This is a genomic window from Micromonospora sp. RL09-050-HVF-A, from assembly GCF_019374995.1.
GTDB lineage: Bacteria > Actinomycetota > Actinomycetes > Mycobacteriales > Micromonosporaceae > Micromonospora > Micromonospora antibiotica.
On record NZ_JAGKQP010000001.1, the window covers coordinates 1 to 55,244 of the forward strand.

The window sequence follows — 55,244 nt, forward strand, 5'->3', positions numbered from 1 at the left end:
CGGCGAGGCTCGGCCGTAGCCGCCGGCCGCTGTCGGCGACGCCCCGGGGGCCGAGGTGGGCGAGGTCCGTGCGGGTGGCCATCCGGCGGGCGGCAGAGTCGACCCGGGTGCGACGCCGGCGTGACCACCGCCAGGCCGTCACCGCCGCGGTGGTCAGCAGCGCCAGGACGGCGACCTCGGCGACCACGACGAGCGTGCAGGCGGTGGTCCAGGTGATCTCGCCGCGCAGCACCGCCAGGGCCACCCGGATCGGGCCGCCTGCGGTGTAGCCGGGTGGCCGGGTGAGCAGGACCGGCAGCCACGCCCCGACGGCCAGGACCAGGGCCAGGGCGGCGATGCCGCCCGCGATGAGGCCGGCGTCGTCGTGGCCGCCGCGTGGCCCGGCCGGGCGGCTCACGCCATCGTCCAGCGGAAGTCGGTGTTGCCGAGGCGCTTCTCCGTCTCGGTGGGCTCCAGGTGCACCGGGATGCCCGGTCGGGAGCCGACCTTGATGAGGAAGTTGCCCCGGCCGACGGTCTCGCTGCCCTCGGTGGCCGTCCAGGACGGCGGCGCCGACCAGGACAGCACCTCCCGTCGTTCGGCGTGCGACAGCGGCCGGACCCGGGAGACGGCGTCCAGTTCCTGCTCGGAGCAGGGGCCGATCATCAGCACCGCCGACCGTTCGGCGAAGCCGCGTGCCTTGGCCCGGTCGTGGGCGGTGGGCAGGGCTTCCAGGTCGGCCAGGGAGTGGGTGATGAACGCGGTGCCGGTGCCCTTCTGCCGGTTGAGCCGGGTGAGGCCGTCGGCGCGGTCGACCAGGCCGTGCCCGACGCGCAGCGCCCGCCACAGCTCGTCCAGGACGGTGAAGAACGTGCGGGCGGGAGCGAGACCGAGGTCGGCCATCAGGTGCGCGGCCTCGACCTGGGCGAAGCCATACGACCAGGTGGACAGGAGGGTCGCGGCGGTGCGTAGTTCGTCGGTGTCGTCGATGCTGGAGATGTCGACGCACACGGCGGGGGTGTCGAGGCGGATCGCGGTGGTGGTCTGCCCCTCGAAGGTGTCGCCGAGGGGGCCGTGCAGCAGCGCCAGCAGGGTGCGGCGTAGTCCGTTGGTCTCGTCGCGGAAGCGGTGCAGGTCCTGGTCTTCCTGCCAGAGGGTGACCGCGCGGACCTCCGGTGGGGCGTCGCGGATGACGCGTAGGACGTCGGAGAGCACCGGCGGGAGGTCGGTTTCGCGGTCGGCGAGGTAGCGCAGCGCGGCGGACAGCACGGTGGTCTCGTCCGAGCTGACGGGTCCGCGTCGGACCAGGGTGGCCAGGGCGACCAGCATGTTCAGCCGCCGGTCGGTGACGGCGGAGCGCACCACCGCGGCGGTGCGCTCGTCGACGCGGTCGAGGACCTGCCGCCATGGGCCGGCGTCGAGGGGGTTGATCCGGTCCAGGCCGGGCCCGACGCGCAGCACTTGCCCACCGAGGGCACGGACCAGTTCGGCGTAGTCGGGCTTGAGGTCGCCGAGGATCAGCGGGGTGACGCCCTGGGCGGTGAGGCCGAGGACCATCCGCCGCACGGCGGTGGACTTGCCCATGCCGGGTTCGCCTTCGATCCACACGGACGGGTTGTTGATCAGGCGGGCGCGGGTGTACCAGGAGATCGGGTCGAAGCACACCGCGCTGCCGGTGTAGAGGTGCCGGCCGATCGGTACGCCGATCATCGGCGTCGACGCGCCGGTGCCGAACGGGAACAGGCCGCACACCTGCACGGTGGTGCCCCGGTACTCCGTCGGTGGCTCGATGTAGGACCAGGCGCCGCCGCCGGGCCCGCTGTGGCCGAGCCGGCCGGGTCGGCGGCCGGCGGGTCGACGTGGCGGGGGTGGGGTGGCGTCGCGGGTGCTGATGGTCATACCGGGCACGTCCTAGAAGGGGATGGTGGCGTGGGTGGGAAGGACCACTCCGGCGGGCAGGCTGGCGGCGAACCCGGCGGCCTGGCAGCCGTACATCGGGCGTAGCGCCAGGCGGGCTTCACCGGCGCGGGCCCGGATGATGCCGGTGGCCTCGTCGAGGTGCTTGTCGTCGGCGACGGTGGCGGTGACCAGCACGGTGAACCGGACGACTCCCGCGCCGGTGGCCTCTTCCTCGGCGGCCTGTTCGGCGGCGGCCAGGTCGGTGAGGTCCCGGGCGCTGGCGCGGTGCTTCTTGCTGGCCAGGAACCGGGCGTCGCGTTTGTCGGACTCGACCAGGCGGGCCGCCTCGCCGGGGGAGTACGGCCGGTAGATCATGGTGACGCGCTTGCGCAGCAGTTGCGGGTCGGGCTCGGTGAGCCGGGAGAACAGCCGGCTGTACACCACCCCGCGAGGGGCCTCCACCAGGCACCAGGTGCGCGACACCCCGGAGTCGTGGCGGTAGGAGTCCCAGCTCTCCCGGGTGGCCACCGGCCCGGCCTGGGGCCAGTCGGGGGTCAGCCGGGGGTCGCGGGCGAGGTCCAGGGCGGCGGCCGGGTCGTACGCGGCACGCACCACCCCGGCGAGCCCACGGGCGGACATCGGCGTGATGCCCGCGCCGGTCGCGCCGGTGAGCCCGGCGTGCAGGTGCGGCAGCCGGGCGGCGACCTCACGGCACACGTCCTCGTGCGACATCGACCTGCCGGGCGGCGCGGTGTAGGTCAGGGACACCTGGGTGTCCACGGTCGCCGACCCGGCCGGGTAGGACTGCACGACGTCGTCGAGGACCTGCAGCGCCAGCGCTGGCGCGTCCGGTCGGCTGGTGGCGGCGACCTCGGCGGCGAGCCGGGTGCCCGGGTCCGGGGTGGTCTCGACGGTCACCTGGGCCTGCACGAGCTGCGGCTCGCGGGACAGCGCCGACAGCCAGGACGCCAGGTGCCCGACGCGGGCGTCGATGACGCCCTGGTCGACGAGGTCCATGCCCTCGGGGGCGCAGCGCAGGGTGACGGTGTAGTGCCGGCTCTGGGGGACCACCACCACGGCGACGACGCCGGAGCGGCCGGTCTCCACCTCGTACACCTCGGAGCGGGCCAGCACACCGGGCAGTTGGTGGGCGGCGGCCACCCGGGACGCGGCCCCGGAGACGTAGATGTGGTGGCGGCGGGACCGGGCCAGCCACCAGGCGACGCGGGCGGTGATGACCTGGAATCCGGTGCGCCCGTTGATCCGGATCGCCAGCGGCGCGAGGACCAGCAGCCCGGTGGTCGCGGTGACCAGGGAGGCCAGCACGGACACGGGCAGCATCGCGGCGGCGAGGACCATGACCAGGAACGCGGCGATGGTGCCGACCGGGCCGAGCCCGAACAGGCCAGCGCCGCGACCGAGCCGCCAGTTGCCGTAGGTGCGCTGGTCGCGGGTCTGCTCCCGCACGCCGGTGCTCACGAGCCCTCACCGTCGATCGCTCCGGATGCGGTGCCGCCGACCTTGCGTACCGCTGCCGGGCCGGCCTTGGCGGCGGCGACGGCCGCGACAGCGGCGATACCGATGGGGCCGGCTGCGGCGGCTGCTCCCGCGCCCGCACCGGCCGCCGCGCCACCGGACGCTCCGGCTCCCGCGCTCGCGGATCCGGCACCTGCTCCCGCCGCTTTGGCTCCCGATGCGCCTGCGGAGCCCGATCCGCCGATGGCTGGCATCGATCCGCCGCCTGACGGGCGGGGTGCCGGTGGGGTCGGGCCTGCCCCGCCGGGGCGTCCGCCGCCGGCCGCGCCGCTGTTGCCCGTAGCGCCGGCACCACCGGAACCGCTTCCGCTGAGTCGTACCGCTCCGGAGGCGACCTGTCCGGCTCCGGACGCGGCAGCGACGCCCACGCCGCCGGAACCGCCGCCGGACAGCACGGACACGGCCGGGGCGATGAGCCGCATCAGGGCGGGTAGCGCCACGATGGCCATGGCGAACATGACCAGCCCGGTCAGGAGGTCGGTCAGGCTCTGACCCTGGCCGAGCCAGAACACCGCCGCGTAGATCGTCGCTGCGGCCGGCTTGTAGAGCACCAGGGCCAGCAGCCAGGTGAGGTAGCGGCTGCGTACGGAGCCGCCGACGGCGGCGGCCACGGGAAGGAGCCCGGCCAGCAGCACCAGGCCGGCGTTGCGGGCCAACAGCAGTAGGAGCTGCACCATCGAGGACAGGAACAGCATCATCGAGATGCCGATCACCACCAGCGCTGGCAGGCCAGTGGTGTTGGCGACGGCCGGGGTGAGCAGGAGCAGCCGCTTGCCGAGGTCACCGTTGGCGGAGGCCGACAGGATCCAGTCCGCGTAGGCGTCGCCGATCTCGGTGAGTATCCGCACGGCCGGTACACCCGCTCCGGCGATCACGACCAGCAGGACGAGGTTCTTGCCGAGCGCGCCGGCTTCCCGGCCGTCACGCTCCAGGGCCATCTTGGTCGCGGAGAACAGCACCGAGCCGACGGCGATCGCAGCGACTGCCCAGGCGGTGTACGCCTGCAGGTGCTTGATCACCCCGGACTCTTGCGACACCACGGGGCTGGGGATGGCCAACCACCCGGCGACCAACGTCTCCAACATCTTCGCGGCGGCCTGTGACGCCTGGTCGGCCAGCTCGTCGAGGAACCGACCGGCGGTGTTCTGCACGATCTGACCGGGGATGCACGTCGGATCGATGACCGGGGTGCAGGGCACTACTGCGCACCCCACTCGACGACCCCCACGAGGTCGGTGGTCACCCGGTTCACCGACGTCCATGCGCCTGCAGGTGGGGCGACCATGCGCCAGTCTCCGTCACGCCAGCGCAGCGTCAGCGACAGGATGTGGTAGCGCGCGGTGCCGGCGGACGGTGCGCGGAAGGCCAGCCCGATCACGGCGGTGTCCGGGCTGTAGGACTGGAAGCTGAAGCCGGCGATCTGGCTGAGTTCCCCGGCCTGGGCCGGGGCGTCACCAGCGTTGCGGAGCGCCGCCAGGAGCCGGTCGCGGTCGTCGCCTGGCTCGAACTGCTGCTCGATCGTGGGTTCCCACGACTGGCGGCCGGCCGAGTAGCCGGCCCGGACGCTGAGTTGCGCTGCCGCGATCAGCGCGCCCTCGGGGGTGTGTGCGTAGCCAGCGGCGGTGCCACCGCTGAGGCGGGCCGGTCCCGCCGACGCGCTCACGGGCACCGCGTTCTGGCCGACGAGTTCCCATCGCACGCCGGACGGGGCGGTGGTCGGCACGACGGTCGGCAGGGCCTGCGGCGCGGTGCTGTCAGCGGACGGAGGGCTCGCCGAGGGTGCCTTTCCGGTCGTGCCGGTGCCGTCGTCGGTGAGCGTGGACACCGCGATGATGGCCCCGACGACGAGGACGATCAGCGCCAGCACCGCCGAGGCGATGAACCCCGGACGGGTCCAGGGCGGACGGTCGGCGAAGTCCTGGGTTGAGCGCGACATCGGTTCCTCCTAGATCAGCGCGGAGACCACCGCGGACGCGCTGCCGATGAGCATGCAGGCGGCGAACACCCAGCCGAGCTGGGAGATGTTGCTGTCGTCACCGCGGCGGTGCGAGATGGCCATCTTCGCGGCGGTGTAGAGCACCCCGCCGACGCAGGCGGTGGTGGCCAGGTAGGCGACCCACTTGAGGACGGTGAGGATCTTGTCTCCCACCCCGGGTGGGGGTGCACCACCGCCCGGGTCGGGGACCGGCGCGTTCGTGGGCTCGGGAGCGGCGGCCATCAGGTGGTCGAGGTGGGTTCGCAGGTGGTCGAGGTGTTCGATCAGGGTCATCGTGGACTCTCTTGGGGTGGGTGGATCTTCTGCCGGATCGCGTGGCGTAGTGCCTCGATGTCCGGGGATGCGCCGACGTCGTGAGGGTCGTCGGCGGCGAGTAGGGCGTCGACCCAGCCGACTTTCCACACCGCTGGCGCCCAGCCGCGCAGCAGGTGCAGCCGGTCGGTGACGATGCGCGGTGGGCGGCGCGGGGACGCGGCGACAGCGACCACGCCGAGCACCGCCACCGGGCCGGGCATGCCGGAGCGGCGACGCCACTGCTCGATCGCGCCGGTCGCGGCCCAGGTTCCGGATGCCGTGGCACGGCAGACCAGCACGACGTGGGCCGGTGGCGTCGCCGGCGTGACGAGCGGCCAGCCACGGCTGCCGAAGTCCAGCCCGATGCCGGTCAGCCGCACGAGCGTGGTGACGCCCGCGCCACCGTGGCAGCCGACCCACCACACGGGCGGCCATGCGGGCAGATTCGGCGGAATCACGGCGAAGGGCAGCGCGGGAGCGGGGCCGGGACGGGTGCGCGTCCTCGCCACGGTGGTCGTCTTCATCGACAGCCGTGCCCCCGCGCGTAGCTACACCCCGTCACTCGATGCCTCCCCCGCGTGTCAAGGTCACCGATGAGTACCCGACAGTAGCACTGCGTTTCCGAATGGATCTATGGTTATCCCTCGCTGCAATAGGACGCGAAAGGCACCACGGGGGAGGCGTCGGATGGCACGGAAAGGCTATGCATCTGCCTGCATCGATAGGGCTGGTTCCATTGTGCCGGGCGTGACGTTGGCGATGGTCGTGATGGCGGGGTGCGCGCCCGCCGTCAGTCGGCAGACGCCTGCGCCAGTGGACAGCAGCCCGGGGTATCCGGCGGCCGTGGCCGGTGGTGGATCGGCGGCGTCGAGCGTGGAGCCGCCGGGCGGGGACGACCACGACCGCGACGCGCCGAGCCTGCCCGCGCCTGCGGCGGACCGGGCGGCGTCGGTGGCGGCGACGTTCGCGGCGGCGTGGGCGCGGTCTGACCTGTCGGCGGCGACGTGGTGGCGGGGTGTGGCGGCGAGCTGTGAGGACAGCTTCGCCCGGTCGCTGCGCACGGTGGAACCGTCCCGGGTGCCGGCCACGCGGGTGACGGGCCAGCCGGTGGTCAAGCACGCGCCGCAGGACGGCAAGGCGGTGTTCGAGGTGCCCACGGATGCCGGGACGCTGACGGTCTGGCTCGCTGGCGTGGATGGTCGGTGGCTTGTCGTGGACGCCGACTTCCGTCGGGCGGTCAGCCGGTGAACCGTGCGCCGATCGCCGTTGGTGTGGCGGTGGTGGCGGTCGTCGCGGTGCTGTGCGGTGGCATGGTCGGGCTGCCGCTGATGATGTTCGGGCAAGCCAGCGCAGAAGCGGCGGGGTGCGAGGTGCCGTCGGTGGCCGGCTCGCCGGTGCCGGGGGTCGGATCGTGGGGTAGCGCGGAGACGACGAACGCCGCTGCGATCGTCGCTGTCGGCCGGCAGCGCCAGGTGCCGGCGCGCGGTTACGTCATCGCGCTGGCGACCGCGATGCAGGAGTCCACGTTGCGCAACCTGGCCAACGCCAACGTGCCCGAGTCGCTGACCCTGCCGCACGAAGGTGTGGGCCGCGATCACGACTCGGTCGGGTTGTTCCAGCAGAGGCCCGGCTGGGGCAGCGTGCGTGAGCGGATGACGCCCAGCTACGCGGCCGGGAAGTTCTATGAGGCCCTGGTGCGGGTCGACGGCTGGGAGCGGATGCGGTTGACCGATGCGGCGCAAGCCGTGCAGCGCTCCGGCCTGCCGGAGGCGTACCAGAAGTGGGAGGACGACGCCGAGCAGCTCGCCGCGCAGGTTCTTGGGCTGCCGAGCATCGACGACATTGGCGGCGGGGCACCGACGGCACCGTGTGGGGCTGACGACCTGGGGCCGGTGTTCGTTGGTCCCGGCGGTTGGGTGCAGCCCGTCCGTGCGAAGGTCGTGAGCCCGTTCGGGTCGCGGGGGGGTCGGCTGCACGCGGGCGTGGACCTGTCGAAGGCCGGCATTCGCGGCGACGAGATCCGGGCGGCGGCGGCTGGGGTGGTGGAGCAGGTCAAGTGTGACTGGTACACCACGTGCGACCGGGACGGCAACACCCGTCAGCGTGGCTGCGGGTGGTACGTCGACATCCGGCACCCGGGCGGCACCGTCACCCGCTACTGCCACATGATCCGGCGTCCCGAGGTGTCCATCGGTCAGCAGGTCACGGCCGGCGCGGTCATCGGGTTCGTGGGCAGCAGCGGTGGCAGCTCGGGTCCTCACCTGCACTTCGAGGTGCACCTCAAGGTGCGGCCAGGGCCGTTCCATGCCAACAGCACCAATGCGGTCGACCCGGTGCCGTTCATGCTGCAGCGGGGTGCGCCACTGGGGCCGGCGTCATGACCGGGCTGCATCCGGTGGTCTCCCTGCCTGGGGGCAGGGAGACCACCGGATGGTCGAGGGTCCGGGGATCAGGGTTGATCCGGGTGGTCGGGCGACGCGACCTGCTCGGCGGGTTCGGGGCCGGCGACCGTGCCGGGCGGCGGCGACGGGCCGGGCCCTGGTCGGGTGCGTCCAGGCCGAGTTTGGTCAGCTCATCGGGCGTCCAGCCGCCTGCCAGTGCTGCGGAGTACCGCACGTTGTAGTGGTCGTTGGCCTGGCGCAGGGCGTCGGCGAGCTGGTCGCGTTCGTGCCGCGCCGTCGCGGCCTCTCCGACCAGGTTGGCGCGCTCGCGCAGGAGCCGCAGGGCCGCCTTCTCGGTCTCGCTTCGAATAGCTTTGGCGCTCTGCTCGACCATGGAGTCCTCCCCAAGATCACGACGGTCGGGTGGGTATGGGCGCTGAGCTTAGCGGTCAAGATCGATCGGTGCGGTACCGCTTTTGCGGCGGGGCGGCCCGCCGGCGAAGGTGTTGGTACTGCCCGTCGAGGGCGTCGACCAGGACCAGGGGCTGACCCTCGGTCCCTCGTCCCTCGCCCCGCGTCGCGGGCTTTCGCGTGCGCCGTCGGGTGTGGTGTGCGTCGCCGCGCCCCCGCACCGTAGGCACACGGACGATCGCCTTCGGCGGGGAAGCAAGTTGGAGTAAAAGTCTGACTTTTGGTCAGTCGGGCCGCGTCGCGGCCGGTCAGGAGACGACGGGACACCCTCGTCGGGAGGGTGGTCGACGTGGTTGACCCTGCGCAGGTCGGCGTGGTCCGGTTCGGTGTGAGCGAGCGCCGACGGCGTGCCCACAACGACGATGATCCGCGCGTGCACCGGGTGACCGTGCGGTTGTCCGAGGCGGAGATGGCGGCGGTCGAGGCGAACGCGGCGGCGGCCCGGATGGCTACCTCGGCCTACCTGGCCGAGGTCGGGACGGCACCACTGGTGCCCGCCCCGACCGGCGGCGGCGGGGGCGAAGCGGGTCCACTGCTGGTCGAGTTGATGGGTGCGCATCGGCAGGTGCGCGGTGCGGCGCACAACCTCAACCAGGCCGTGGCCCGGTTGCACTCCACCGGTGAGCCATCCGGGGATCTGGCCGCGACGGCGGCGTACCTGGCCCGGGTCGCGGCGCGCGTCGACGAGCTGGTCACCGCGATCGCCGCCGCGCAGACGGGCCGCCGCTGATGATTCCGAAGGTCACGTACGGCACCGACGTCGACGGGCTGCTGCGGTACCTGTTCGGTCCGGGAAAGGCCGAAGAACACGTCAACCCGCACCTGGTCGCTGGGTACGACGATGTGGCGCTACTCGCCCCGAAGCAGCGTGACGGCGGTGGCAAATGGTCGCTGGGGGAGCTGGGGGCGCGGTTGAAAGCGCCGCAGATCGCTGCCGGGGAGCGCGGGGTGCAGCAGTACGTGTGGCAGTGCTCGCTGAGCCTGCCAGCCCAGGAAGGGCAGCTCGATGACGCGACCTGGGGCCGCATCGCGGGCCGGTTCGTCGCCGAGATGGGCTTCACCGGGGACGCGGAGCGGGCCGGCTGCCGGTGGGTCGCGGTGCGGCACGGGCTGTCGGCCAACGGCAACGACCACGTGCACCTGGTCGTCACCCTCGCCACCGAAGACGGGGCACCGGTGTGGCTGCGGCAGGACAAGCGGCGCAGCCAGCAGGTCGCCGACCTCCTGGAGGATGAGTTTGGGTTGGGCAAGTGGACGCCCGGCCGGGCGGGAGCGACGAAGCGGCCAGAGTTGAGCCGGCCGGAGGTCGACCGGGCCCGGCGCAGCGGTCAGGCACCGGACCGGGAGCTGCTGCGCCGCCAGGTTCGGGCGGCCCTGGCTGGGGCGGACAGCGAAGCCGATTGGGTCGGGCGGATGAAGGGCGCGGGGCTGCTCGTCGCTGCGCGGACGGCGGCGGAGGACCCGAACCAGGTGGTCGGGTACGCGGTCGCGCTACGGCCGGCCGGGGTGGGCAAGCCGACCTGGTACGCGGGGCGCAGCCTGGACGGAGACCTCAGCCTGCCCCAGGTCCGCAAACGGTGGCCCGAGGCGCAGCGCCCGTCAGCCGAGCAGTGGAAGGCAGCGGATTCCGCAGAATCGCGCCTGCGCAGTGAGGACCGGATGGCGGTGTGGCGCTCGTCCGCCGCCGTGCTGGAGGACGTCGCCGGCCGGCTGGCGGGGGTGGCTCCCGGCTCGCCGAAGTGGCCAGCGGTGGCGCGGGCCAGCGCCGAGCTACTCGCTCGGGTGGCGGCGGCCACCGAACCGTCGGGACGTGGCCCGGTGAGCCGGGCCGCCGATGCCCTGGCTCGCGCGGCGGCACCGCCGCGCCGGGCGCCAGCGCCCGCGTCGTCGTCGGTCGCCCGGGAGTTGGGGCGGGTGGCGGATGCCCTGTTGGTCGCCGGACACGCCCGCGACGGTGGCGAAGCGGCGGTCCTGCTCGCCGTGGTCGTCCAGGCGGCCCGGCTCGTCGTGGCGCTGGCCGAGCTGCGCGCCGCGGAGCAACAGGCCCATGCTGCCGGCGCGGCTGCTGCTGCCGCCGCACACCTGATGCCCCTGCTCCAGTCGAGTGCCCCACCCGTCGACCAGGTGCGCGTGCCCACCCAGAACGGCTTGCCGCAGCGGCCGGCCCACACCGTGCCGGGCCCGGTCCGACCCCGCGTCGATCCGAGCGTCGACCGGGATTCGCGTTGAGGAGGACAAGGTAGTGCCCGATAACGAGATGGCCGAGTTCCACCAACGGGCCACCGCGGCGATGACCGCCGCGATCCAGGCCGCCAGCCAACTGGCCCAGCTGCTGATCGAGGTCCGCATCGTGCAACTACAACGGGCCGCGCGGGCCAGCGAGGAGCAGGCCCGGCAGACCCGTGCGCAGGCGCGGGCGGCACAGCAGGCCGATGCGGCGGTGTGGCGGCCGGCGATGCGGCCGGGGTGGTGGCGCACTGCGGGGACGGAGGACATCGCCCAGGTGTGGCGTGCCGCATCGACGTGGCAGCACGTCGACCCCCGGGCGCAACAGGCCCGGCAGGTGGTGGTCGACCAGCTCGCCAAGCGAACCGGCCAGGCAGGCGGGAAGCCCGAGCCGGCGCGGGAACCGGACGACATCGAGGTGCTTTCCGACGCCGTCGACCGGGCGGTGAGCGAGGCCACGGACCGGGCGGGCCGACCGGCGATGACCGAAGAGGCGGTCCGGGACAGGCAGGAGCGGATGGCCGCTGAGGTCCGCAAAGCATGGCCATCTGGGCAGCGGGCCGACCGGGTGCTCGAGTGTGAGGCGTGGGGCGCTCTGGCGTACACGCTGGACCAGGCGCAGCAGGCCGGTCACGACGTGCAGCAACTCCTACGCGGTGTCCCCGGCTTCGTGGACCGGGCCCGGACCCCAGCAGCGTTCGCGTGCCGGGTGGTGCAGGACCAGCTCGCCGGGCGGATCGACCTCGGCACGGTGACCATGGACCGCGACCGAGGCGAAGCTCAGGATCAGTCGGCCCGCCCGGAGGAGTCCAGCCGTATGGTTCTGTCCGCCGTGGAGCAGGCGGGGATTCGGCGTGCGGGCGGTGTTGACGGTGAGCGCCTTCGCGCGGCGGCGGTCGCCTACTGGACAGAGCGGAAGCAGACTGCTGATCGGATCGACAGCGAGTCCACCTCGCGGGAGACGATCAAGCAGGTCACGTATGCCGTTAACCGGCTTGCGGCCTATCGCAGACCGCAGGACACGATGCGGGTATTCGGGGGGGAACAGCCAGCGGACCAGACGGAAATCCTGGCCCGAGTTGATCGAACAGCGGAGAGTCCTGTGGCCGGCCCGGCGGTGACGACCGCTCGGGCGTTTCCCGTCTCGACCCAGGATGCTGTTGCTGCGCCGCAGGCCAGCAGCGAGGCAGAGGAGCGGGGAACGGTGGCGTCGGTAGGCCGGTCATCCTCACCCGAGGTGCCAGGGCGCTAGTGCGGCGGCACCCACCGGGCCCCGGTGGACGCCGCCGCTGCGCGTTCTACTCGGCCGGGTTGGTCGTCCTGCGGCTTGTGGCCGCCATGATTTCGGTCAGTTCCCCGGCGCTCATCACCGACTCCACCGCGCCGAGCAGCCCTCCGTACGTCAGGTGTGCAGGGCCGCTGCCGTCCACCAGGTCGACGGGGGTGCGTGGTCTCTTGGCCAGATCGCGGCGGTCGATCCACCATCGTGCGCTGACCTGTCGGAGGGCGGCGGTCAGGTAGACGCGGGCGATGGGGTCGGGCTCGCTGTCCCAGTCGCGGTAGTCGCCACCGTGGCCGTGCTCGCGCACCAGAGCGTCGAGGGTGAGTGCGATGGGGTCGGTGGCGCCGTCGCAGATGCGGGCTACCAACTCGGCGAGCAGGGTGCCCCGGATCTCGGCGGCCAGTGCGGCCTGAGCGGCGGTGCCGTCCAAGGTCGGCCAGTCGGCGACAGCGGCGATCCTGGCGGCGCGGTGCTCCAGTTCTGCCTGTCGGCGGCGAGCGGCGTTGGCGCGGCAGTCGGTGCAGTCCTGCCGAGCAAGTCGCGCTGCGGCCTGGTCGTGTTGGCCCCGGGTGTTGGGGCCGCGCAGCAAGACCCGCTCGGTGTGGCCGCACTGGCATTCGATGTCCCGGCGTGGCATCAGTCGGCCGGCTGCTGGTCGAGGGACTCCACTGCCCACGGGTCGAACTGGGGAGTGACGCGAGGGCGGTCCGCCCCGTCGACTAGGTCCTCCAGCGTGACCCGTAGGACCTGACCGGCGGCCTGGTCGATAGCCGCCATGACGCCGGCCTCCGCCCGTTGCCTGAGCGTGCCGTCCGGGTCGGGGATCTCCAGGGCGAGGATGGCCCCGTTGTCCAGGGCTGCGACTGGGCCGTCGCGGTCCATGAGGTCCTGGTCGATGACCAGGACATACCGCATCATCCGGATGCCGTCGGCTTCCGTTTGCGGGTGCCCGGTGGTGGCTCGGAACATCCCGTACTTCGTGACCCACTGCCGAAGCTGCTGCTGCCGTTCGGTGTCGGTGGTGGCGGTGCAGCGGATGGTGGTGCGGGTGGGGCGTCCTCGGCGGCCCGGGGTGCCGGTACGCGTGTTGTGGGCGGTGACACGGCGTCCGACCTCATCGGTGCCGAGGTCGAGGCGCATGGCCGTGTCTCGGCGGCCGTAGACCTGGGTGGCTTCGACCACGGCGGCGTCGATGGCGGCGGCGATGGCGGCGGTGGCGGTGTTCTGGAGATCCATCAGGGCGCGGGCGCGTTGATCGGGGTAGGGCTTCCTGCCGGCGGCGGTGAGTGCGGCGCACAGGTCGGCGATAGTGGGCGGGTTCGTCATGCATTAAATAGTAGGTTGCCCTACTTATTAATGCAAGGAGGGTCGGGTTCCCCTGCCGACCTTCGGAAGCTGTGAGGGATGCGCCGGTATTTGGACAGCGCCCACCGACTGACGACCCGGTATCGCTCGCATCGGCCGGTCGCTCGCCGGGACGTCACCGTGACCGGACGCGGGTGGCGACCACGCATTCAGAAAGCGCGAGGACGCGGTCGGGCTACCGCTCGGGTACGTGGTCGTGGTGGACGGCCCGGTGGGTGGTCGCAGGAGCGGGAGACGCGGTTGCCGCTCGCGGCGTGCTGGCCGCAGGCATGAACGCCTTGGCGGCGACGGCAGCCGCGACGGTGGCGGCTGGTGTGAGCGGACTGGCCGGGGATGGGCCGGTTTCGGGCCGAACTGCGCTGGCGTCGCCCAGGGCTGCGGCGGCCGCCGGTGCTGGCGCGGCTTGCACGGCGTCGTGGACGGCTTGGCGTGCGGCGTTGAACAGGCTCGTGCGCCAGTCGGGGTCGTCGCACTTGAGGAAGATCGCGACGGACAGGTTGGGCTCGTTCGGGTCGCCGAGCATGGTGGTGAGTGCCCTGTCGAAGGTGGCGGCGAACGCGGCGACGTCGTCCTGGGCGCGGACGGCGGCTTGCACGGTGCCGGCGTTGGCGACGCGGTCGATGCGGGCGTTCAGCCAGGTGCGTTCGTCGTCGGTGAGGCTGTCGCGTACCTGGTCGGGCATCCAGGCGTCGTTGAGGGTGACGGGTACGGCCGGTGCGGTGGTGGTGCTGACCGGGACGGAGTCGAGGTCGGCGATCGCGTCGACGGCGGCGGACACGGCCCGCATCCGGCGGCGGGTGCTGACGAGTTCGTCGTGGCGGGCGAAGGGCTGGCCGAGTTGGGCGCGGGCCCGCTCGATCTCTTCCCGTTGGCCGGCGATGTTGGCGACGAGCTGGCCGCGTCGGGTCTCCAGGGAGGCGAGGTGGTGTTCGAGGCGGCGGATCAGGCCGGTGGCGTCACCGGTGGTGGCGTCGGTCAGTGACAGTTGCGTGGTCATGCCGGAGTCGTTGTTGACGGTCAGGGAGACCAGGACTCCGTCGCGGCCGTTCCAGATGGTCGCCGTGATGTCGAAGCCTCCCAGCGTGGCCAGCGGCACCTGGTCGCGTTGCTCGGTGGAGCCGAGGCCGGCGGACGCGGCGGTGAGGGCGTGTTGCAGCGCGCGGCCGGCGTCGGGCCGCTTGTCGAGGTGGTGGCCGGCCACGGTCATCCGGAACTTGTCCCCGCGTACGTCCTGGCGTTGGGCGATCGTCTGGTCCAGGGCGTCGACGCGCCGCTCGTCGACGGCGATCCACTGGTGCAGCTCGCGGATCTGCCTCTCCAGGGCGGCGTGGGTGTTGTGGTGGGATCGGTTGGCCCGTTCCAGCCGGGCCAGCTCCATCCCCAACTCTTCCTTCTCGATGAGCAGCGGGTTGCCGGTGGCGATGGCCTTGATCTGGTGGGCCTGAAGGGTCTCGTCGGAGACGTCCTCGATCTCTCGGGCGACGGTGCCGCGCATCATCTGGTCGATGAAGCCGCCCTTGCGGGCGACGGTCTGCCAACTGAAGGCGTCGAAGGAGCCGGTGACGACGTACCGGTAGATGCTGACCTCGGCGTTCTGGTTGCCCTGGCGCATGATGCGGCCGTCTCGCTGGGTGATGTCGGCCGGCCGCCACGGGCAGTCGAGGTGGTGCAGGGCGACGGCCCGGTTCTGGATGTTGGTGCCGGTGCCCATCCGGCCGGTCGAGCCGATGAGCACGGACACGTCGCCGTTGCGGCAGGCGGCGAACAGGTTGGCCTTCTCCTTGTCGCTGCCGGCCTCATGGATGAACCGGACGGCGTCGCGGGGCATCCCCAGGTCGACCAGCCGGTCGCGCAGCGCCTCGTACGCCGTCCACCGGTCTGGGTCCTTCTTGGGGGTGCCCAGGTCGCAGAACACGATCTGCAGGGCGCCCGGTGTCGGGTGCTCGACCGGGTTGGCGGCGTCCGGGTCGGCCAGGTAGCGGGTGTCGCGGTGTGCCTGCCAGATCTCGGCGATGTTGCGGGCCGCCACGTCGATCTTCCCGGGGGTGTCCTGGGCCATGCCGAGTAGCCGCAGGTCCAGCGACGCGGCCCGTGCCTCGCCGGAGATCTTCAGGATGTTGTCGATCTCCCGTTCGCGGGGGTGGTTGCGGCACCACTCGACCCGGTCGTCGAGGGTGGCGATGAAGTCGACCAGCTCGGGCGCGGGGTCGATGGGGATGACGTGCGGGGCGCGGTGCCCGTCGGCGTTGACGGTCAGCAGCGGGGTGGGTAGTTGCAGGTCGTCGGGGGTGCGGATGTCGCCGAAGGTGCGCAGCATCAGCGACAGCTCGGCGGCGTTGGTGTACTTCGCCAGCCGGGACCTGGTCTGGAAGCCGCTGCCGGTGGGTGAGATCTCCACCGACGTGACGACCTTGCCGAACACCGACGCCCAGGTGTCGAAGTCCATGGTGCCGGTGGATTCGAGCAGGTCCGGGCGCAGGTGCCGGGTGACGACGTACAGCTCGCGGACGCTGTTGGCGATCGGGGTGGCGGTGGCCCCGCACACCACCCGCTGCCCGTAGCGGCGGCGCAGGAAGTCGAGCTTGGCGCGGAAGTCGATCGCCCGGTTCGAGCCGTCGTTGCTGGCGTCGGCGATGCTCGACATGATCGTGTCGTTCTTCAGGTCGTGCCACTCGTCGCGGAAGATGAAGTCGACGCCGGTCTGGTCGAATGTCACGCCGGGGTCGGTCGGCTTGTCGAACTTCGCCTTGATCTTCTCTTCCGTGCGGAGCAGGGAGGCTTGGAGCCGCTTGACGGCGGCGTTGCGGCCCGGGTCCTCGTCGTTGGCGACGGCCTGGGCGTGCGCGCGTTCGATCTTCTGTCGGAGGTCTTTCAGCTCCCCGTCGAGGAAGCGGCGCTGCTCGTCGTCGGACAGCCGCAGCGTCTCGAAGAACGACGCGGCCATGATGACGGTGTCCCAGTTGCCGGTGGCGCAGCGGGCCACGAACCGTTGCCGGCGGGCGGCGCTGGTGTCGTCCTGCCCGGCGGCCAGGACCCGGGCCTGCGGGTAGATCTGGAGGAACTCCCGGGAGAACTGTTCGAGCAGGTGCGTCGGGACGACGATGGCGGGCTTGTTGACCAGCCCGAGGCGTTTGAGTTCCATCGCGCCGATCGCCATGACGGCGGTCTTGCCCGCGCCGACGCAGTGGAACAGGCCCACCCCGGGTTCGTTGACGATCCGGGTGACCGCCTCGATCTGGTGCGGGCGGGGCTTGAACTCCACCGAGATGCCGGGCAAGCTGCGCCGCACGCCGACGTACGAGCGCGGCACGTGGGCGTTGAACATCCGGTTGTAGGTGGCCGCGATCCGGGCGGCCCGCTCCGGTTCCTCCCACACCCAGGACTCGAACCGTTCCTCCAGCTCGACGGCCTTGGCCTGCGCGGCGGCGGTCGCCTCCACGTCGAACGCCCGCTTGCCCTCCTCGACCTCGTAGAACACCCGGATCGGGGTCTTGGTCAGCAGCCGTTGCGCAAGGTCCGGAGCGGACATGCCGGCGGTGCCCCAGGTCGACCGGGCGAGGACCCCGGTCCGGCTGCCCTTGACCTGCCAGTCCGATCCGCCGGGGTGCATCACCCTCAGCCGCGGATCGCGCAGGATCTCCTGGAGGAACGCCTGCACGTCCTGGTAGTCGATGAACGGGGCGCCGAAGGACACCATGATCTCGCCGGGGCCGACGTCGCGGGGCAGGACCCGTTGCAACGCGCGGACGTTGACCTCGAACCTCGGGTCGTCCTCGGCGGCGATCAGCGCCTGGTCGAGCTTGGCGCGGACGTTGTCGGACAGGTACGCGGCGGCTTCGACCGGCCGGCCGGTGGCGGGATCGTCGTAGACCAGCTCACCGAGGACTTCCCGGGCCTGGATCTCGTCGACGCCGAGGAGTCGGGCGATCTCCGGCAGGAGCACCGCGCCGTGGTCGTCGAGGCAGATCGCCAGCGCGTCTTCGGGGCTGTCGGCACCCAGGCGGGCCGCCCGGGGCAGGATGACCCGCTTGCTGAAGATGTCCGCCTTGGTGGCGGTGCGGGTGTCGTCGTTGAAGTTCTCCAGGGCGAACACCGTGGCGGCGTACGGGTCGATTCCGCGGAATCCGGCGAGCTGGGGGTAGTTGCGGTACAGCTTCGGCTGGCCGGTCTCCTCATCGAGGATCGTCTCCAGCTCACCGGTGGTCTTGTTGCGCTGCCGGCGGGTGTAGGTGTCGTAGCGGTTGAGGTACCCGTACTGCGCGACGTAGGCGTCGTAGAGGGTGTTGAGGCGGATCCGCAGGAACGCCGCCGAGCCGACCGGTGGCCCGTCGGGGTGCTCGTCGCCGTCGTCCAGCGACGACGACTCCGCGCGCAGCAGCGCCGTCACGGTGTCGCGCAGCAGCAGCAACGCCCGCAGTTCGTCGGCCTGGGTGGCGGGCACCTTGTGCTCGACGACCTGACCGGCCAGGACGGTGGTGAACGTGCCGTCGTCGAGCGCTTCGATGTGGCCCTCTTCGCGGCCGACGGCGGCCAGGACCGCGACCGGCGCGGTCGGACCGGCCTCGACGCGGGGAGTCAGGGTCAACCCGGCGAGGCGAGCCTCATCGACGACGTCACCCAGCACCCGGGCCAGGTCGGCGGCGGTGTCGCCGGACCCGGTGACGACCAGGTCCTGCGCCCCGTGGGCGCCCCGGCCGAGGGACAGGTCCCCGAGGACCCGGTCGGGCCGGTTGGCGAAGAACTCGTTGACGTGGACGGTGTCACCGCCGGGGACGTCGATCTCCCGGGTCTGCTCCCAGGCCATCCCCGCTTGCTCCTGGCCGGGCTCCCGGCGGCGCAGGATCAGCAGGTCGGTGACGACCTTGGTGCCGGCGGCGTCCTCGTGCGCGCCGGTCGGCAGCCGCACGGCGGCCACCAGGTCCGCCACCGCGGCCATCTCCCGCCGGGCGGCCGGGTTCGCGGCGTCCATGGTGTAGCGGGACGTCAGCGCCACCACCAGCCCACCGGGCCGGGTCAGGTGCAAACTCTTGATCAGGAAGTGGTTGTGGATCGAGTGCTTACCCGGGTTGTATCGCCGGTCGGCCAGCGCGAAGGCCCCGAACGGCACGTTGCCGATCGTCAGGTCGAACGTCGCGGTCGGCGCGCGGGTGTCCGCGAACGACTCGGTACGGATGGTGGCGTGGGGGTAGAGCGCGGCGGCGATCCCGGCGGTGACCGGTTCCACCTCGACCCCGACCATCCGGGCGTTGCCCGGTGCCAGGCCGATGAAGGTGCCCGGCCCGCAGCCCGGTTCCAGCACGTCGCCGCCGTCGAACCCGAGGGCGGTGACCGCGTCCCAGATGGCGCGGACGTACGCGGCGTCGGTGTAGTGCGCGTTCAGGGTGTTGCGTTCGGCCGCCGCGTACTCCCGCTCGTCGAGCAACTGCCGCAGTTCCTCGCGGGCCGCCGCGAACCGTTCGTGGTTGCGGTGCTCGGTGCGACCCTCGAACACCCCCGGCACCGCACCCCACCCCGACCAGCGGGCCAGCACCGCCTGTTCCTCGGCGGTGGCCGGCCGGTCTTCGGCCTGGAGCGTCCGCAGGGTGCGCAGCGCGGCGAGGTTCGCGGTGAGCCGGGCCACCTCACCCCGGGGGGCAAGGTCCCCTTGCCCCCTCGGGGTGAACGACACCGGCCGGTCCGGATCGGGCGTCGTGTCTGGTGGCTGCGTCTGCGGTGGCGGGCCCGGTTCGGCCGGCTCAACCGGCGCGGCCGGTTCGGGGTCTAGCTGCGGGCGGGCGGGTCGCTGTCGTCGTTCATCGCGGCTTCCTGCTCCGCGATCTCCTGCCACCGCGGGTCGGTCGGGTCCTCCACCATCGAAATCCAGTCCTGATCCGTCTGCGGCGACGGGTCCCGCGTCGGCGGGCTGGTCTCGTTCGTCTCCGGGTCGATCAGGATCAGCTCCGGCAGCACCTGTTCCTCGGCCGCCATCCGGGCTTCGTTCAGCCGGCCCAGCTTGTCGAGGTACCCCTCGCCGGTCGGGTCCGGGCCGGCGAGTTTCCTCGTCAGGTCCTCGATCTGGTGCAGCGCCTGATCCCCCAAAGTCGAGAAGAAGCTGTTCAGGTCCGTCCCGTCGGCTATCAACGCCGCGTACCGGTTCGGTAGGTACGTCTGCCAGTGCCTCTGGGCTTGCGCCCCGTACCGGTTCATCGTCTGCGGGCTCCTCTGGTGCTGCGGGCGGCTGGTCGGCGGTGACAGCGCCGACCGGCGGGCCGGTCGTGGTCGCCGCGCCGTCGAGGACCGCCGGCACCGGTGCCGGGACGGCGGTCTGCTCGGTCACGGCAGGCGGGGGCACTGCCGGCGTCGGGTCGACGGGAACGCCGAGCCGGCCGGCGGCGTACGCGGCCAACGGGCCGGCGACGTCGGCCGGCTGACCGTGCAGGATCGCGCGGATCGACTGCGCGGCGGCCTCCCGGCCCGCCCCGGTGGTGAACGTGCGGACGGCCCAGTCGACGCGGGCGGTGACCACGACCTCCACCAACGGCCAGATGTCCTCGCCGCCAGCGGTGACGGCCAGCACCGGCCCCGGCCGATCCGGGTGCCTGGTCACCGCCGGGTCGAGCACGTGGAACGCCCTGGCCGCGGAGCGACGCCCATCGGCGCTGCCGTCCTCGTCGACGACCACCGCGACGCCGGCCGCCGGGTCCGCCTGCGCGGTGAGCGCCGCGACCTGCGGCCCGGTCAACGCCGGCCCGCACGCGGCCACCACCAACGGCGCACCCCCGCCGCGTTCGGCCAGAGCGATGGCCTCCACCGCGGTCCGCGCCACCACCGACCGGCCGGTGCGCTCAGGCTGCTCGGCGAGCCCGAACACCACCTCGGCCGGGCGGAACACCGCCGTGGCGGGGCTGTGCAGCACCGGCGCCACGTCCGGCACACCCGGCGGGGCGTAGCCGACGAAACCGACCACCGGCCGGTCCGGATCGCGGTGCTCGCGGATGCCGACCATCACCCGGTTACGGAACCGATCGACCAACTGCCCGCTGCGGCCCGTCGCCGCGAGGCCGGACGCCCGGATCTCCACATCGGTGAAGCCCTGCCGCCGCAGCTCGTTGACCAGCGCGGCCGGCCGGTCCGGCGCGTACCCCACCGCCCACCGCCCGTCGACCGGAACGCCCTGAGCGGCCAGCCACCGGGCCGGCGATGCCCCGTCGGGCCGGTCGAGTTGAGCGCGGTAGAACTCGGCCGCCGCGCCCTGGACGGCCAGAAGGCGTTGCCGCCGCGCGTCAGGGACCGTCGACAGGCGAGCCGGCCCGGCAACCTGAGCGGCCAGCGAGCCGGCCCGGCTCCGTAGCGCGGCGGTCCGGTCGACCGAGGCCGCCACACGCTCGGCAACCTCCCGCGCAGGCCGGGCCGCCGGCTGATCCGGCGCGGCCGTCACGGTCGTCCGTCGTCAGGATCGGTGGGCAGCAACCCCCGCGCCCGCAACGACTCGAACAGGCGCTGGTGGTGCTCCAGGGTGGCCGTCAGGTCGTCGATCTGCGATTGCAGGCCGGCGGCGAGACCGTCAGGCAGGTCCGCCGAGTCCGGCGCGGCCATCGGTACAGCGGCGTCGTCAGCCATCGCTCCCCCAGGTGATCGCTTGATCACCACCGTAGTCAGGATGTCGAGCGAGATCGACCCCTGGGCAGGGTCGCGGGACGCTCCCGGCGGTTCCCCATGCCAGCAGACGCCGTGCCAGCGCCGGCACCGCCGAGGGGGTGATGCCGCGGAATCACCAACAGCGGCAGCGAGAGCAGCCCAGAGACGCGGACCGCACCCGGGCCGCCGATGGTCACGCTTGCCAACATCGACGCCTCCGGCGGGGCCTCTCTCGGAGATCCGGCAGGGACCGCAACCGCCAGGTGGGTGAGTGGTCACCCAGGGGTGGGATCTCCCCGCGCCGGCCGCCCAGAGGGCTACCAGACCGGCTCGGGGACGGCCAGGCCAAGCCGCTTCGCGGTCGGCTACGCCGAGCCTGGCCGTCCCCGAGCCGGCCCGGTCGATCGGAGATCGGCCGACACGAGGAGATCCCACCCCCACCCCCCGGGCGTCCGCGCGGGCAACCCCGCCCACCGGGCCTACGCCGACCCCTGCGCGTCGTAACGGTCGAGCACGTACTTGACGCTGCTCTTGGCCCACGTCCCTTTCCCGGACGGCGTCGGCACCTGCTCGCTGTTCAGCGTCGCGGCGATCGCGGCCAGCGACAGCCCTTCGTCCCGCAACTGCACGACCCGGGTGGCCGAGGGCGGCAGCGGCGCAGGCGGTCGACCCAACCGCACGCCCCGCTCCCGGGCCGCCGCCATCCCTGCCGACACCTCGGGTCGGCGCATCTCCGATTCGCTGCTCATCCCCCCAGCGTACGGCAAAAAGGTGCAGACAAAGATCCCCGGAAAGAGCTTTTTCTGTACCTTTTCCTGTACGATAGAGGGGTACGGAACGGCCAGCCAAAACCCCTCAGTCAGGCACGTCGAAGGGACCGAGAACATGACCTTCCCCATCCGGCCCGCACAGCTCGCACCGGTACGCGTCGGACGCGGCACGGCCGTGCACCTGGGCAGCCTGAGCAGCATCATGGGCCCCGACCGCAGTCCGCGATACGTCGCGGCCTGGTGCGGGGCCAGCGGCACCGGCGACAACGTCCGCGTCGGTGAGCCCCTCACCGAGCCCATCACCTGCCGCACCTGCCTGCGCGTCCAGCCGCGCCTGATCGAGCTGATCAACGCGAGCCTGACCGACGAGCCCACCACCCTGCCCCACACCGGCATGGTCGTCCCCCACGCCAAGCTGCGCGTCAGCGATATCCGCCGCGTCCCCGGCACCGGTGGAACCCGCGCCCGGCTCATGCTCGGCGAGCACTTCATCGGCTACATCACCAGCACCGTGCGCTTTCAGCCCATCCGTGGAACCTCGATCGGCACCGCCGACCTCGACGGATACGCGGCCGGCTGCCGCGCGGCCAACGGCCGGACGGTCAACGTCAGCGACGTGCTCAGCGCCCTGGTCCGCGAGTACCAGATCGCCCAGCGGCACGCCGCCGCAGCCGCGCAGCCCGACCACAACGGCCGCGTCACCCAGCCGCACTGAGGTCACACCCGTGCCCCAGGCCGCCACCGGCCTGGGGCACGGCCGCCCCGGAGCCAGCCACCACGCGGGAGAACACCATGACCAACCACCGGGCCGACGCCTGCACCATCCTCGCCACCGCCACCCCGTTCACCCACCGCCCGCTGCTGGCCTGGGCCGTCGGGATCACCGCACATGGTCACGCCGCCGACATCCTGACCTACTGGCGCACCCGAGACGCCCGGCAACTCGCCCCCGAGTACGCCGGCCAGACGCTGCCCGCCGGCCGGATGCTCCGCCTCGACCGAGCCCGGATCGAGATCACCGACGGGAACCTCCACCAGCCGCTACGGCTGAGCTGGACCGACCTGGGCGCGGTCCTGGACAGCGGCCGGGTCACCAACGACCTGATCCGCTGCTGCCAACAGGCTGTCATCGCCTGGCGTGACCACCCCGACGGATTCCGGGGTGCCGGCTGGGCCGCCGTCGTCGACGCCTGTTCCCGGGCCGGGGAGGCCGTGTGGGCTGCCTGCCGCCCAGGTGAGCAACTTGACCTGTTCGCCGGAATCGGCATCGAGAGCTGAGGCCGGGGATCAGCGCGGTAGCACCGCCGGTGCTACCACCGAGGGTACGCTGCCACCATGACCGCGAAACGCTCCATCAGCGTCCCCGACGACGTCGCCCAGTGGCTTGACGGCCAGCCCAACGTCAGCGCCGCCATCACCGCCGCCGTCCGCGCCCAGATGGCCGGCACCCAGGTCGACGAGGTGCTGCGCCGCGCCGGCATCGAGGTCACCGAGGCCGGCAAGGCCCGCTGGCGTGACCGTCTCGCCGCCCCGATCCCCGACGATGCCCTCGCCGAGGGGCAGCGGATGCTCGACGAGGCCGCGTGAGCGACGACCAGGTCGCCGTGGTCCTGGACGCCACCGCCCTCGCCGCGTACGTCGACGGGCAGCTCGCCGTCGGCGAACTGATCGCCGAGGTCGCCGACGAAGAACGCGCCGTCGGCGTACCGGCCGCCTGCCTCGCCGCCGCCTACGCCGCCACCAGCAGCGACGTCGGCACCGCCCTGCTCACCCTCCTGACCACCACACCCGCCATCACCGTGCTGCCCCTCGGAGCCGATCCTGGCGTCGACGACGCCCGCCAAGCCGGCGTCCTCGCCCGCGCCGCAGGCGGCGACATCGCCCTTGGCCACGCCGCCCGCGCGGCCATCGCCCACCGGGCGCACCTGGCTACCACCGACCCCAAGCCGGCCGCCGCCGTGTTGCCCGCCGGTTGGAGCATTCTCGACCTCAGCGAGGCATAACTACCCCGGGTTAGTAGCGAGTTCGTCCATCTCCCCGAGTAGTGATGGTTTGCAGTTCAGATCGTGGGTTTATCGGCTCGGCTGGTCGCTGGAACAACGTCCCCGAGCGACGCTTTGGATCGGTTGAGGTTCGTAGGCAGGTCCAGCCGCGCGATAGGTAGTAGGCGTGTAGCTGCTCGTTGGTTTTCCAGGCGTCCAGTCGGACGTATCTGCACCCCTGGCTGAAGGCGTAATCGCCAGCCCACGTGAGCAAGAGCGATCCAAGTTCCTGCCCAGATCGGTCGAGCCGTACCGCCAACTTCGAGACGTAGACAGCCGGCTCGGCCAGCTCTGCAGTCGTCCAGAAGTCCGGGTCACCAGCCGTCTCTACGGTGATTGTCCCAATCGCCTCATCGCCGTCCCACAGCAGCCAGATGTGTCCCGCCGCCAGTGCCGGTCCCAGCTTGGACCGCCACTTATCCCACGTCTCCCACTGATCCGACCCACGTTCGCGCAGCCACTGGATTCGCTGTGTGAGCAGTCCCATGGCGATCTCGAACTCGTCCTGGTTTTCAGCAGGGCGGATGCTCAGGACCAATTCAGCTCCGGCTCCAGGTTCGCTCGAACTTGCGCTCGAACACGATGACATGTTGATCGCTCGGCAGCACGTTGACTGTGCATCTCACGGGAGTGCCGTCAGCGATGTAGCCGGTCACGTAGTGGACGGCCACTGGGGTTCCCGGTCCCAGTCCGAGGCGGTGAATTTGCTCAGGAGTGGGCATCCGGGTGTAGATCTCATCGATGGCCCGGTCCTGCGGGTAGCCCAGATCGGCAAGAGCCTGATTCGTGCCCCGTGCGACGTCGGACGGAGACATGATCTCGGAATCCCTGACGATGTCGAGCGGGTAGTGCGAGTCGTTGATGTTGATCGGCTCGCCGTTGATGAAGCGCACCCGTCGACGAGCTACCACCACGGTGCCTGGTTCAACTTGGAGGCGTTGAGCGATGTCGGGCTGCGCCTGAACCAGGGAGACGTCGATTGTCTGACTTGGGACTCGACCCTCTTCGGTGATCTGCTGGCAGAAGCGGTCCATCTCAGGACTAGCTGGCTGGTCCCGCGACTCGCCCTGCGGGCGGTACAGCATGTTCTCCCGCTTGCGCACGAAGTGCCCGAGGGGGCGCTTCGACACCACGAGTCCTTCGGCTACCAGTACGGCGATGCCGTTGCGGACCGTCTGCCGAGCCACGCCCCACTGCTCAGCAAGCTCTAGCTCCGTCGGCAACTGCTCGCCGCCGGTCAGCTCGCCTGACGCGATCTTGTCGCGGATCGCCGCAGCGATCCGCTGGTAGGTCGGCATCGAGCTGCCTCTGAAGGTCTCCACGTTCCGAGTCTCGCTCACGCGGCCGAACATTGTCTAGTCAATGTTGCCGTTACCCCTTGACGTCCCTTGGTGGTCGGTAGCACCATCAACACCAAGCGCATTGTCTGGTCAATGAGTACCTACTAGACCTTCCAATGCGCCCACATAGGCAAGAGGGCCCGGCGGGGATAGCGCCCCACCGAGCCCCGAACGGCATCCCACCCCAAGGAGGATCAGATGCCAGCAATGAGGGTACTTCCTGCCCCGGCCGATCCGGCGCAGGCTCCTACTGGATCAATGCTCGACGAGGTGTCGGCGCTGGTGGCGCGGGCGCAGGCCGGTGACGCGGAGGCGTTCGGTCTGGTCTACGACCGCTACGTCGACCAGGTGTTCCGGTTCGTCTACCGCCGGGTGCTCGACCGGGCCACGGCCGAGGACCTGACGTCGGAGACGTTCCTGCGGGCGCTGCGTAACCTGGCCAGCTTCCGCCGGCCGGGCGGCGACTTCGGCGCGTGGGTCACCACGATCGCCCGGAACCTGGTCATCAACTGGCAGCGGTCGCACCAGCGGCGTGAGCGGCCGGTGGCGGAGCTGCGGGACGCGGCTCCGGTCGACCTGGTGCCGAGCACGGAGGCCGCCGTGGTGGCCACGCTGACCCGTGAGGCCCTGCTCGCCGGGATCGCCCAGCTCAACCCGGTGCAGCGGCAGTGCATCACGCTGCGGTACCTGCGGGAGCTGTCGATCGAGGAGACCGCGCAGGTGATGGGCCGGACCGAGGCGGCGATCAAGGCGGTGCAGCACAAGGCGTTGAAGGCGCTGCGGGGGCTGCTGCCCGTGACGGCGGTGATGCCGGCATGAGCACCCCGACGATTACGCCGGTCAACGGCACCACCCAGGCCGCTATGGTGCGGGCCGCGAAGGGCACGCCGACCGCTCCCGACCCGAGCACGCCGATGGGCATCCGGGTCGTCACCGCGCCGACCGGCTCGACGAGTCCGGTCAGCGGCATCGAGCAGTTGCTGGCCCTGGCCCAGGGCAGCGAGGCCGGCCGTACCCGTCAGCTCGCCGAGCGGATCGGCGGCCTGGTGGCGGAGTTGACCGGCCGGTTGGAGGCCGAGCGGGCCGCCGAGGCCCGCCGCCGGGAGCTGGCCGAGAAGGAGGCCAAGCTCACCGCCGAACTCGCCGAGCTGCGGCAGAGGCTGGGCTCCGGGCCGGAGGCCGCCGCGCACCGTGCCGCGATCCGGCAGTGGGCGCAGGCCAACGGCTACGCCGTGCGGGAGCGCGGCCGGATTCCACGGAATGTCGTCCAGGCGTGGGCGGCGGCGACCGGGTCGGAGGTGACCCGGTGAAGGCGATGAAAATGCTGCTCCCGGCGGCTGCGGCGCTGTCGCTGGCGGGGCACGTGTGGGCGGTGCGGACGGTCCGCGCGGACCGGGTCCGGCTGGCCGAGGCCCGCCGGCAGGTGACCATCGACCCGTTGACGGGGTTGGCGAACCGGTCTGGTCTGTCGGCGGTGCTGGCCGACCTGGTCGATGAGCCGTACGACGTGGCCCTGGTCGACCTGGACGGATTCAAGCAGGTCAACGACACCTTCGGGCACGACGCGGGTGACGCGGTGCTGGTCGAGGTCGCGGCCCGGCTGTCGGCGGCGCTCGACGAGGTCGACGGCGCGGTGGTGGCCCGGCTCGGTGGTGACGAGATCGTGCTGGTGTGCCCGTCGCCGGCCCCGATCGCGGGGATTCTCGGTGCCGAGGTGGTGCGGGCGCTGGCCGCGCCGGTGGTCCTGCCCGGCGGGCGGGAGCTGCTCGTGCGGGCCAGCGTTGGCGCGGTGTCGGCGATGGCCGGTGACGACTCGTCGCGGGTGCTGCGCGCGGCGGACCTCGCGTTGTACCGGGCGAAGGCGGCCGGTGGCGGCCAGGTCGCCGAGTACGACCGGGCGGAGGACCTGCCCGTGATCGAGCAGCGGCCGGTGGTGCGGCTGCGGGAGATGACCGGCCCCGCTCGGGTGCTGGGGGGTGCGGCATGACGGCCCCGACGAGGTCTCTGGATCTGGCGGTCGCGCTGGCGCAGTACCGCGAGGGTCTGCCGGAGCTGGCAGATGTCGAGCTGGAGCACCGAGCCGCCGCTGTCGCGGCGCTGCCGGGCTGGTTCGCCGGCGAGCTGCGCCGGGCGATCGACGCTGAGCGTGAGTCCCGCCGCCTGGCGGCTGACCGGCCGGCGCGGTCGCGGACGGCGCGGGTCGCCGCTGGCGCGGTCGTGGCCGGTGCCGCTCCGGCGGCGCTGGCTGGTCAGGCCATGGCCGAGCACGTCGACCGGGTGCCGCAGGCGCTGCTGTACTCCCCGGCCGTCGCGGTCGGCCTGGTCGCCGTCGTGGTTGGCGGGGCCCGGTTGGCCCGCTGGGTCGACGACCACCGGCACCCCTTGGCGGTGGACGTCGACGAGGACGACCTCGACCCGTACGGCCGGGAGCTGCTGGCCCGGGTCCGGGCCGGTCGGCGGGCGCGCGGGGAGGTGTGCTGATGGCCGGGCTGCTGGTGGTGCGGGTGCACCTGGACTGGACCGCTCCGGGCCACTTCGACCGTGACCGGTCGCTGCCCTGCCGGATCTGCGGCACCACCACCCGGATGCGCGACGCCAAGGGCGAGGCGTGCCACCAGTCGTGCGCGGAGGACGAGATCGCCCGCGAGCTGCTCGGTGCCGGGCAGCCGTTGATCGCCGACGAGCGGGTTCCCGCCCCGGCGCAGAACCCGGAGGTGGCGCGGTGACGACGCTGCAGAACGGGCCGGATCTGGCCCAGCTCGCCGCGACCGACCACAAGGTGGCCCGGAACCTGGCCACGGCTGAGCGGGAGCGGCAGGCCGCGCAGACCCGGATCGCTGCCGAGGACGCCGCCACGGAGCGGCGGCTGCGGATGCAGGAGGGCCAGCAGCGCCTGTCGGCGCAGAAGGACGCCGACCGGGACGCCCGCGCTGAGCGTCGCCGCCAGCAGCGGGAGACCGAGCGGGCCGAGCGGAAGGCCCGCCGGCAGGCCAGGCGGACGGAGATGGCGGGCTGGTGGGCTGGCCGGGTCGCCTACGTGCGCGACAACGCCGCCGCGGTGTACTCCGGGCTGATCTACGGCCTGGCGGTGTCCGGCGCGGTGTACGGGCAGGTCGACGCCGCTCGGGCGAACGGTCTGCCCACCCCGATCGGGGTGGTGACGGCGGTGGCAATCGAGGGCACCGGCCTGGCGATGGCGCTGACCGCGCAGCACCAGCGGCTCAACGGCGAGCGGGCGATCGCGGCGCGGTCGCTGATCTGGATCTGCACGGCGGCGGCGGTGGCGATCAACGCGATCGGTCACCACGCCGACCCGGTGAAGGCCATCGTGCTGTCCGCACTGTCGGCGCTGGGGATCATCGTCTACGAGGTCAGAAGCGGGGCGAAGCACCGGCCGACGCTGCGGGACCGGGGCATGCTCCCGGATCCGCCGGAGCGGTTCGGGTGGCGGCGTTGGCTGACCTACCCGGGGCACACGTACGCGGCGTGGAAGGTTGACGTCCGTGACCGGCTCTCCCCCGGTGCGGCTGAGCTGATCGCTCGGGCGGAGGCCCGGCGGGTCGAGCAGCGCCGCCAGGCGGCGGTCGAGGCCGAGCGGGAGCGGCAGAAGGCGGTGGCCGCCGAGGTCGCCGCCGGTGCCCGCAAGGCGCTGCGCAAGGCCACCGGCAAGGACTCCGGTGCCGCCCTGGCGGCCCTGGCCCGGCTGGCGGCCACCGGCACCCCGGCGCCGTTGCTGGCCCTGCCCTCCCCGGACCGGGTCGCGGTCGACGCGGCCCGCGCCGACGCGACCGATGCCCGTCGGGCGCTGGCGGAAGCGGAAGCACGCGCCGCCGATGCCGAGTCGCGGGCGGAAGCGGCAACGGCCGGCCAGGCGGAAGCGGAAGCAGCCGCCGCGATGGCGGTGGCCGAAGCGGAAGCGGAAGCACGCGCCGCGATCGACCGGACGGTGGCGGAAGCGCGGGCGGCAATCGAGCGGGCGGAAGCGGAAGCACGCGCGGCGGCCGGTCGGGCGGAAGCGGAAGCAACCCGTCGGGCGCGGGCGGAAGCGGAAGCAGCGACCGCGACTCGCCGGGCGGAAGCGGAAGCAACCGCCGCCGCGCTCGCCCGTCGGGCGGAAGCGGAAGCACGTACCGCGCTGGAGCGGGCGCTGGCGGAAGCGGAAGCGGCACGCGCGGAGGCTCGCGCGGAGACCGGACGCGCCTCGCGTACTCAGGGGCAGCTCGACGCCGCCGGCACCGAGTGGCAGCGCCGCCTGCGGGTGGCCGAGACGAACCTCGACCAGGCCCGCCAGGAGCTGGGCGAGCAGCAGCACGCCCGACTGCGTGCCGAGGCCCTGGTCGAGGCCGCTCGCCAGGAGGCCGCCGACCTGCGGGCCGCCCTGGCCCAGGCCGCCGCCGACGCCGGCCGCCGGCCCCGCCGAACCCCGGGCGGGTCGTCGAGCACCCCGGCCGAGCCGGTCCTGTTCGAGGACAAGCCGGTCCCGCACGTCGACCGGGTCAGCCCGGAGACCGTCCGCGCGGTGCTCCAGGCCCGCAAGGACCACCCCAACGGCACCCAGAAGGACCTCGCCGCGCAGGCCGGTACCTCCGAGCGGACCGTCCGCACGGTGCTCACCGCCGTCGCCGCCACGGGCGGCTCCGCCTCATAACAGCTCATAACTCTGAGGCGTGAGCAGCCAAAACGAAGGGAGGAACGCAATGCAGAACGAGACGACGGCCCTGGCCCCGACGCCCGAGCCGGAGCGAGTGGAGACGGCGGTGCCGGCCCCGGACCTGTCGGTGCTGGCGGCCGAGCAGCCGCCGGCCGAGCAGGGCAAGGACGACAAGGCCGCCAAGCCGGAGGAGTTGGCGGAGACGACGCCCGCGTCGGTGGGCCTGGTGGTGGCGCTGGTGGTCATCTCGGTCGTTGCCGCCGTGGTGGTGGCGATGTGGATGGTGTCGCCGCTGATGGCGCTGCTGCTCGGGGCCGGGCTGATCGTGGTCGCGGTGCTGGCCGGCGCAGGGTGGCTGGCCTGGCGCAAGTACACGCGGCGGGCCAAGACCGGCGGCAAGACCGGCCGGGACGGCTCCGGCCGGGGCGACCGGCCCCACACCGCCGCCAGCGGCGGCCGGTCCCCGGACGGCGGAAAGAAGCCGGGGGGTGGGCTGTGGCCGTTCGGTCGCGGCAAGACCCCGGCCGGCGGCGGGAAGCCCCCTGCGGGTGGCGGCAAGCCTCCCGCCGGTGGCAAGCCGACCGGCGACGGGGGCGGGAAGAAGAAGCCGACCGGCGACAAGCCCGGGGGCGGGTGGTGGCCGTTCGGTCGCGGCAAGACCCGGCCAGCGGCGGGAAGCCCCCTGCCGGTGGCGGCAAGCCTCCCGCCGGTGGCAAGCCGACCGGCGACGGGGGCGGGAAGAAGAAGCCGACCGGCGACAAGCCCGGGGGCGGGCTGTGGCCGTTCGGCCGCAACAAGACCCCCGGCGGCAGCAAAACCCCTGCCGGCGACAAGACCCCGGCCGGTGGCGGGAAGCCCCCGACCAGCGGCAAGACCCCCGGCGGTGGCGGGAAGCCGGCCGGCGACGGCGGCGGAAAGCCGACCGGTGGTCGTAAGGCCAAGACGGCGGGCGGGGCGGCCCTGCTTGCCCTGGTGGGGCTGGCCCGGGCCGCGAAGAAGGCCAAGACCCGGGACGGCAAGACGGCGGCGGACAAGCCGGCCGGCGCGGAGGAGTCGGCGACGGCGACGACGCGGCCGGCGCCGGGCGGGCACCGGCCGGAAACGGTGATCGACGTCGACCCCGACGACATCATCAGCCCGCCCGGCCGGCCGGGCACGACGCCGACCGGCGGGCCGACGGGGCCGACAGGGCGGTCGGCTCCGCGTACCGAGCCCTTCTATGACCCCGGAACCACCGCTGGCAGCGGGTGGTGGGACCGGAAGGCACCGACGCCGCTGCGCACCACCGAGCACCAAACCCCTGTTGTTTCCAACCACCTTGGAGGACCAGCAATGAGCACCACGACCAGCAGTGTCGACCAGGACGCGATGCGGGTGGCGAACCGCTACGCCGGGCTGATCGAGAAGGCCGAGACGTTGACGGCCCGAGCGGGAGCCTGCCGGGACGCGGCCAACCAGTACCGGCGCGACGCCCGGGCCAACCAGGAGAGCGCCGAGAACCACAAGATGGCCGCCCGCACGATCCGGGACCGCGACGTCGCGGCGGACCACGCCCGCCAGGCGCGGGACGCCGAGGCCGAGGCGGCGCGGGAGATCCTCGCGGCCCGCTACTACGAGGAGCAGGCCGAGGAGTACGAGGCCCAGGCCCGCTCCATCGGTCTCTGACCGACCACCCGCGCGGGGGCCGCGCCGCACCTGGTGCGGCCCCCGCACCCCACGAACCGCGCAGGACCAGGCAGAACGAGGAGGACGTCGTGACGAAGCGGCGAGCAGCGGTGGGCATTCAGTGGAAGACGTTCTGGGCTGTGGTCGCGCCGTTCATCAGCGCGGTGTGGGTGGCGGTGTGGCTGGTCACCGGCTCGCCGGTGTGGATCGCCGGGCTGGCCACGGCGCTGCTCGCGGCGACGGCCGCGTTCGGTGCCCGGCTGTTGGTCCGGATCTCCCCGATGTTCGCCCGGCTCAGCGTGGCGGCGAAGTCGAGGGTGGTGGGTTGGCTGGTCGCGGCGGTGACCGTCTACGCCGCCTGGTCGACGCTTGCGGTGTCGGTGCCGGACCTGTGGCCGGTGTGGGCGCTGGTCCTGCCGGCGCTGGGCGGTAGCACCTGGGTGATGGCGCGGGCACACGAGTACCTGCTGCGGTACGCGCCCCCGCCGGCACGCCCGGCGGCGGCGGTCGCGTTGACCACCGGCGGGCACGCGCAGCTCGCCCTGGCCGCCGAGGATCTGAGCGGCCCGCGTGACGGGGAGCCGCACCTGGCGTGGCTGCTGCGCCTGGCGGTGCGCCGCGCCGGCCTGGAGTGGCTGCGGATCTCCAACCCGCAGATGGTCGGCCCGGCCGATGCGCCGTTCGGCGCGCGGGTCGAGGCGTGGGCGCCGATCGAGCTGCGCCGCGTCGTCAACGGCAAGGTCCGCGTCGAGCAGGCCCCCCGCCTCGACGACCACGACGCCCGCCGGATCGCGTTGGCGCTGCGGGACATCACCCGCCGCGACATCGCCCCGGACTGGGTGAACATCGGCGAGGACCCGAACCGGGTCGGGGTGTACACGATCCAGGCGAACACCGAGGACGTGATGAAGCGCATCCGCCCGTACAAGGAGCGGGCCGAGGACCTGGTCGACGCCGCCGGCCGGCCGAGGTGGCGGCGGATCGCCGAACCCTGCAACGCGCTGTGGGGCATGGACGGGATGCCGATCGGCGTCGACGTCGCCCGGCACGCCTGGATCCTCGGCGCGACCACCGGCGGCAAGAGTGCCTACATCCACCGGGAGTGGGCCGACGTGACCCGCTGCGAGGACGCCCTGATCTGGGTCGCCGGCACCCGCAAGCTGTACGACCTGGTCGGCCCGTGGTTGGAGCCCTACCTCGGCCAGGACGTCCGCCCGCCGCTGGACTGGGTCCGCGCCGACGCCGAAGGCGTGCTGCAGATGCTGATCGCCGCGATGGAGATCGCCCGCTGGCGTCAGGACCAGCCGTTTAGCGCCCGCCACGGCTTCAAGAAGATCCTCTTCTACATCGACGAGGGCAGCTTCGCGCTGAACACCAAGGTCAAGGCGTACTACGACGGGGCCGAGGTCACCGCAGGCGACATGTACGCCGAGTGCACCCAGGCCGTCGCGTCCGCCGGGATCTACCTGGTCGTCGCCACCCAGCGCGGCGTCCACCACGCCTTCGGCGATAAGGGCGGCGACGCCAGCGCGAACATCGGCCGCGAGATCGTCTTGATGAGTGGCGATGAGCAGGAAGCGGGCCGGGTCACCGGCAACTACAAGCTGCCCCCGCTGCGCCACCGCGGCGAGTGCTACGCCCGCCTCGGCGACAGCGACCCGGTCCGGGCGAAGATCGAGTACGTCCAGACCTCGGACCCGTCCAAGCCGGTGCTGCACGACGGGCCGCGCGTCGACGAGATTTCGTGGAATCGCCGCTACCACCAGCGTGACCTCGACGCCGGATCGGCGCAGGCAGCCGGGACGGCCTACGCCGGCCGGCACCAGCTCGTCACCGACGACTACCTGGCCGACCTGCGCGGCGCCCGCACCCGCAGCGGCGCGAAGACGCAGGCCAGCACGCCCGAGCGCGACGCCGACCAGGCCATGGCCTCCGCCGTCGCCAGCATCTTCAGCCGGCTCGGCGGCAAGCCGGCCACCGCACCGCCCGCACCGGCCGCCGTCGAAGCGCCGGCCGCCGAGGCGGTGGAGCCGACGCCGATGGCCGGGTACCGCACCCGCGCCGACCGGGTCGAGGCGGCGGTCCGCCAGATCTGGCGCACCAGCAGCGCCCCGGCCTCACCGCGCGACATCCTCGCCGCGCTCCACGAGGGCGGCGACACCGCCGCCACCCCGCAACTGGTGTCCAACGCGCTGACCCAGCTCGGCCAGCAGGTCCGGGTCGTGCGCCCGCAGAACCCGGACGGGCGGCCGGCGACCGGGCAGTACCTGCCGCCCGAGGCCGCCACCACCACGGTCACTGCCAGTAACGCCTGACGCCTCATAACCCGGGTGCCCCCTCCCCCCGCGAGGGCCCCTATGCAGGCGTCGACCCCCCTCCCCCACCGCTGTTATGAGACCCGCCTGTTAGGTCACCGTCCGTAGAGGAGACCCGCCCGTCATGTCCGCCAGGATCGCCGAACTGGAGTCCGAGATACGCCGCCTGACCCGTCAGCGCGACGCCCAGCCGGCCGACACCGTCTACGCGCTGACCCACCAGCAGCGCATCGACGCCCTGTCGGTGGAGCTGATCGCCTGGCAGCTCGACGGAGCCCAGATGCGCGCCGCCGAGGACGCCATCCGCGCCGCCGGCCGCCGCCACCGCCGCGCCCACACCGGCCGCAGCCGCTGGCCGGCGGTCGCCGGCGGAAGCGGTCTGCTCGGCAGCGTGGCCACCGCCGGGCACCTCGCCGCCAACGCGGGTGGCCCGCCACTGATCGGCGGCGTGCTGCTCACCGCCGCCGCCGCCGCGTTGGCGCTGACCGCGCTCGACCGCGTCCGCGACGGCCGCGAGGCCGCCGCCGCCGAAGCGGACATGCACACCGCCCAGCACCAGTACGCCGCCGTCGTCGCCCGCCACGCCCGCGCCATCACCCCGGTCCGCCCGCTCGCCATCCACAGTCAGGAGACGCCATGCGCCGCCAGCAGCCCGCAGCCCCCGGCAACCAGCCCGTCCGTCATCAGCACGACCCCGGCGTCCGCTGCTGCGACCGCTGGCCACCCGCCCGCCGCGTCACGACCGTCGGCACCGTCCTCACCGACCGCCGCCGCCTGATCGCCGCCGCCATCTACACCGCCTGGCTGCTGCTGGCCCTGGTCGCCATCGTCGCCGTCCACGCGCTGCTGCTGCCCGCCACCACCGACTGGGCCAGGGCCCACGGCCCGTGGGGCTGGACGCTGTGGGCCGGCTGGGCCGTCGGCTCCCTCGCCGCCCTGCAACAGGGCGTGCTCGCCCGCCGCCGCTCCCGCACCGCCCTGCACATCCTGCACGCCGCCGCCGTGATCGCCGTTCTGATGGGCATCGCCGCCCCCGGCGGCTGGACCCAGGCGCTGACCGCGACCGCCGGCACTGCCGGCGCGTGGGCAATCGCATTCTTCGCCACCCGCCGCTAACCCATCCCACCGGCTGAACCCGGCCGCCGTGCTCCCTTTTCCGCCGACCCGTCGATAGGTACTCACAGAGGAGGAGTTATGACCACCACGACCACCCCGACGACCAAGGCCGCCGTCCCGACGATCCCGGTGCGGCTGTACCTGAGCGACCCCGACGCCGAGCAGCCCCACGTCATCGAGCGGATCGTCACCGGCTGGCCCGTCGCGCCCGGCCTGGCCATCAACGTCACCATCGGCGACGACGGCCTGCGTCTCGACGGCCGCTACAGCCTGACCCACCTGCCCAGCGGCCTGGCCATCGCCCGGTGGCTGTGCGCCCGCCACGCCGACCAGGCCGCCGTCGCCGCGATCGCCACCGGCGTCGACTGGACCGCCGACGCCGAGCAGATCGTCGACGACGAGCGCACCGCGCCGCTGCGCCCCGGCGTCGCCGTCTGGGACTGGTGCGGCTACGACCGCTTCTGCCGGGCCGAGGCGTACCCGCGCCCGGACTCCCCCACCTACGCCAGCCGCTAACGCGGCGCGGGCGGCCCCCACGCCCTGAGAAAGCCGGGGCCGCCCGCCACTCCCCCATCCAGCAGATGACAGGAGCTACCCACATGGTGCCCGACCCGGGTGACCCGACCTACCTCGGCGCGGCCTACGCCAGCCACTACGAGCCGCGCGGCGAGCACGGCCCCGCCGCCACTTTCAGATCCCGACCGCCGGGGCGTACGCCGTCCTGGTGACGATCTCCGCCAGCCTCGCCGACAGCACCTCCCGCTGCACCGGCTGCGGCGCGACTGACCGGGACTTCTCCGAGCTGGAGATCCTGGCCCGCGCCGGGGCACACGCGTCGGCATGCGGGCGGGGCACCGTGCCGGCCGCCCTGGACGCCGAGATCGCCACCGTCCGCGCCGAGCAGGCCCGCATCGACCCCAAGGCCGGCGGCTACCTCCAGATCGCCGGGGTGCTGCTCGGTGCCGGCCTGGCCGTCCTCGGCGGCGCCGGAGCCGGCGGCCACCTCCCCACCGCCGCGCTCGCGGCCGGCGCGTCCACCGCCGTGGTGGTGCTGACCGCCGTGGTGCTGCTCCTGCTCGCCTCCCGGCCCCGCCTCGGCGGGGACTTCGGATTCGTCGCGTACGCCGACGCCGCCACCGCCCAGGACGTCCTCACCCGGATCACCGGCGGCGACGCCGGCCAGGTGCCGCAACTGACGCCTCTGGCCAAGGCCCGGGAGCTGTTGTGGCTCTCCCGCGCCACCCGGGCCAAGTACCGGGCGATCAGCAGGGCAGTACCGCTGCTGCTGGCCGGGTACACCGGCGCGGCCCTGACCGCCGCCCTGGCGATCGGCGCGTGGTGACCACATGACCCACTCGTTCGCCACCACCGTTGCCGCCACGACCGACGAGTTCCGTCTCGACGTCGTCACCGACCCCGACGTCGACAACCCCCAGGCGGTCACCTACTTCACCGCCGTCGATGGTGACACCGCCTGCCACCAGGCCGTGCGGCTGCTCGCCGCCGTCGACGGCCCCGACGACCGCTACGGCGAGCTGTACGTCCACGACGGAGACGGCAACGCCGTCCACTACGACACCATTCACCTGCCCGCGTGACCATTCAATGCGCCCGAATGGGCGGCCCGAATCGTCGGGTCGCCCATTCGAATGCTCACGTTCGGATTCCCTTGGTACGCAACACTGCCAGGCTCGCCCCGGTATGTCCGAGTTTCAAGCAGGGATCCACACAGGACTTGCACAAAAAGCCGATCCCGGGGCGCGTCGGGGCCCCGGTCAGTGGCACAGTCACCGTAAGATCCACGGGTTACAACCACCCGTGCCTGCTCCGGGTCCACACGCAGATTTCGATCTTGAGGGAGCGCCCGCGCTCAACCCCTAACTACAGACAGCAAGAGAGCCCCACACCCCCCATTTGCTTGGCGGCGGAAAAGGGGTCTGAGGCTCCAACAAGCTCGGAGGACACCATAGCACCCACCTCCGGGCTGGGTGCACTCTTGTCTCTGGACACGTTCTCTGCGTGTCGCGGCGATGTTTGCCCGCGCCCAGCCTCATCTCACCTTTGCCCAGGTCAGCCTGCGCGCCCGAAATGTAAGCACATCGGGTCTGCGACGGTGCCGCGATGACCGCATCGCAGCAGACGCTGCCGGCGGACCGGGTGGCGACGCTCGGCTACTGCCCCGACTGCTACGCCACCGGCGCGGTAACACTCGTCATGCCCGGCGCGCGGCGCTGCAACGCGCACCTGGTCGACCAGCGGCTGCTGGTGGAGACCACCCGCACCGGACAGACCCGGCTGGTCGCCCCGGCCGGTGCCCGCCGCCGGCCGGTCCACCCGACCGGTCTTCAGACGCCGTGCGTGGCCTGTGCGGCTGCCGGCGTCGACCGGCAGGGCTTGCCCCGTGACGGCGAGGGGTCGGACCCGCTGTGTATTCCGTGCTGGCGTGGCCGTGCCGATCGGCAGGGTGCGGCGGACCGGCACCGGTTGGTGGCCGAGCTGCGCGAGCGCCTGGACGTTGACGAGCCGGCAGGGTGCGCGGCGTGCGGTGAGCCGGACCCCGTGCCCTCCTGCTGGCTGTGTGGGTACTCGTGGCTGGCGCAGGCCCGCGCCGATCACGAGCACGCGCAGGCTCTGGAGGCCGCCGCCGTTGCCACGCGGTTCGCCCTGCTCGCCGAGACGACCGAGGCCCAGCAGCGGGTCGACGCGCTGACCGCCTGGATCGAGCGGATCACCGAGACCCTGGCTGCGTTCCACGCCGGTGACAGCTGGGGCCGGCCGGTGTGGCTGCTCGCGGACCTGCTTGCCCGCGATGCCGCCGCCCGGACCAGCCGCCGTGGCCGCCGCTCGGCGCTGGGCATGGTCTGCGCCGTCCTGGCCGTCGACAGTGACCGCCGCTCCGGCCGCCGGGCTATGCCCGGCCGAGCCGCTACCGCCGCGCTGGCCGGCTGCGGTGACAGCACCCGCCCGGTCACCGATGCCTGGCGCCGTGCGGAGGCTCTGGGCTGGTGCGTGCGGGTCGAGCAGGGCCGCCGGCTGTCCTACGCCGAGCGGTGCGCCACCGGCCGCTCCCAGGCCCGTGCCGTCTTCGACATCACCCCGGTTCACCGGGGCGACTCGGCCGCGCAGGCCGCGCACATCCCGGCCGCCCTGGACATCCTGGCCGACCTGCTGGAGCACGCCCGCACCCTCCTGGCTGACGCCCAAGCCCACGTCGACGCCCTCGCTGCTCGTGCCGGTGGTTGGGCCGACTACCGTGAGCGGGTCCGCCGTCAGCAGATGCGCCAGGCGGTCACCGCCGCCCGCGATCACGCCCGTGACCAGGCCACTAATTTCCGCACCCCCCACATGGTGTCTCAAGCTATGAGCGTTTACTCCAGCTTGTCTCGGGGTCTGCTGATCTCACCGCCGATCGCGCCCACACCATCGGTGGACAGCCGGCGAAGCCGGAGGAAGAACGGCGCTTCGCGCTCATCGACAAGAACGGGAGCCGATTTCGGGTGTGCCAGGCCATCGCCTGTACGGCGTCCTAGGCCGGCTCAGAGGCACGGTGCCGCACCACGGCCACGGCGAGCACGTCCTGAGTGGTCGGCATGGGCGTACGACCTCGCACGGGCCGTGCAGGGCCGATGGGCGTGGCTACGTTCGGTTCCGTTGCCCCGGGTCGCTGCGACGTTGGGTGCCGCCCTGGGTCGAGACTGGACGGCCGAGGCCCTGGATGCCTGGGTGCGCCGGGCCCGGTCCCGGCCGTTGCTGGTCGAGCCCCGCGACCCGGTGGCGTACCTGCGGTCCGTGCTGGAGGACGCGCTGACCGGGCCGGACGCCCCGCCGCACCCGGCGGCCCGGCACACCCGGCACCAGCGGGTCCTGGCCGCGATGCAGGCCGCCGTCCAGCGCGAGCGGCGCGACCAGGCGCGCGCCGCCGAGGTCGAGCGGGACCAGGCCGCCGCGCGGCCGGGCCGGCGTAGCCCGGCGGCCGAGGCCGCTCTCGCCGCGATCCGCGCAGGTACCCCGGGGCACCTGCGCCGTGCCGACCGCGCCGTCTTGCTCGACGCCTCGCTGGTCGGCGGCGGCGAGTGCGCGTGGCCCGATGTGGCGCAGCCCGGCGGCGGCCTTCCCGCAGCCACCCGCCGCCCCTGATCCGGGCCCACCCCGGGTGCCTCAGTAATACCCGGCCCCTGAAATCGGCTCTCCGTCGATCTCAGGGGCCACTTTTCGTGATCTTACCCGGTCAAGATCAGATAGTTACGACTTTCTGAAATCGAGGAAGTGTTTTCCATTCCTAGAAACAGAAAGTCGGCTAGGATGATGGCATGACCGACACGACGACGGCGAGCCCGCCCCGGGTGCAGCCGACCTGCAAGTTCGACGATCGCCCCTTGGCCTACACCGGCCGTGGCCGGCCGCCGGAGTTCTGCCCGGACGACGACCGCCGCCACCCGGGCGGGCGCAACTGTCGGCAGGCGTATGCGGCGCAGCGGGAGGCGGAACTCGCCGCCGGCCTGGACGTGCCGCTGACCGCGTACCGGGAGGCGACCGGCCGGGTCCTGCCGGCGGTGGAAGCCCTCGCTGGCGAGCTGGTCGTTGTGGCCGAGGCGATGCGCGCGGTGGACACCGCAGCGCTGTCCCGGGTCGAGACGGCCGAGGCGGCGGCGGTGGCCGCCGTCGAGCGCGCCCAGGCCGCCGAGGACGAACGGGACCGTGCCACCCGCGACGCCCGCACCGCGACCGCCACGGCGGCCACCGCCCGGGAGGCGCAGCGGGTCGCGGAGCGGCGGGCCCGCGACGCCGAGGCCGAGGCCGATCGGGTCCAGCGCGACGCCTGGCGGCAGGTAGCCGACGCACGCGAGGCCCAGGGGCGGGCCGAGGCCGCCGCCGGCGAGCGCGCCCAGGCCGTCATCACCGAGACGGGCCGCCGGGAGGCCGCCGAGCAGCGCGCCACCGACCTCACCGACCAGGTCAAGACCCTGCGACGCGAGGTCAAGGACGCCCAGGCCGAGGCCCGCCAGGCCGAGCAGGCCCGCGCCGCCGCCGAGCAGCGCGCCGAACGGGCACAGGAGCTCCTGACGGCGGTTACCGCAGAGCGCGACACCGCCCGGACGGCCCTTGCCGAGTCCGACACGGCCCGCCGTGAGGCCGACGCCGATCTGCGCGCCGCACGCGCCGAGCTAACCGCGCTGCGCCACCAGGCCGACGAATACCGCGCCGAGTGGCGGACCGCCGACCAGGCAGGGCAGGCCGCCCGAGTCGAGCTGGCCCGCACGGAGGCCGCCGCCCGCGCCGCGACCGAGCGGGCCGATCGCGCCGAGACCCGCGTCGACCAGCTCCAGGCCCAGCTCGACGCCGCCCGCGCCGACCGGGTCGGGTGAGCCGCGATGACCGCCGTCCCGGCCGCTGCCGTCGCCGACCAGCACGCCCTGACCCAGTCCCAGTCCATCCTGACCGCCGAGGGCTTCGCCCAAGCCGAGGCGGTCGACGCGAACGGAGGCGAACGATGACCCGATACGACGATGCGGTGGCTGCGGTCGACGGCGCGATCTCGACGGTGACCACCTGGTGCGACCAGGTGCGGCAGGAAGCCGAGCAGCGCATGGGCGTCCCCGCCGGTGCCGAGTCCGTCATCGGCGACCCGTGGTACCAGGAGGCGCTGGAGATCCGCCACGACCTGATCGCGCTGCGCAGCCGACTGACCGACCCGCGCAACGGCTTCTGACCGCACCCCCTCCACAGCGCGGCCCCCGGCAGCCCTTCCCCCACGAGAGGGCACCTGTCGGGGGCCGCAACTTGTCGGTCACGACCAGGGCGTGGCTTCGCTGTGCTTTGGCGTGGGTTCGCCTGGCAGGTCGACCCTCGGAGCGGTTCGCCGTCTCCGCGCCGCCGTCGGGCCAGCAGTAGTTGACCCCTCGAACCTGGATAGCCGGCTAGCTAGCCGGCTATCCAGGTAGCTACCTGCGGCGTGCCGCCCGGTGGTAGTCCTCCCAAGACCAGCCTCGCCGGGCCATGTACTCGTCGAGCGCCGCTTCCAGTACGCCCTGCAGGGTGGACTCGTGCCGCCCGACGAAGGCGTTCATCCGCTGTCGCAGATCCACCCGGATCTTCGTGTTCAGCTGCTCCCGAGGATGACGGCGAGCAGCAGGTGGCGGTGGTGGCGGTTCGTCGACGACGCTGGCCGCAGACCTGGGCGCCGTATCAGCCGGGGTAGCCGGCACCACCGGATCCTGGTCCCATGGCTCCCCCGCCGGCCGGCTGGGTGCTGGCGGCAACGACGCCGATTCCCGGGGCGGCGGCCTGAGCGCGGACGTCCCACCCGGAACAGCGTGCGTACGTCCCCCTGGGCGGCTCATCGGGCCACCTCCTCACTGCTGAGGTTGGCGATGAGCTGCCGGGCGTGGCCGCCGAACAGCTCGGCCAAGTCGCTGGCGATGCGCCCCTTGAGCAACTGGATCGGCAGGCCGTCAGAGTTCGCGCTTGACCAGGTGCGCCGGTGCGGGATGTAGGGCTGCCACAGGATGTCGTCGCGGAAAAGGTTCGACAGGTTCGCCACCTGTGTCCGGTGCGTCGCTGCCTCGGCGTCGTAGTTGGTGACCACGACCCCGGCGACCTGAAGATCCGGCCGGCCAAGCGGCTCTCGCTCCCCTTCGACGTAGTGGACCATCCGCACTGCGCCCTGGACGTAGTCGTACTCCGGGATCAGCACAATCACGACCCGGTCCGCCGCAGCCAGCGCCATGTCGGTCAGATGACCCAGGCCGGGCGGAACGTCGATCAGGGTGACGTCGTAGTCGCGGTCGACCCGGTCCAGGATCCGCCGAAGCCTGAACTCGGTGCCGTTCTCCCGACCCGCCTCCCGCTGCCGCGCCTCCAGCTTTGGCGGCACGGACGGCATCAGGTCGATCCGCGAGGCCAGGTCGTGCTCCCAGGCGCAGGGCACTACCACGCTGGCCGGCTCCGCCGGCCCGTCAGCGCGCAGCCGTAGCGCGTCCGCGACGGTAGGCCGGTCGACCCACGACACCTCGTCGTAGCCCATCCGGCGAGTCAGGTTGCCCTGCGGATCCATGTCGACGGCGAGCACCCGGTGACCCATGTCAGCCAGCGCGGCGGCCAACGCCACGGTGGTCGCTGTCTTTCCCGCACCGCCCTTGTTGTTCGCGGTGACGACTCTCCAGCCCATCGAACCAGCCCCTCCAGTGGGTGTCGCCGGCCACCCGGGCGGGTCAGTTGCGGGAGATCTCGCGCTCGCCGCCGCCGGGGTGGCTTTGTCGCTGGTGAGGGTACCGGCGCGAGCCCGGCGTGCTACCTGGTCGTCCGGTCGCCTCGCCGACCCGCCGCCACGCTCTCCGTCGAGCCAGCTCGACGGAGAGCCGGCTGCCTGTCTAGCTCGCTAGGCAGACGTCTACCAACTAGCTATCTAGTAGCTATCCGGCTATCTAATAGCTATCACCGAGCTATCCCAGGATTGAGTAGGGCAAAGATAGAGCTTGTGTCGAGACTCTACTCTGTCTAGAGTTCTAGATGTGCCTAAGTATGTTGATACAGCAAACGACCTACGCGACCGGATAGCCGCTGGAGAGTTTCCGATCGGGTCCAAGCTGCCCGGGATCACGGACCTGCAAAGCCACTACGGTGTCGCGCTGAACACGGTGCGAGCTGCCGAGGAGCTTCTGCGGGAAGAGGGGCTGTTGCGGATCGCCCAGGGGGAAGGCGCGTTCGTGATTGCCGCGCCCGGAGCCGCGCCCGTCGACGTCCTCGGTGCCCTGTATGCCGCCCGTGACGCCGTAGCGGTAGCCATCGCCGCCGTCGAACGTCAGCAGAAGAAACCCCGCCTGTAGACGGCGGGGCGGCCTTCAAGCCTGGACAGCAACCGGCCGCCCCGCAACCACCCCATGAGAGGAGCCGCTCCATCATGACCCATCCAGAGTCCACCGATTCCACGGAATCGGAGACGAACGGCCACCCGCCGGCACCGACGGTCGCAGCGCCGATGCGCACCCGCGAAGTGCCACTGACCGCCGTGGTGACGCACCCGGCCAACCCGCGCAAGAAGATGGGCGACCTGTCCGACCTGGAGGCGTCGATCCGGGAGGTGGGGGTGATCCAGCCGCCGGTGGTGCTGCCCGCAGCGCGGGTCGCCGCCGCTTGGCCGGCGCACGCGGAGGCCCTCGCCGGGGCGCGGTGGGTGGTGTTGGTAGGTGCCCGTCGGCGCACGGCGGCCGGCCGGGTTTACGGCGACGACCCGGAGGCGACGCTGGGTGTGCTGGTGCGCGAGGACGCGATCGCGGACGACGCGTTGGGGCAGTTGGATGTGATGACCGCCGAGAACGTGGCCCGCGCACCGTTGAGCCCGGTGGAAGAGGCACGAGCGTTCGCCGAGCAGGAGGCCGCCGGCCGCCGGCAACGGGACATCGCGGCGAAGGTCGGCTGCTCACAGTCGCACGTGTCCAAGCGCCTGAAACTGCTCAAACTGCCCGACGAGCTGCTGGCCGATCTGGAGACCGGCCGTACCTCGGCCGACGACGACCAGGAGCCCGACGACCGGGACGGGAAGCGGCCGGTGTTGCAGATCCGGGACGCCCTCGCCCTCGTCGACGCGGCCGGCGACGACCAGGAGCTGATGCTGGCCGCGCACCGGCTGCGTGATGACCGCCGGCACCATTGGTCCGCCGATCAGTTGGTGGCCCAGGTTCGGCGGGAGCGAGAGCAGCAAGGGGCCGTCAACGCGGCGCGCGAGAAGTTGGCTGCCGAGGGCACCCCGGTCATCGGTAGCGCGTCGCAGCAGTTCGGTGACGGCTACTGGCAGCGCCGCCTGGATGGCGCGAAGGCGATCGCGGCGGCCCGCAAGGCCGGTGCGCTGGTCGCGGAGGTCAGCTCCTACGGGCAGGTGTCCTACTACTCCACGGCGGGCAAGCCGAAGGCGTCCGACAACCGCAGCCCGGCCGAGCAGCAGCGGATCACCGACGAGCGGGAGCGCCGCAAGGCGATGACGGCCCGGTTCGAGGCCGCCGCAGTTCTGGCCGCTGTGCCGCCGAAGCTGCCCCGCAGTGCGGGGGACATCATCGACGCCTGGTTGTGGGCGCCGGGCAACGAATGCGCGCAGCTCGCCGGCAAGTGGCTGATCGCGGCCGGGGTCGGCCCGGACCCAACGCTGCCGTCCTACCGGTGGTGGGAGGAAATTCGCCGCGCCGACTGGTCCACCCGGGTGCACGCCGCGCATGCTCTCGGGATCGCCCGTCGCGAGGTCCAGGCCCGCACCACCTACCGGTCCTGGAACCAGGGCGACGCCGCGTGGCTGGCCCGCTTGGTGGAGGACGCCGGCTACACGCCCAGCGAGTGGGAGCAGGCCCGCCTGGACGCCATCGTCGCCGACGTCGACGAGGAGCCGCCGGCCCGGCCCACGACGGCGGCGCTGGTCTCCGACGGCGGCGATGTCGACCAGCACCGCGTCGAGCACGACCAGGACGACACCGAGCCCGAGCCGGCCGCCCCCACAACCGAAGCGCCGGCTGCGGTGAGGGAGTACCGGCTGCTGCACAACACCCTCGACGGCGTGTGGCTGCTGCTCGCCGACGACACGCCGCACGCCGACCACGACGGCCTGGCCGCCGCCGAGGTCGACCAGGCGTGCCAGTGGGCCAGCACAGTGCTGACCGACGAGGGAGTCACCTGCCACGGCTGGACCGCCCGCGCCGACCACGGCGGTGGTGTGGAGTACGTGGCCGACCTGACCGGGGAGTGCTGACGGTGCCCGCCGCCGACCAAGAGGCCATGCGGGTGGCGAACCGCTACGCCGCGACGGTCGCCAAGGCCGACACCCTGGCCGGCCGGGCGCGGGCCTGCCGCGACGCCGCCGACCGGTACCGGCGCGACGCCCGCGACAACCAAGAGTCGGCCGGGCAGCACGCGGTGGCCGCCCGCACGATCCGCGACGCCCCCGTCGTCGCCGAGCACGCCCTGGCGGCGCGCGACGCCGAGGCGGAAGCGGCGCGGGAGATCCTCGCCGCCCGCTACTACGAGGCGCAGGCCGAGGAGTACGAGGCGCAGGCCCGAGCCGCTGGCCCGATCACCGCTGGCGGCACCCCCACGAGTAAGGAGATCGGAATGGGCGACGGCACCACCCCGACGCCGGCCGCGTCGACGAGTCCCGCAGTGGGCGACGTGCTCGGTTACGCCGACGGGGACACCTGCCACGGCACCGACCTGGTCGCCAGCGCGGCCGGCCCGGCCACCAGCCTCGCGTTGATGGACTACGGCGACGGCGACAACCGGTGGGACGGCGGCCGGTACGTCGCGGTCGGCACCTCCCCGCACCGATGGAACCCCGTCACCGACGCCGAGCACGTCGACAGCGGGGGATACAGGCGGCCGGGGAGCTACGCCGCCCCGCACCTGGACCCCGGCGAGGCCGAGGCCGCCGCCGCGCACCTCGACGAACTGGCCGACCTCGCCGAGGCCGGACACCGCCCGCCGAAGCCCACCAAGTGGGGCCGGGCGGCGCAGCGGCTGGAGCACCTTCTCGCCGACGACGCCGATCTGGCCCGGCAGAAGGTGACCATCGTCGACGACGAGCTGCCGGTGACCGTGCGGGACCTCCTGGGGCTGCTGCGCGACAAGCAGCCCGCCGCCGAGTCGGCGACCCGCCGGCACGTGGCCACCACCGCGATCGGTGAGGCCGGCGGAGACACCGGGACGCTGTGGATGGACCTGGTCGACCACGACGGCGCGACCAAGGTCACGGTCGTCGGCGTGGAAGGCGACGAGGACCCCGCCGCCGACTACTGGCAGCCCTACACCGCCCAGCACACCCCGGAGCAGGCCCGGGAACTGGCCTGCAAGCTGCGCACCTTCGCCCACGGGGCCCGGCAGGCCGCTCGCGGTGGGCTGTACCTGGGCGACGGCGACGCCACCGCGTACCTGGACTGGTCGATGCACACCGTTGACGGCGGCCGGAACCTGGAGATCGGCGACGGCCACGACGCTGTAAGCCTCAACCTCAGCCCGGCGCAGTTGCGCGAGTTGCACGACGCGCTGAGCGCCACCATCGCCGCCAAGGACCTCACCGACACGCCCAACGCCTACTGGCCGTGGGAGAACGACCACCGCTACATCGACTGGTCTGACTTCGAGTATGAGCGCGGCTTCAGCCTGGAAGCCGGCGACGGTATCCGCACCGTGACCCTCACCGTGACCCTGAAGCAGCTGCAGGCGTGGCGAGACAGGCTCGCCACCGAACTCGCCGACCAGAGCGCGCAGTGACCTCCCCACGGCAAGTCCGAGTCGTCAACACCGGCGACGCCGTCGCTGACCCGGAGCAGGAGTGGTGCCTGGAGCCGGTGCCGGCCGACACCCCGGGCGCGCGTTCCCGGTGACCCGCTGGTACGAAAGCTGACCTGCGGCACTACCGAACCGTAAGGCACCTTGCAAATATTCTGCAAGGTGCCTTACGGTTTGAAGATGGACAACACCACGGTTCCCTTCGGGCTGCGACCGCTCGTCGAGCGGCACGGCGGACCGGTCGACGTCGAGGACGCCCGGGCCCGCTGGTCCGAACTCGTCACTGCGGCCGAGGCCGGCACCATCACGCTCATCACCCGCGACCGGTACCAGTGGGCCGCCCTGGTGCCAATGAGCGAGGTCGCCGAGATCTCGCCCAACCTGCCGACCTGGCCGGTGTCCGACGCCCGAGCCAAGCTCGGTCACCTCGTCGGCGAGGTCCACCTCCTCGACACCCGCGTGCAGGTGCTCACCCGCCACCGCCGGCCGGTGGCAGCGCTCATCGACCCGGGCGTCCTGGTCGACCGGCCCGAGCCGGCCGACCGGCTGCCAGCCGACGCGCTGCTGCGCGATGGTCACCGCATCGAGCTTGTCTTCGAGCCCGGCCAGCCCGGCCGCGTCGGCCCCGACGGCGAGGTTGTGGAGGAGCCGGAGGAGTGGTTCTACGCCGCCAACGCCTACGACAATCGCGACACCGTCATCGCGGTCGGCGTCGGGGACACCCTCGGTGAGGCCCTCCTGCGACTGGCCCCGCCGCCGGCCGTCGAGCTGGCCGACAGTCCGCCGTTCTGACCCGCCGATTCCCCGGAATCGACACCCGTTCCAGATCCGCCGTCCATGCCTCCATAAGTGATCTTATCGAGGCACGAAATCGTCGGACTCGGACCGTACTGTCGGCCCGGTCTCGCACCACAAGAACCACGAGAGGAAGAAGCCGGCTCGGCATCTGATCCGAGCGGGAGTGCGCGGGTCGGGACCACCGGTAATGGTCCCGACCCGCGCCGGTCGATCATCTCCGACCACACAGGAGGTTCCAGTCCATGTCCCACGCCCTGCGTGCCGTCGTCCCGGCCGAGGTCCGTCTCGCCTGGACCCTGACGGCGATCGCCGCGCTCGACCCGTCCCGGCACGGCCACACCGGCCCGGACACCCTGGAGATCACCGCCGCCTACACCGAGCGCAACGCGTTGATCTGGTCCGCGCTGGCCCTGGCGCACGAGGCCGGAGTTCCCGCCGGCATGGGCTACGACCCGGCCGACCCGCACCCGGTGGTGGTCTACCTGGAGCTGCCCACCGGCCAGGTGTCCTGGCACCTGCCCGCCCACCCGACCGGCTGGGACGGGCACAGCACCGCGGCGAAGTACGAGCGGGTCGCTGCCTTCGCCGAGGCGATCGGCACGCCGGCGTGAGCGCCGTCGGCACCGACGACTGGATCGCCTGCCTTGAGCGAGAGCTGAAGGGGTCGCTGCCCGGGATGGTGCTGCTCGCCCTGGACGTCACCGACGACGGGGCGCTGGCGATCGGGATTCTGCGGGTGCCGCTGGACGCCCGGGGTGGCTGGCACGGTCCCCGGATGCTGCTGGCCATCCTGGCCGCCGCCGACGCCCGGGGCTTGGACGTGGTGTGCACTCCGACCGACTCGTACGGCTCCGACAAGCGCGCCCTGCTCCGGGCGCTTGGGCGGGCGGGGTTCGTTCCGGCCGTCGACGACCCGTCGGGGCACACCATGCGCCGCCCCTCTCCCTGCCCCAACCTTCGGAAGGACACGAGCTGGTGAGCGAGAACGACGTGGCGGCCGAGCCCGCTGCTGTGCCGAAGACCCGCGCCCGCAAGGAGTCGAAGCCCAAGCCGCCGCCGGCCGATTTCGGCCCGGTCCAGGTGCTGCGGCATACCGGGTTGGCCGGGTGGCAGTGGGATGCAGGCACGGCGGCCGGGCTGATCCCGGCCGCCGACGTGGGCGGCCGGTGGTCGGCCGCCGTGGCCGACCAGGTCGCCGCGCGCCGCGACGAGATCGTGGCCGCTGTGGGCGCCGAGGCCCCGATCGGTGGGCACCGAGCCGCCGAGCGGCTGGCCGGGCGCACCGGCTTGGACGTGGAGAAGTGGGACGTGGAGGCGCTGGCCGACGCCGGAGTGTTGGCGGTGGCCGGCTGGTACAAGGAGTTTCCGCTGTGGGACTGCCGGGCGTTGGACGCCGTCGACGTCGACCAGCTCGGCGCGGTGGTGGCCGAGCGGCAGGCGTGGATCGCGGCGAGCGTGAGCAAGTGGGACGCCCCGTCCTACCTGCGCTGGTCTCGTGCTGAGTTCGACCGGGTGGCGAAGGAGCGCGGGCTGCGTCTCGGCCGCCAGGACCGGTACGCCACCGCTGACCTGGACGTGCTGTCCGCCGACGAGGACCTAGTCGAGCAGGTGCGCGTCGACCGGGAGCTGATGACCCACCAGGCCGCACTGCATCTGGAGATCCGGGAGACCGACTTCAAGTACCTGGTCGCCGCTGACCTGGCGGTGCCGTGCCGGTGGACGTGGGTGCCGGTCACCCAGTACCGGTCCGTGTCGGTTCCGCTGTACAGGGTCGGTGACCTGGAAGCGTTGCGCGAGCACCCGGCGATCGACTGGGAGGCGGTCTGGTCGGTGCGACGTGGTGAGCCGTCGCCGCTGCGGGAGCTGGCCCGTCGACCGGTCGACCGGGCTGCCGTCATCCGCCGTGGAATGGCCGAGCTGGGCGGCCGGTACGGCATCGAGGTCTGGGCGTGGTGGCACGCCGGGGCCGGCAGGTGGGAGGTGGACTTCGAACGCCGTGAGGACAGCCCGACCGTGGGGGAGTTCCGCAAGGCGATCACCGCGCACCCGTACCTGCGTGAGCACCAGGACGAGATCGCGGTGGCCACCCACGCCGGTGCGGCGATCCGCTGGGCGCGGGCGATGCGCGAGCCCGGGGCTGCCGTCATCCTGGACACCGAGACCACCGGCCTGGCCGGCTACGCGGTGGAGATTGCCGTGGTCGACGCCTGCACCGGTGAGACGCTGCTGGACACTCTGGTCGCGCCGGGCTGCGAGGTCGAGCCGGAGGCCCGGTGGGTGCACGGCATCAGCGACGCCGAGCTGGCCGACGCGCCGCCGTTGGCGGAGGTGCTGCCGAAACTGCTGGAGGTCACCGCCGGCCGGACGGTGCTGGCGTACAACGCCGAGTTCGACCACGCCGTACTCGGCCGGCACACCGGTAGGGACGGCTTGGACCCGTCCCACCTCGGCGATATCGACCGTTGGGCCTGCCTGATGATCCGCCGCTCGGACTGGGAGATGCGCCGCCGGTGGCTGCCGCTGGGCGGCGGGCACCGCGCGTTGGGCGACTGCCAGACCGCGTACGACCTGCTGCGCACCATGGTCGCGCCGGCCCGCCAACCGAAGGCGATGGTGCGGCGATGACGATCAGGGTCCGGATCGTCGCCGACGACGTCGACGAACTCGACGCCGCGGTCCTGGCCATCGGCCGAGTGCTGACCGTGACCCGGGAGAGCCGGCCCCGGCCGCGCCGCTCCGGCGACGGGGTCAGCCTGTACCTGGACGTCGCACTGCTGCCGGTCGACGTGGACGCTGCCGACCGGGCCGACCCGCTCAACCGGTGCGGGAGGGCCGGCTGCGGCCAGTACGTGCCGCTGGCCGACGCGCGGGCGGTGCCGACTGTGACCGACGACGGATTTCGGTACGCCCGCTGGCACCAGGCGTGCCTGCGGGCTGAGCAACGCGAGCGAGGGGTGAGACGGTGACCGTCCTATCCGGGGAGCTGCTGCCTGCCACCCGGTCGGCCGTCACCACCACGGCGGCGGGAGCCGGCAGCGGTGACGGCCTGGAGGCGCTGCTGCGCGAGTGGCTGATCGGCTACGCCTCGGCGCACACCCGGGCCGCCTACCAGCGGGACCTGCGGCACTGGCTGGCTTTCCTGGCCGCCTCCGATGTCGACCCGCTCACCGAGGCCCGCCGGGTGCACACCCACGCCTGGCTCCGCGCCCAGGAGGCCGCCGGTACCGCGTCGGCGGCGACCCGGGCCCGTCGTCTCGCCGCCGTGTCCGCGTTCTACTCGTGGCTGATCGCCGAGGACCGCACCGACCGGGCCAACCCCGCCGCCATCAACCCCAAGCAGAAGCCGAAGACCGACCCGACCCGACCCCGCACCGCTGGCCTGTCCCGCGCCCAGGCCGAGGCGCTGCTCGCCACGGCCGACGCCGACACCGGCTCCCAGGCCGCCCGCACCGCCGCGATCGTCGCCCTGCTCCTCTACACCGGGCTGCGCGTGGGAGAACTCGTCGGTGCCGACGTCGAGCAGCTCGGCCACGACCGCAACCACCGTGTCCTGCGCTTCACCGCCAAGGGCGGCGGTGAGCACCTGGTCGCGTTGCCCGCCCCGGTCACCCGCCGCCTGGACCCCTACCTCGCCGTCCGGCCCGACCTCACCGAGGTGCAGGTGCCGGTGCCGGCCGGGCAGGCCGGGGCCCGGCCGCGCCGGCCCTGGTCGCCACAGCCAGCGGTGCCCGCGTCGACCGGGGCGCGGTGTGGCGGCTGCTGCGCCGCCTGGCCGCAACCGCCGGGATCCCGGTGAAGATGAGCCCTCATGTGCTGCGCCACACCTGCGCGACCCTCGCCCGGGATGCTGGCGCCCGCCTGGAGGACGTCCAGGAACAGCTCGGCCACGCCGATGCGCGGACCACCCGCCGCTACGACCACGGCGGGCAGCGCCTCGACCGGGCGCCGGCCTACACCCTCGCCGCGTACCTCACCACCAGCGACGGGCACTCCACGGAATCAGAACGGGGGGAGACGGCATGACGAACCGGCTGGTAAGAAAACGAAGTTTCATGGTGGTGAGAAAGCTAATTCTCGTGCTGTGACCCCGGGCTCAGCTGGGTCACGTGGACCCAGTTCCAGGCCCCGGTCGACATGCGGTGGCAGATGCCACCGGTTCCCCGTTTCTGCCGCGACTTTCAACCCGCAGGGGCATCTAGCTGCGGAAATGTCTACGCGGGAAGTGCGCGCCAGGCCATGCCGGGGAGAGGACGGAATAGGGGGGTAGCGGGGCAGTAGAGTACCCCCCGACGTGATGTTCCAGCCCGCTCTCGGGACGGACTCCGGGTCGCACCCACGAGTAAGGGGTCCCGGGTGCGAACTGAGACCCCCGGGAGATGGAGGGCACGTCATGGTCCACCGTTCGTCCCGGGTGCGCCGGCAAGTTTGCCGGTGCGCTCCGAAGCCCGGCCGCTCCACCCACCGGTGGCAGTGGAAGAAGGTCACCAACACGGTGCTCCTCCTGTTGGAGGTCGCGGCCAAGGCGGTGATCGTCTACCGGGCCTGGAAAGGGATGTAGCCCCGCATAGCGGGGCTACATGACCGGTTGAGGGACGCTCCGCTCGAAGGTTCGCGGCCAGAGGGCGGGGCGTTCTTCATTTTTCGCTGTACATCTGAGCGGTGTTGCAGCCCCCGCAGTGTGTCATAAACCGAGTTTTGACAGGAACTCAACTGAGTGATGTCACACCGTCTGACCCTGTGGCGATGCTGCCCAGCACTCGTGACGTGCAAGTACTCCGGTTGTGACCGAAGCGCAGCGGCGATCGAGTGCGTTCTCTGGCACGGAGTGTCGGGGGTCCCTGGCGCTGCTCTCGGCTCAGCATGATCGGTTCGGGCAGCGCGGTAGGTGGTCCGGGTCGACCGCGACCTGCGAGCACCCTTCCTGTGGGCACTTCCACACACGTCCCATCCACCGGCAGCCGGCCGGGCACTCGCCGTGTGCCGGCAGCGGGCTGGGGTGCCCGTTAGGACAGGTGGCCGGGGCCCACTCCTGCCAGACCCGCTCGCCACCACGCTTGCGCACCCACCTTCCCGCCACCACGAGATGAGGGTACGAGGTAGGAGACTCTGCCCTTCGATTCCGGGAAATCGCCCCTTCTAGGCCCGCCGAGCGGGAGGCGACGTTGGGTCTGTAGAAACCGCGGGGTGGCGCCGGTTGGAGTAACCGGCGCCACCCCAGGAGTCACTTTCCTGTGATCGCGTGCATGGCGAGCAGCACGGTCAGCCCTGCTGGGAGGGCCTGGCCCCACGTGGGGAACAGCACGGCCGCCACGCCCGCAGCGCTGGCGAGGACAAGCAACAGGAGCGTCCTTGTCGTCAGCAGCGGTAGGGCGGTCACGGAATTGGGTGTTGACCTGCGTCGCGCTTTGCTGCTTACTGTCATCGGCAAGCGTCCTCCCATGATCTAGAACCGGTCGGCGAGACGTTTTGCAACGGCCTCCTGCGTCACCAGGAGGCCGTTTTGCTCGCTGTGCATGGGACAAGATGTCAGAAGCACGGCGGATAACTAACCTGGCTCGTCGTGCTGCGTCAGGATCTCCTGACATGGATATTTGGCGATGGCGCTGGCTCTCTCCCTTGCAGGGCTCACTCTGGGGCTCGATGTGCACTGAGCCCCGAGCGAAGTTGCGCAACCTACTGCTGTCGATGGCGGATCAGCAGCACCTCGCCCGCACGGGCAACCAGCGATACCTACGGCCCGACGCCGCCGGCCGGCTTCGGCTGGTCGAAGTTCTGACCGAAGCGGTACGCCTCCGGGAAATGCTCGACCAAGAGATCACTTGTCTAGTCGCGGAAGCACGCGTCCGGCGGGTTTCGTGGAGAAGGGTGGGCGACGCCTTGGGCTGCCGCCGGCAGAGCGCTCACGAGCGGTTTCACCGGGTCGCAGACCCGCCTGACCCCGAGCTTGTGCACCAGATGGACGAGGATTTGGCGCAAGCGATCGTGCGCGCTCGTCAGGTTCTGTCGAGCCCACGCGTCGACCCGCCCCGAATGTGGGAGGCGAGTCGTCTGCTCGATGCTCTCGATGAGTCCCAACGCCGTCTCCGGCCGTCAACACACACGGTTCCAGCGCAGCGACGTTCCGGAGGCCGGGCTCCGCGTACCGGCGCGTAGGCCCGCCCGTAGTTTCCGGACCAAAAACAACTCCAACGCTGGTCAAGGGCCATGGCGGAGATCCCGAGTTCCGGGCGTCGGAACGGTGCCACGACCAGGACTGGAGTTGCTTTTGGTCCGGAAACTACGGCGAGGCTTCTACCGCTTGGCGTGGTGCTGGGGTTGGTCGGAGATCGGTGCCGGCTGGTCGGGCAGAGCGTGTCGGGGGTGCTGCTGGAGATGGCGAGGGGTGTGTCAGGCGTCGGGGAGTTGCGCCAGCACCTCGGCTGGCGCGGGCTCGACGGGCAGGGCCTCGGGGTCGCGGTGTCGGGTGCCGCAGCGGGCGAATGGTCCGAGGTCGCCGGTCAGTGCGGCCAGGTGGGGGTCGAGGTGGTCACGCCACCAGATGCTCATGCCGGTGTGCGGGTCGTTGACCCGCATCGTCTCCCAGGCTCGCCACAGCGCGTAGAGGCGGGACAGCGCCTCGGGGTGCGCCCACCAGCGGGGGCACCAGGCGATGCCGGGGGTGGGTCCGGAGGCGACCCGCCGCTCGACGACCTGCGCGAGGTACCCGGTGACGAACTGGTCGACGTCGCGGAAGACCGGCTGCGGTGCGTCCTGGTCGTCGGGGGCGGCGGGCGCGTCGGGTGTTCCGGTGAGCTGGTCGAGCAGGGTGCTCAGGTCGGCGACTGGGTCGGTGGCCGGTCCGGACGTCGGGGTGGTCATGAGATGGGCTCCGGCGGGGCATCGGGGGACAGGGTCCAGTCGGTGCGCTTGTCGGGATCCCAGCGGGCGATCGAGGCGCGGATCGCGGCGGCGTGCGGCCCGTCCTGCCAGGGGGCGGTGCGGGCGAGGGCCGGCGGGGCGCCGGAGGCGTAGACGACCATCCGACCGCGCGGCAGGGCGTGCAGGTCGGCGACGTCGAGGATCCGCTGCCGGCGGGTGGCGTGGGACACCGACCGTTGGCCCCACCCGGACCCGCTGGTGCTGGTCGACCGGGTCGTCACGTCGTGCTCACCGATCAGCTTCGACAGTTCTTCGAGCCAGTCGGGGTCGGCGACGCCGCCGCCGTAGGTGCGGACGTTCGCCGCCGACCACAGCTTGCGCATGCCCTCGCGGCCCCACACGTCGACGCCCTGGGGGTAGGACTGGAGGATCGTGATGATCGGCAGGCCGTGGCTGCCGAAGTACGAGTACAGCGAGGGCAGTTGGCGTAGGCGGCAGATGTTCGCGGCTTCGTCGAGGATGCTCAGCAGCGGCGGGTCGAGGCGGCGGCCGGTCGAGGCGCGGGCGCGTAGCTCTCCGGCGCGTAGGACGGTGTCGGTGAGGGCGGCGACCAGGGGCGCGGGGGAGCCGGGGCCGCCCTGGGAGAGCAGGTACAGCACGTCGGTGGACGTCACGAACGCGGCCGGGTCGAATTCGCGTACCCCGCCCCGGGTGGGTGGGGTGACCCAGGCGGTGACGGCCGGTTCGGTGAGGCACATGAGCATCTTCTGGGCACCGGCGTAGATGCCGCCACGGGTCTTGTCGGGCATGTTGACCACACCGGCCACCGCGTCGCCAGGCAGCGCGAAGCCGTGCTCACGCAGCAGCATCGCCGGTTCGTCGTCGCGGGGGCTGACCGCCCACCGGTACGCGGCGAGGATGTCCCGTCCGGAGCACGCGGCGGCCAGCAGCAGGTTCGCCACCAGCTCCTCGGAGCTGGGGTCGAAGAAGGCGTCGCGGCTGACACCCGGCTCCCGCTCGGCGGAGGCGAAGTGCTCGGCCAGGCGACGGGCGTCGGTGATGGTGGCCACGGCGCGCAGCGGATTCCACCACATGCCCTGGTCGGGGCCGAGGATGTGCTGCGGATCGAACGCCCACACGGTGCCCCGGGCGGCGCGGACCTCGCGGGTGGCGTCGACGATGTCGCCCTTGACGCTGGTGACCAGGGTGGGGCCGGGGGCGGCGACGATGGCGGGGATCGCCCGGCAGGTGGTCTTGCCGGTGCGGGGGCCCCAGATGTCGACGGCCATGTCCTCCCAGGACTGCCGTAGCGGCATCCCGCCGGCCACGGTGTGGGCGATGAGTACGCCGAGCTGGTCGGGGTCGGGCCGGTCGACGT

At 72.4% G+C, this 55,244-nt stretch carries 58 protein-coding genes and 2 pseudogenes; 38 read left to right on the forward strand and 22 right to left on the reverse strand.

Annotated elements, in window-relative coordinates; translation table 11 throughout:
- The 7 genes and pseudogenes from J7462_RS00005 to J7462_RS00035 all read right to left on the reverse strand — a co-directional run.
- Positions 1-397, reverse strand: a pseudogene (locus tag J7462_RS00005) (conjugal transfer protein); the annotation flags it as partial.
- Positions 394-1,878, reverse strand: a complete 1,485-nt coding sequence (locus J7462_RS00010; protein ID WP_219459898.1) for an ATP/GTP-binding protein — start codon at positions 1,876-1,878, stop codon at positions 394-396. The gene J7462_RS00010 and the pseudogene J7462_RS00005, both read right to left, overlap by 4 nt.
- Positions 1,879-1,890: 12 nt before the next feature.
- On the reverse strand, positions 1,891-3,357 hold the full coding sequence (locus J7462_RS00015) for an SCO6880 family protein (RefSeq protein WP_219459901.1): 1,467 nt from the start codon (positions 3,355-3,357) through the stop codon (positions 1,891-1,893).
- The gene (locus J7462_RS00020; RefSeq protein ID WP_219459903.1) at positions 3,354-4,613 is read right to left on the reverse strand and encodes a hypothetical protein; all 1,260 of its coding nucleotides are present in this window, start codon (positions 4,611-4,613) and stop codon (positions 3,354-3,356) included. Before J7462_RS00020 ends, J7462_RS00015 begins: the two co-directional genes overlap by 4 nt.
- Positions 4,613-5,350 (reverse strand): hypothetical protein, encoded by a 738-nt coding sequence (locus J7462_RS00025; protein WP_219459905.1) that lies wholly within the window; start codon positions 5,348-5,350, stop codon positions 4,613-4,615. Before J7462_RS00025 ends, J7462_RS00020 begins: the two co-directional genes overlap by 1 nt.
- Before the next feature lie 9 nt (positions 5,351-5,359).
- Positions 5,360-5,683 carry a hypothetical protein gene (locus J7462_RS00030; RefSeq protein WP_255597507.1) on the reverse strand — a complete coding sequence of 108 codons (324 nt, stop codon included), beginning with the start codon at positions 5,681-5,683 and terminating at the stop codon, positions 5,360-5,362.
- The gene (locus J7462_RS00035; RefSeq protein ID WP_255597508.1) at positions 5,680-6,228 is read right to left on the reverse strand and encodes a hypothetical protein; all 549 of its coding nucleotides are present in this window, start codon (positions 6,226-6,228) and stop codon (positions 5,680-5,682) included. Before J7462_RS00035 ends, J7462_RS00030 begins: the two co-directional genes overlap by 4 nt.
- 319 nt (positions 6,229-6,547) lie before the next feature.
- Between J7462_RS00035 and J7462_RS00040 the strand changes: the two genes are divergently transcribed.
- The gene (locus J7462_RS00040; protein WP_219459907.1) at positions 6,548-6,952 is read left to right on the forward strand and encodes a hypothetical protein; all 405 of its coding nucleotides are present in this window, start codon (positions 6,548-6,550) and stop codon (positions 6,950-6,952) included.
- Complete coding sequence (locus J7462_RS00045; protein ID WP_219459909.1) at positions 6,949-8,085, forward strand: peptidoglycan DD-metalloendopeptidase family protein; 1,137 nt, start codon at positions 6,949-6,951, stop codon at positions 8,083-8,085. Before J7462_RS00040 ends, J7462_RS00045 begins: the two co-directional genes overlap by 4 nt.
- Here J7462_RS00045 and J7462_RS31570 read toward each other — a convergent pair.
- Positions 8,045-8,479 (reverse strand): hypothetical protein, encoded by a 435-nt coding sequence (locus J7462_RS31570; protein WP_255597509.1) that lies wholly within the window; start codon positions 8,477-8,479, stop codon positions 8,045-8,047. The two genes, J7462_RS00045 and J7462_RS31570, sit on opposite strands and share 41 nt — an antisense overlap.
- A 366-nt stretch (positions 8,480-8,845) precedes the next feature.
- On the opposite strand from J7462_RS31570, the gene J7462_RS00055 reads away from it, so the two are divergent.
- Genes J7462_RS00055 through J7462_RS00065 form a run of 3 tightly spaced genes read left to right on the forward strand, consistent with a single transcriptional unit; the run spans position 8,846 to position 12,034 of the window.
- On the forward strand, positions 8,846-9,286 hold the full coding sequence (locus J7462_RS00055; protein WP_308290662.1) for a hypothetical protein: 441 nt from the start codon (positions 8,846-8,848) through the stop codon (positions 9,284-9,286).
- A complete protein-coding gene (locus J7462_RS00060) occupies positions 9,286-10,785 on the forward strand; it encodes a relaxase/mobilization nuclease domain-containing protein (protein WP_219459916.1) in 1,500 nt (499 codons plus the stop codon). Before J7462_RS00055 ends, J7462_RS00060 begins: the two co-directional genes overlap by 1 nt.
- A gap of 13 nt (positions 10,786-10,798) precedes the next feature.
- A complete protein-coding gene (locus tag J7462_RS00065; RefSeq protein ID WP_308290663.1) occupies positions 10,799-12,034 on the forward strand; it encodes a hypothetical protein in 1,236 nt (411 codons plus the stop codon).
- Between the two features lie 46 nt (positions 12,035-12,080).
- On the opposite strand, the gene J7462_RS00070 is transcribed toward J7462_RS00065, so the two are convergent.
- The 4 genes from J7462_RS00070 to J7462_RS00085 form a co-directional block, all read right to left on the reverse strand.
- On the reverse strand, positions 12,081-12,701 hold the full coding sequence (locus J7462_RS00070) for a hypothetical protein (protein WP_219459918.1): 621 nt from the start codon (positions 12,699-12,701) through the stop codon (positions 12,081-12,083).
- A complete protein-coding gene (locus tag J7462_RS00075; protein WP_219459920.1) occupies positions 12,701-13,390 on the reverse strand; it encodes a hypothetical protein in 690 nt (229 codons plus the stop codon). The genes J7462_RS00070 and J7462_RS00075 overlap by 1 nt, the downstream gene beginning before the upstream one ends.
- Before the next feature lie 214 nt (positions 13,391-13,604).
- On the reverse strand, positions 13,605-19,049 hold the full coding sequence (locus J7462_RS00080) for a DEAD/DEAH box helicase family protein (RefSeq protein WP_308290664.1): 5,445 nt from the start codon (positions 19,047-19,049) through the stop codon (positions 13,605-13,607).
- 140 nt (positions 19,050-19,189) lie between these two features.
- Positions 19,190-19,615 carry a TnpV protein gene (locus tag J7462_RS00085; RefSeq protein WP_219460045.1) on the reverse strand — a complete coding sequence of 142 codons (426 nt, stop codon included), beginning with the start codon at positions 19,613-19,615 and terminating at the stop codon, positions 19,190-19,192.
- Positions 19,616-19,926: 311 nt separating this feature from the next.
- Between J7462_RS00085 and J7462_RS00090 the strand changes: the two genes are divergently transcribed.
- Positions 19,927-20,358, forward strand: a complete 432-nt coding sequence (locus J7462_RS00090; protein ID WP_219460058.1) for a hypothetical protein — start codon at positions 19,927-19,929, stop codon at positions 20,356-20,358.
- Here J7462_RS00090 and J7462_RS33510 read toward each other — a convergent pair.
- The 3 genes and pseudogenes from J7462_RS33510 to J7462_RS00105 all read right to left on the reverse strand — a co-directional run.
- Positions 20,322-20,846 (reverse strand): annotated as a pseudogene (locus J7462_RS33510) (hypothetical protein); the annotation flags it as partial. The gene J7462_RS00090 and the pseudogene J7462_RS33510 overlap by 37 nt on opposite strands.
- On the reverse strand, positions 20,843-21,028 hold the full coding sequence (locus J7462_RS00100; protein WP_219460063.1) for a hypothetical protein: 186 nt from the start codon (positions 21,026-21,028) through the stop codon (positions 20,843-20,845). The gene J7462_RS00100 and the pseudogene J7462_RS33510, both read right to left, overlap by 4 nt.
- A gap of 497 nt (positions 21,029-21,525) precedes the next feature.
- Positions 21,526-21,795 carry a recombinase family protein gene (locus J7462_RS00105; protein ID WP_219459923.1) on the reverse strand — a complete coding sequence of 90 codons (270 nt, stop codon included), beginning with the start codon at positions 21,793-21,795 and terminating at the stop codon, positions 21,526-21,528.
- A gap of 22 nt (positions 21,796-21,817) precedes the next feature.
- Here J7462_RS00105 and J7462_RS31575 point away from each other — a divergent pair, with 22 nt between their 5' ends.
- The 4 genes from J7462_RS31575 (at position 21,818) to J7462_RS00125 (ending at position 23,819) form a co-directional block, all read left to right on the forward strand.
- Entirely contained in the window at positions 21,818-22,531 is a 714-nt protein-coding gene (locus J7462_RS31575; protein ID WP_255597511.1) for a hypothetical protein, read from the forward strand.
- A 77-nt stretch (positions 22,532-22,608) separates the two neighbouring features.
- Positions 22,609-23,094: a hypothetical protein gene (locus tag J7462_RS00115; RefSeq protein ID WP_219459926.1), complete on the forward strand. Its 486-nt coding sequence runs from the start codon at positions 22,609-22,611 to the stop codon at positions 23,092-23,094.
- A gap of 57 nt (positions 23,095-23,151) precedes the next feature.
- Complete coding sequence (locus J7462_RS00120) at positions 23,152-23,403, forward strand: hypothetical protein (RefSeq protein WP_219459930.1); 252 nt, start codon at positions 23,152-23,154, stop codon at positions 23,401-23,403.
- Positions 23,400-23,819: a hypothetical protein gene (locus J7462_RS00125; protein WP_219459933.1), complete on the forward strand. Its 420-nt coding sequence runs from the start codon at positions 23,400-23,402 to the stop codon at positions 23,817-23,819. Before J7462_RS00120 ends, J7462_RS00125 begins: the two co-directional genes overlap by 4 nt.
- Before the next feature lie 10 nt (positions 23,820-23,829).
- Here J7462_RS00125 and J7462_RS00130 read toward each other — a convergent pair whose 3' ends face one another.
- The gene (locus J7462_RS00130; protein WP_219459936.1) at positions 23,830-24,396 is read right to left on the reverse strand and encodes a GNAT family N-acetyltransferase; all 567 of its coding nucleotides are present in this window, start codon (positions 24,394-24,396) and stop codon (positions 23,830-23,832) included.
- Position 24,397: 1 nt separating this feature from the next.
- Entirely contained in the window at positions 24,398-25,180 is a 783-nt protein-coding gene (locus J7462_RS00135) for a GntR family transcriptional regulator (protein ID WP_308290665.1), read from the reverse strand.
- A gap of 216 nt (positions 25,181-25,396) precedes the next feature.
- On the opposite strand from J7462_RS00135, the gene J7462_RS00140 reads away from it, so the two are divergent.
- From J7462_RS00140 to J7462_RS00165, 6 genes are read left to right on the forward strand one after another with little or no spacing between them, the layout of a single operon-like run.
- On the forward strand, positions 25,397-26,017 hold the full coding sequence (locus J7462_RS00140; RefSeq protein ID WP_255597512.1) for a sigma-70 family RNA polymerase sigma factor: 621 nt from the start codon (positions 25,397-25,399) through the stop codon (positions 26,015-26,017).
- Positions 26,014-26,508, forward strand: coding sequence for a histone-like nucleoid-structuring protein Lsr2 (locus J7462_RS00145; protein WP_219459945.1), 495 nt, complete (start codon positions 26,014-26,016; stop codon positions 26,506-26,508). The genes J7462_RS00140 and J7462_RS00145 overlap by 4 nt, the downstream gene beginning before the upstream one ends.
- Positions 26,505-27,185: a GGDEF domain-containing protein gene (locus tag J7462_RS00150; protein WP_219459950.1), complete on the forward strand. Its 681-nt coding sequence runs from the start codon at positions 26,505-26,507 to the stop codon at positions 27,183-27,185. Before J7462_RS00145 ends, J7462_RS00150 begins: the two co-directional genes overlap by 4 nt.
- A complete protein-coding gene (locus J7462_RS00155; protein WP_219459954.1) occupies positions 27,182-27,679 on the forward strand; it encodes a hypothetical protein in 498 nt (165 codons plus the stop codon). The genes J7462_RS00150 and J7462_RS00155 overlap by 4 nt, the downstream gene beginning before the upstream one ends.
- The gene (locus J7462_RS00160; protein WP_219459958.1) at positions 27,679-27,924 is read left to right on the forward strand and encodes a hypothetical protein; all 246 of its coding nucleotides are present in this window, start codon (positions 27,679-27,681) and stop codon (positions 27,922-27,924) included. The genes J7462_RS00155 and J7462_RS00160 overlap by 1 nt, the downstream gene beginning before the upstream one ends.
- Positions 27,921-29,846: a DUF2637 domain-containing protein gene (locus J7462_RS00165; RefSeq protein ID WP_219459960.1), complete on the forward strand. Its 1,926-nt coding sequence runs from the start codon at positions 27,921-27,923 to the stop codon at positions 29,844-29,846. The genes J7462_RS00160 and J7462_RS00165 overlap by 4 nt, the downstream gene beginning before the upstream one ends.
- Here J7462_RS00165 and J7462_RS00170 read toward each other — a convergent pair.
- Positions 29,841-30,224 (reverse strand): hypothetical protein, encoded by a 384-nt coding sequence (locus J7462_RS00170; RefSeq protein ID WP_219459966.1) that lies wholly within the window; start codon positions 30,222-30,224, stop codon positions 29,841-29,843. The two genes, J7462_RS00165 and J7462_RS00170, sit on opposite strands and share 6 nt — an antisense overlap.
- A gap of 261 nt (positions 30,225-30,485) precedes the next feature.
- On the opposite strand from J7462_RS00170, the gene J7462_RS00175 reads away from it, so the two are divergent.
- The 11 genes from J7462_RS00175 (at position 30,486) to J7462_RS00225 (ending at position 40,655) form a co-directional block, all read left to right on the forward strand.
- Positions 30,486-31,514, forward strand: coding sequence for a hypothetical protein (locus tag J7462_RS00175; protein ID WP_219459970.1), 1,029 nt, complete (start codon positions 30,486-30,488; stop codon positions 31,512-31,514).
- An 89-nt stretch (positions 31,515-31,603) separates the two neighbouring features.
- Entirely contained in the window at positions 31,604-33,829 is a 2,226-nt protein-coding gene (locus tag J7462_RS00180) for a hypothetical protein (protein WP_219459973.1), read from the forward strand.
- Between the two features lie 636 nt (positions 33,830-34,465).
- A complete protein-coding gene (locus J7462_RS00190) occupies positions 34,466-34,945 on the forward strand; it encodes a hypothetical protein (RefSeq protein WP_219459977.1) in 480 nt (159 codons plus the stop codon).
- Between the two features lie 78 nt (positions 34,946-35,023).
- Positions 35,024-35,461, forward strand: coding sequence for a hypothetical protein (locus tag J7462_RS00195; RefSeq protein ID WP_219459980.1), 438 nt, complete (start codon positions 35,024-35,026; stop codon positions 35,459-35,461).
- Between the two features lie 65 nt (positions 35,462-35,526).
- Entirely contained in the window at positions 35,527-35,673 is a 147-nt protein-coding gene (locus J7462_RS00200) for a hypothetical protein (protein WP_219459982.1), read from the forward strand.
- Positions 35,670-36,287: a Pycsar system effector family protein gene (locus tag J7462_RS00205; RefSeq protein ID WP_308290666.1), complete on the forward strand. Its 618-nt coding sequence runs from the start codon at positions 35,670-35,672 to the stop codon at positions 36,285-36,287. The genes J7462_RS00200 and J7462_RS00205 overlap by 4 nt, the downstream gene beginning before the upstream one ends.
- A 4-nt stretch (positions 36,288-36,291) precedes the next feature.
- Positions 36,292-36,543, forward strand: a complete 252-nt coding sequence (locus J7462_RS00210; protein ID WP_219459985.1) for a hypothetical protein — start codon at positions 36,292-36,294, stop codon at positions 36,541-36,543.
- A gap of 523 nt (positions 36,544-37,066) precedes the next feature.
- Positions 37,067-39,082 (forward strand): hypothetical protein, encoded by a 2,016-nt coding sequence (locus tag J7462_RS00215; RefSeq protein WP_219459988.1) that lies wholly within the window; start codon positions 37,067-37,069, stop codon positions 39,080-39,082.
- A 173-nt stretch (positions 39,083-39,255) separates the two neighbouring features.
- Positions 39,256-40,311, forward strand: coding sequence for a hypothetical protein (locus J7462_RS00220; RefSeq protein WP_219459991.1), 1,056 nt, complete (start codon positions 39,256-39,258; stop codon positions 40,309-40,311).
- Between the two features lie 6 nt (positions 40,312-40,317).
- A complete protein-coding gene (locus J7462_RS31580) occupies positions 40,318-40,440 on the forward strand; it encodes a hypothetical protein (RefSeq protein WP_255597513.1) in 123 nt (40 codons plus the stop codon).
- Positions 40,437-40,655 carry a hypothetical protein gene (locus J7462_RS00225; RefSeq protein WP_219459995.1) on the forward strand — a complete coding sequence of 73 codons (219 nt, stop codon included), beginning with the start codon at positions 40,437-40,439 and terminating at the stop codon, positions 40,653-40,655. Before J7462_RS31580 ends, J7462_RS00225 begins: the two co-directional genes overlap by 4 nt.
- A 232-nt stretch (positions 40,656-40,887) precedes the next feature.
- Here the strand turns inward: J7462_RS00225 and J7462_RS00230 are convergent, their stop codons facing one another.
- Together J7462_RS00230 and J7462_RS00235 are read right to left on the reverse strand one after the other, a co-directional pair.
- Positions 40,888-41,031, reverse strand: a complete 144-nt coding sequence (locus J7462_RS00230) for a hypothetical protein (protein ID WP_219459998.1) — start codon at positions 41,029-41,031, stop codon at positions 40,888-40,890.
- A gap of 251 nt (positions 41,032-41,282) precedes the next feature.
- The gene (locus J7462_RS00235; RefSeq protein ID WP_219460000.1) at positions 41,283-42,113 is read right to left on the reverse strand and encodes a ParA family protein; all 831 of its coding nucleotides are present in this window, start codon (positions 42,111-42,113) and stop codon (positions 41,283-41,285) included.
- 343 nt (positions 42,114-42,456) lie between these two features.
- Between J7462_RS00235 and J7462_RS00240 the strand changes: the two genes are divergently transcribed.
- The 11 genes from J7462_RS00240 to J7462_RS00290 all read left to right on the forward strand — a co-directional run bounded on the left by J7462_RS00240 (position 42,457) and on the right by J7462_RS00290 (position 51,566).
- Positions 42,457-42,771 carry a GntR family transcriptional regulator gene (locus tag J7462_RS00240; protein ID WP_308290667.1) on the forward strand — a complete coding sequence of 105 codons (315 nt, stop codon included), beginning with the start codon at positions 42,457-42,459 and terminating at the stop codon, positions 42,769-42,771.
- Positions 42,772-42,923: 152 nt separating this feature from the next.
- The gene (locus J7462_RS00245) at positions 42,924-44,678 is read left to right on the forward strand and encodes a ParB/RepB/Spo0J family partition protein (protein ID WP_219460003.1); all 1,755 of its coding nucleotides are present in this window, start codon (positions 42,924-42,926) and stop codon (positions 44,676-44,678) included.
- Positions 44,679-44,680: 2 nt separating this feature from the next.
- The gene (locus tag J7462_RS00250) at positions 44,681-46,192 is read left to right on the forward strand and encodes a hypothetical protein (protein WP_219460008.1); all 1,512 of its coding nucleotides are present in this window, start codon (positions 44,681-44,683) and stop codon (positions 46,190-46,192) included.
- A gap of 198 nt (positions 46,193-46,390) precedes the next feature.
- The gene (locus tag J7462_RS00255) at positions 46,391-47,002 is read left to right on the forward strand and encodes a hypothetical protein (protein WP_219460011.1); all 612 of its coding nucleotides are present in this window, start codon (positions 46,391-46,393) and stop codon (positions 47,000-47,002) included.
- A gap of 248 nt (positions 47,003-47,250) precedes the next feature.
- Complete coding sequence (locus tag J7462_RS00260) at positions 47,251-47,619, forward strand: hypothetical protein (RefSeq protein ID WP_219460014.1); 369 nt, start codon at positions 47,251-47,253, stop codon at positions 47,617-47,619.
- A complete protein-coding gene (locus tag J7462_RS00265; RefSeq protein WP_219460017.1) occupies positions 47,616-47,987 on the forward strand; it encodes a hypothetical protein in 372 nt (123 codons plus the stop codon). Before J7462_RS00260 ends, J7462_RS00265 begins: the two co-directional genes overlap by 4 nt.
- Entirely contained in the window at positions 47,984-49,633 is a 1,650-nt protein-coding gene (locus tag J7462_RS33095) for a 3'-5' exonuclease (RefSeq protein ID WP_219460020.1), read from the forward strand. The genes J7462_RS00265 and J7462_RS33095 overlap by 4 nt, the downstream gene beginning before the upstream one ends.
- Positions 49,630-49,974: a hypothetical protein gene (locus tag J7462_RS00275; protein ID WP_219460024.1), complete on the forward strand. Its 345-nt coding sequence runs from the start codon at positions 49,630-49,632 to the stop codon at positions 49,972-49,974. Before J7462_RS33095 ends, J7462_RS00275 begins: the two co-directional genes overlap by 4 nt.
- The gene (locus J7462_RS00280) at positions 49,971-50,804 is read left to right on the forward strand and encodes a site-specific integrase (RefSeq protein ID WP_219460027.1); all 834 of its coding nucleotides are present in this window, start codon (positions 49,971-49,973) and stop codon (positions 50,802-50,804) included. Before J7462_RS00275 ends, J7462_RS00280 begins: the two co-directional genes overlap by 4 nt.
- Positions 50,756-51,031, forward strand: coding sequence for a tyrosine-type recombinase/integrase (locus J7462_RS00285; protein ID WP_308290669.1), 276 nt, complete (start codon positions 50,756-50,758; stop codon positions 51,029-51,031). Before J7462_RS00280 ends, J7462_RS00285 begins: the two co-directional genes overlap by 49 nt.
- A 367-nt stretch (positions 51,032-51,398) precedes the next feature.
- Complete coding sequence (locus J7462_RS00290; RefSeq protein ID WP_219460030.1) at positions 51,399-51,566, forward strand: hypothetical protein; 168 nt, start codon at positions 51,399-51,401, stop codon at positions 51,564-51,566.
- Positions 51,567-53,395: 1,829 nt separating this feature from the next.
- Here J7462_RS00290 and J7462_RS00295 read toward each other — a convergent pair.
- Positions 53,396-53,866 carry a DUF4913 domain-containing protein gene (locus J7462_RS00295; RefSeq protein WP_219460033.1) on the reverse strand — a complete coding sequence of 157 codons (471 nt, stop codon included), beginning with the start codon at positions 53,864-53,866 and terminating at the stop codon, positions 53,396-53,398.
- Positions 53,863-55,244 (reverse strand): type IV secretory system conjugative DNA transfer family protein (locus J7462_RS00300; RefSeq protein WP_219460037.1); only part of this gene is annotated, 1,382 nt, incomplete at its 5' end. The genes J7462_RS00300 and J7462_RS00295, both read right to left, overlap by 4 nt.

What these genes read in the sequence shown, in the direction of transcription:
- J7462_RS00010 (WP_219459898.1), bottom strand. Translation starts at nt 1,878, where the DNA reads ATGACCATCAGCACCCGCGACGCCACCCCACCCCCGCCACGTCGACCC.
- J7462_RS00025 (WP_219459905.1), bottom strand. Translation starts at nt 5,350, where the DNA reads ATGTCGCGCTCAACCCAGGACTTCGCCGACCGTCCGCCCTGGACCCGT.
- J7462_RS00030 (WP_255597507.1), bottom strand. Translation starts at nt 5,683, where the DNA reads ATGACCCTGATCGAACACCTCGACCACCTGCGAACCCACCTCGACCAC.
- J7462_RS00035 (WP_255597508.1), bottom strand. Translation starts at nt 6,228, where the DNA reads ATGAAGACGACCACCGTGGCGAGGACGCGCACCCGTCCCGGCCCCGCT.
- J7462_RS31570 (WP_255597509.1), bottom strand. Translation starts at nt 8,479, where the DNA reads ATGGTCGAGCAGAGCGCCAAAGCTATTCGAAGCGAGACCGAGAAGGCG.
- J7462_RS00060 (WP_219459916.1), top strand. Translation starts at nt 9,286, where the DNA reads ATGATTCCGAAGGTCACGTACGGCACCGACGTCGACGGGCTGCTGCGG.
- J7462_RS00070 (WP_219459918.1), bottom strand. Translation starts at nt 12,701, where the DNA reads ATGCCACGCCGGGACATCGAATGCCAGTGCGGCCACACCGAGCGGGTC.
- J7462_RS00075 (WP_219459920.1), bottom strand. Translation starts at nt 13,390, where the DNA reads ATGACGAACCCGCCCACTATCGCCGACCTGTGCGCCGCACTCACCGCC.
- J7462_RS00085 (WP_219460045.1), bottom strand. Translation starts at nt 19,615, where the DNA reads ATGAACCGGTACGGGGCGCAAGCCCAGAGGCACTGGCAGACGTACCTA.
- J7462_RS00100 (WP_219460063.1), bottom strand. Translation starts at nt 21,028, where the DNA reads ATGGCTGACGACGCCGCTGTACCGATGGCCGCGCCGGACTCGGCGGAC.
- J7462_RS00105 (WP_219459923.1), bottom strand. Translation starts at nt 21,795, where the DNA reads ATGAGCAGCGAATCGGAGATGCGCCGACCCGAGGTGTCGGCAGGGATG.
- J7462_RS00115 (WP_219459926.1), top strand. Translation starts at nt 22,609, where the DNA reads ATGACCAACCACCGGGCCGACGCCTGCACCATCCTCGCCACCGCCACC.
- J7462_RS00120 (WP_219459930.1), top strand. Translation starts at nt 23,152, where the DNA reads ATGACCGCGAAACGCTCCATCAGCGTCCCCGACGACGTCGCCCAGTGG.
- J7462_RS00140 (WP_255597512.1), top strand. Translation starts at nt 25,397, where the DNA reads ATGCCAGCAATGAGGGTACTTCCTGCCCCGGCCGATCCGGCGCAGGCT.
- J7462_RS00145 (WP_219459945.1), top strand. Translation starts at nt 26,014, where the DNA reads ATGAGCACCCCGACGATTACGCCGGTCAACGGCACCACCCAGGCCGCT.
- J7462_RS00155 (WP_219459954.1), top strand. Translation starts at nt 27,182, where the DNA reads ATGACGGCCCCGACGAGGTCTCTGGATCTGGCGGTCGCGCTGGCGCAG.
- J7462_RS00160 (WP_219459958.1), top strand. Translation starts at nt 27,679, where the DNA reads ATGGCCGGGCTGCTGGTGGTGCGGGTGCACCTGGACTGGACCGCTCCG.
- J7462_RS00190 (WP_219459977.1), top strand. Translation starts at nt 34,466, where the DNA reads ATGCGCCGCCAGCAGCCCGCAGCCCCCGGCAACCAGCCCGTCCGTCAT.
- J7462_RS00195 (WP_219459980.1), top strand. Translation starts at nt 35,024, where the DNA reads ATGACCACCACGACCACCCCGACGACCAAGGCCGCCGTCCCGACGATC.
- J7462_RS00200 (WP_219459982.1), top strand. Translation starts at nt 35,527, where the DNA reads ATGACAGGAGCTACCCACATGGTGCCCGACCCGGGTGACCCGACCTAC.
- J7462_RS00210 (WP_219459985.1), top strand. Translation starts at nt 36,292, where the DNA reads ATGACCCACTCGTTCGCCACCACCGTTGCCGCCACGACCGACGAGTTC.
- J7462_RS00215 (WP_219459988.1), top strand. Translation starts at nt 37,067, where the DNA reads ATGACCGCATCGCAGCAGACGCTGCCGGCGGACCGGGTGGCGACGCTC.
- J7462_RS00220 (WP_219459991.1), top strand. Translation starts at nt 39,256, where the DNA reads ATGACCGACACGACGACGGCGAGCCCGCCCCGGGTGCAGCCGACCTGC.
- J7462_RS31580 (WP_255597513.1), top strand. Translation starts at nt 40,318, where the DNA reads ATGACCGCCGTCCCGGCCGCTGCCGTCGCCGACCAGCACGCCCTGACC.
- J7462_RS00225 (WP_219459995.1), top strand. Translation starts at nt 40,437, where the DNA reads ATGACCCGATACGACGATGCGGTGGCTGCGGTCGACGGCGCGATCTCG.
- J7462_RS00235 (WP_219460000.1), bottom strand. Translation starts at nt 42,113, where the DNA reads ATGGGCTGGAGAGTCGTCACCGCGAACAACAAGGGCGGTGCGGGAAAG.
- J7462_RS00245 (WP_219460003.1), top strand. Translation starts at nt 42,924, where the DNA reads ATGCGCACCCGCGAAGTGCCACTGACCGCCGTGGTGACGCACCCGGCC.
- J7462_RS00255 (WP_219460011.1), top strand. Translation starts at nt 46,391, where the DNA reads ATGGACAACACCACGGTTCCCTTCGGGCTGCGACCGCTCGTCGAGCGG.
- J7462_RS00260 (WP_219460014.1), top strand. Translation starts at nt 47,251, where the DNA reads ATGTCCCACGCCCTGCGTGCCGTCGTCCCGGCCGAGGTCCGTCTCGCC.
- J7462_RS00275 (WP_219460024.1), top strand. Translation starts at nt 49,630, where the DNA reads ATGACGATCAGGGTCCGGATCGTCGCCGACGACGTCGACGAACTCGAC.
- J7462_RS00290 (WP_219460030.1), top strand. Translation starts at nt 51,399, where the DNA reads ATGGTCCACCGTTCGTCCCGGGTGCGCCGGCAAGTTTGCCGGTGCGCT.
- J7462_RS00295 (WP_219460033.1), bottom strand. Translation starts at nt 53,866, where the DNA reads ATGACCACCCCGACGTCCGGACCGGCCACCGACCCAGTCGCCGACCTG.